The organism is Arenibacter palladensis (genome assembly GCF_900129275.1).
Taxonomy (GTDB): Bacteria; Bacteroidota; Bacteroidia; order Flavobacteriales; family Flavobacteriaceae; genus Arenibacter; species Arenibacter palladensis.
This window is the reverse complement of record NZ_FQUX01000001.1, coordinates 1-57,671: the sequence shown is the minus strand read 5'-3', so window position 1 is coordinate 57,671 and position 57,671 is coordinate 1. Positions and strand designations below refer to the sequence as shown.

Genomic DNA, 57,671 nt, shown 5'->3' with positions numbered 1-57,671 from the left:
TTTCACCTTTAAGTAATCTTAATTTTTAAAGCACCGATATATAAATATCGGCGCTTTAATATATAAACCACAATTAATAATGGCCTATTGGTAACCTGGGTTTTGCTCAATTCCAGTTCTATTAATTTCATCCCTAGGGATGGGCAATAAATAGTAATAATCACCTGGCCACGGCTCCCTTTGTTCAACAATAGGGCCATATTCAAAGCTAAGTTTTCCTCCGTCCGACCAGTCTTTAGTAACCGATTTTAAACCATTAACTGGATTGATATCAATGTTTCCGGGACCTGCTTTCCATCGCAATAAATCCCAGAATCTATGGTCTTCCAAAGCAAGCTCAACAGCTCTTTCATTTCTATAAACCTTTATCAATTCTGCTCCAGTTGCAGTAATTGGAGGCATGTTGACCGATGGTCTTGACCTTACCATATTAATATAAGTTCTGGCCTCGTCTTCATTGCCCAAGGCTATTTGTATTTCTGCATAATTAAGATACATTTCGGCTAACCTTATAAACGTGCTAACATTATTGTATTCATATTGAGTGTCAGCTCTAGGACCATTAAAATCCAACAATTTATTAAAAATATAACCTGTTTGAACATTCCAATGAAATGGTGTACGTCCTTCTACCCAATATGATCTTGAGTCGCGACCAAAGTCATATAGTACCTGGCCATTTATGGGGTCGACCTCAGTAGGGTTCTCATTTGGAATGTTGGGATTTGCATCTTCCCAATACTCATAGGTCCTTTGGGTACTTCTACCACCATCTACTAGGTTTACCGGAGCATCAGGATATAGGATGTTAAAATAAAACCTTGGGTCCCTGTTTACAAACGGATTCTGGGGATCATGACCGGAAGCCGGGTTTAAAGTAAAGTTTTCATCCAAATAAGGATATTCTCCATTCGTCATTTGGTGCATATTAACAAAGCGTTGTGTAGGAACTTGTTTTTGTTGGGCATCAAAACCGGCTGGCCAAAAATCGTAATTATAGCCCCAAGCAATACCGAAGGCAACAGATTCAGTTCCATTTTGTATGGTATACTCGCGCCCAAAAATCACTTCATCCGTCTTTATAGGTTTTCTTTGAATTGCTTCATGGTCGGGATGCAAACTATAGCCCAAAGCGAAAACTGCTTCATGAGCTGCTTCCGCTGCCTGCCACTTTGATATGTCGTTGGAGGGATTGTTCAAAGGGCTGGCCATATACATTAATAATCTTGCTTTTAAAGCCAAGGCAGCACCTTGGCTAGCCCTTCCGGTTTGCATATCTTCTCCTGCCAAAAGTTGGGCACTTCTGTCCAATTCGTCCAATACAAATTGCGCAACTTCAGCATACGTGGCTCTTGTAACAGGGGTAGACTCAGATTCCTCCAAAGCCACTGATGTGGTCAACAAAGGTACGCCACCAAAGTGACGTAATAGTTCAAAATATATATACGCCCTTTGAAACGCAGACTCTCCTGTTAAAACTCTTAACCTGTCCTCGTTCAACTCTGTACTACCTTCTGTGTTTTCAAAGAATACATTTATTCTTCTTATATATTCATAAGAGTTTTTCCATAAATGCGAATTGCCATTGTTATCTATGACCCTGGTCAAGTTCTCGACCACATCGGGAGTAAGATTGCCTTCCCTATAAGATACAGCTGAAGAACTGTATTGTATGGTCTGATCTTGAAAGGTAGCAATATCTGTTAGGCCTTCGTAGCCTCCGGCGTCCGGGTTAAAGTGTTGGCGAATACCTCTGTAATTGCCATTAACATAATTTGTCAGAAACACTTCGTCTGTAAAAACAGCGGTTTCACTGATACGGTCCAATGGCGTTAATTCAAGTATATCATCATTACAAGAATTTAGACCAATCGTTACACTTGATAAAAGTGTTAGAGCTAAAAATGTCCTCGTACTTTTAATTAAATTTTTCATATCTCGTTTTTAAAAACCTACATTTAGTCCTAAATTGATGGTACTCAACTGCGGAAAATTAAAATTGTTCGTAAACTCTGGGTCGCCGCGTTCATATTCGCCTAGTGCATCAAAAATTGTCAAAATATTTGTTGCGCTAACATAAAGTCTGAAACTTTCTAAACTCTTTAGTTTCTCCAAAGTTTTATCGGGAAGACTATAGCCAATTGACATCTGCTTTAACCTTAAAAAGTCGGCATTACGATACCAAAAATCACTACTGACTCCACCATCTAATCCGGTTCTTCTTATTCTTGGGAATTCGGCATCAGTATTGCTCAAGCTGTACGTTCTATCAACAAAATAGGCTAAATTATTACCGCCTCCGGAAGCATTAAATTCATTGTTTACGGTCTTTTTTACCCTACCTTGACCTTGAAGCAACATACTCATATCAAAGTTTTTATAATTCGCCACTAAGTTGAGTCCGTACTGTAATTCTGGAAAAGCTTTGGCGTCATATCTATACCTGTCGTCTCCATTTATGGTGCCATCTCCATTTAAATCGGCAAAAATTAGGTTTCCTAAACCTGCACCTGGATAATTTATATTGTTGTCCAGATCCTCTTGACTTCTATAAATTCCAATGTATTTATAGACTAATTGGGAGTTCAGTGGCTTACCTTCAAGTTTTTGGAATTCCGAACCCTCGGCAGGGGGCACCTCGTCAAAAAATTCTATCCTGTTTCTGGCATAGGTTAAATTACCAGTGATGCCAAAGTTAAAACCATTTCTATTATCGTAGTTATAGGTCACTTGGGCATCTACACCCTCATTGAAAAATTCACCAATGTTCTCGCTGGGGGGTAAAATACCGAACACATTTGGAATTGAGGAGTTTCTAGCCGCCAAAATATCTGTTGTATTTTGTTTAAAATAATCAAAGGCAAATCCCAATTTTCCATCAAATAAAGAGCCTTCTAGACCAATATCAATGCTTTCAGTCTTTTCCCAAGTAATATTGGCATTTGGTGAAACACCCGGAACCAAGGTCTGTACATCTTCACCGCCAATAACATATCCTCCTGAATTTCCGGAGAGTCCCGATGGAAAACTAAAGGCCTGTAAATATTGAAATGGACTTACCCTGTCATTACCTAATATACCCCAAGAGGCCCTTAGTTTTAAATCACTAAACACCTCAGGGGTAAAGGATTCTTCAGAAAGACGCCATCCTGCAGATGCTCCAGGGAAAAATCCAAATCTATTTCCTTTTGGAAAGATACTTGAGCCGTCATATCTAAAGTTGAACTGAAAGAGATATTTGGAAAAGGCGGAATAGGATAACCTCCCAAAATAATTTTGCCTAGAGGTCTCGGAGGCAGATCCGTCGGTTTTCCAGTTGTCTTGGTTGAGACTACCAGCAAATAATTCGTCAATTGCTGCAGATTCAAAGTTAAGTCTACCGGCCTGGAAGAAGTTACCTGCACCCTCATTTTGTTCGTACGCTACGAAAGCTTTTAGATCATGATCTTTACCAAATCTTTTTTCATATTCCAATCTAAAGTTTACTGTAGTCTGGTTGGATTGTCTAAAGGTTTGAGTAAGACCAGGGGGCTCAATGGTTCTTGAATTTCTTTGGACTGGTTCCCCGTTTTGATCCAGTTCATACCAGTTCCAAGTAAAATTGAACTCTTTTTCCACCCAATACGCATGATCATATGAAACAAATCCTTTAAATGAAATTCCGTCTGTCAACCAGGGCATTTTTAAGTCCCAATTAAGGTTTGCATTAAATACGTCATTGTTAAACTTACCATATCCTGGACTAGTAACCCTAGCGGCTGGATTGAATTCTGAATAACCTGATGCTGGAAAATTGGAATCCCCATTAATGAAAGCTGGTAGCAAAGGGCTGGTAACGGCAAGTTGATTTCCTACACCTCCGGTGTCCCCTTGAGGTCTTTGGGTATATTTTCGCCTTCCGCTAACGTCAAATTGTACCTTGAAATTATCAGTAACATCAATATCCAAGTTAGTTCTTAGGTTGTATTGGCGCAATTGCGTTTTGTCATCATTAACAGCCAACGCTCCTTGTCTAGCATGTCCAAAAGAAGTAAAATACCTAACTCTTTCCGATCCACCACTAACATTGAGCGAATGTCTGCTCTGTGAAAGAGATCTTCCTCCTATTATATCATCCCACCAGTCCGTTGACTCTCTGGTTCCGTTTTGGAAGTTATCAATCAATTCTTGGGGAAACCCAAGTGGTCTACCGTCCAACTCATCAGCAGTATTGTTGATCCTCATAAATTGAAGGGCATTGGCCACACCAAGCTTGCCTATTGGCCTAGAAAAACCTTGGTCAGTAGTATATTGGAACTTTGCCTTTCCTGTTTTACCCCGTTTTGTGGTCACTAAAATAACACCACCCGCGGCTTGGGCACCGTAAATTGCCGCGGAGGCGTCTTTTAAAACCGATATACTTTCAATATCTCCGCCATCTATTCGGTTTAGTCCATCGGGATCTCTATTGGCAACTCCGTCTATAACAATTAATACCGGAACGTTCCCGTTAAAAGTACTAGAACCGCGCACTCTTAATTGCGAATCGTCAAAGCCTGGTGCAGAACCACCCTGTACAACAAAAAGTCCAGGGACTTGGCCTTGAAGGGCATTGGATGTGGAAATAGCAGGAGTCTGCTTCAAAACAGGACCTGCCAACTGGGAAACTGCATTGGTAACTTCAGCTCTAGTTTGAGTACCGTAACCAATAACCACCACTTCATCTAAAGAGGCGGCATCTTCTTGAAGTACTATATTGATTTTTGTAGAACTGCCCACAACAACTTCCTTGCTTACAAACCCGATATAGGAAATGGCCAGAGTTGCGTTTCGAGACACATTAATAGTGAAATTCCCGTCAAAATCGGTTTGTGTACCATTTGTAGTACCTTTTTCCACCACCGAGGCACCTGGTAAACCAATACCATTTTCGTCAACCACTGTACCTGTAATCGTAGATTGTGGTAAGCTTGTGGAAATTGCATTTGAAATTTTTATCACGTCAAGGTCATTTCCAATCGTGTTTGATAGTAATGGGTCATTCGCATGAAGTGCCGAACTTAGAAACAGTAACAGTACACAAGCGTAAAACGGACAATTAGCAGCCCGCCATCTTTGCGGCAATAATTTACATTTCATAATTTTTAGTTTGATTAGTCATCTTTTTCAATAGTTTAGTTGTGTTATTTCCATGTAGTGAACCTATCAAGTCAGCTAGGTTTTAAATAGTTTTAGGTTTTCATAATTTTTGATTTTAGTTAATATTGATTACTTATGAATATATAACCTATTGAACTCTATAGTGTAAAATTTGCTTTAAACATAAGGAAGAATAGGAGTGGTTATATTTTTCAATTGTTATAAATCTATTGTTGTAAAAATGAAATCGAAAAATTGTTCTTATCATTTAGGTTGTAATGTTTATTTATAAAGATTATATAGAATCTGTACTAGTTGTTTTATTTGGAAAAGAAATATCATCCGCTTCTTTTTAAGCTGGTCATTACAAATTTATATTATCTGTAACCATGAATATTATGTGTTATTTTCCACAATTGAATGAATATTAACAAAAACAAGTAGGTCATTTTATGATATTGATTGGTTATCGGTTAATTTATTATTAAATTTGTTTTTTTTCTAAACTAAAGGAGCGCCAATAGGGTGAATTTATTTTTGCATTTTCCTAAATATTATTTGTGCCGACTAACAAATCTTTTTTTCAACTTCGCCTATAATTATAGATTTTATCCGTCAAAGTAGCTCACGTACCTTCCAAAATTGATTTATCCATTTTATTCGGAATAAGTAGGTGTACATTCTTATATTGTTAATGCATTTCTGATGTGGAAGCAAGTAATGAGTTTTGGTATCAAAGTGCTTTAAAATGTATAATGTTTGCTATGGTCATTCATGTCAAAGATAAAAGCATTAAATCCATAAAAAAAAGGTATAGTCATGGTAGCTAGAGTGCTAACAAGGCATTTTTAATATTTTAATTTATGTTTCATATAATTGGATTTTAAGGTTGATGTGTTTGAGGTTTATTTGTTAAGTTTTATTGATTAATACTACAATGTGACTTTTGATTGTAGTAAAGTGTGTCCATTCGATTACGTTAAAGAGTGTTATTTAGTCTATACCATACTATAGGTGTTACATTTTTTTTTGAAACCATTTTCATAGGTAATATGTAACCATGTAATTATAATGTGCATATGTATATACATAATCAAATATAATAAAAAAAATATGATGTTTGTCGTGTTTTTAAAATATTATTAACATGAAATATTTTGATTTATCAATAGTTAATATTTTTGGTGATTATTTTGGTAATTCCGTTGTTCCCCAATTTTTATTAGGATTAGGCCCTAACCACAATTCTAATATCCCACCATTAATAAAATCCTTATGACTAAACCAAAACTCATCATGCAATTTGCCATTCAATGCCGCCTTTTGTATATACATGTTATTTTCTGAGTTATTGTAAGCCTTGACAATAAATTCATTGCCATTGTAATATTTCCGATCCAGTTTAATAATTACTTCATCAAAAACAGGGCTCGTGATGTCGTACACAGGATCTATGGCAGCCGTACCCTTTAAACTGAAAATCCCCATAGACATCAAGGCACTTACCCCTCCCATTTGACCTTGATCTTCATCGTGACCACCATAACCCTTGTCGGGAGTTATCGCTCCATAAGCATTTTCATTTACCTTACGTACCCAATATTGGCTTAGCCAAGGCTTGCTTGTATAATTAAAAACATGAGCATTGGAGCAGCCAGGTTGATTGGCATAGCTCACGTATCCATTACCATAGGCAAAGACAAAGTCTGTTGGCTCCGCTTGTTCAAAAGCAAAATTTAGCTTTTCACACAACTTGTCATTACCCCCCATTAAAGCCGATAATCCTTGGATGTCGTGTGAAACTGACCACGTAGCCTGCCAGGCGTTTGCCTCGACCCACCCTTTACCGCTAAGCGGATCGCCGTGGGACCATTTCCCGTTTTCTTTTTTAGGAAAAACAAGGCCTTGCTCCGGGTTATATAAACTTCTCCACCCTTTGGATCGTTGCAAAAAATAAAGAGCATCATTTTTCTTCCCCAACCCATGTGCCATTTGCGACAATGACCAATCTTGAAATGCCGCTTCCAGTGTCCTACCCGCATTTCCTGCGAAATATCCTTTCTCAATATAATGTTCGTCAGCTTCCAACATTCCGCCTGGCATATGGTTTCTTTTCATCACAGAATAGGCATGTTCATGATTTACTTTAGTCAATATCCCCTTGGTATAGGCCGAAACTATTAATGGAGTTGCCGGACAACCCGTCATAATATAGGAGTATCCACCGACATTGGGCCCTCTTGGTAAAAGTCCGCCATTGTCAGCATATTGTACCAACGAGGCCGAAAAGTCATCCAAAACTCCAGGCCATGCCAGCCCCCAAAGAATATTCAAGTTCCATTGGGTCAGCCAAAAAGCATCCGAATTGTACATATGGAATTTAGCCTCTCCGTTAGCCTTTTTAGGTAAGGTTCTAACCTTTAATTTGGCATTGAGAGTATGGGACCCTTTTCTTTCACCTTCAGTATAATCAGGATAATCACCGCTAAAATCATCTATTTTATGACGCCCTAGTAACGTGTGCCATAAATCGGTATAAAATTTAATCTTTTGAGCCTCAGTGCCTCCTCTAACCTCAATTTTCCCCAACCAATCGTTCCATTCATCTTTTGCATCTTTTCGTACTTGGTCAAAATTCCAATGGTTACATTCCTCTGTTAAATTATTCTTGGCATTGGCAATACTGGTGTAGGAAATAGACATTTTCATTTGTAGTTCGCTACCTTCCTTTACATTATAAATAGCACTTACGCCAGAAGTAGGTGCATCATAATAGGACCACCCTTCCAGTCTTCTCGGAGTCTTTTCCGAGCTTCCCTTTAGGTATGTTATATCTTCGTAATTATCTTGGTCTACCCAACCGTTTAGTTTTTCAAACGGCTTATCAAATTGAATTACAAAAAACAAGGTTACGTTATCCGGACCTCCCCATAACCTACCCATCGTATTAACTGAGCCATGAATTTCATTATCTCCTATTTTAGTCACTTGGGCATCGGTCATAGTGCTAGTTCCAATGTACCCCCCAAGATTCATTAAGACCTTTGATATAGCATCTTTCGTATATTTAAATCGATAAAAACTGACACGATCCGTAGTGGTCTGCTCTACCCAAATGCCATATTTTTCAAGGAACACCTTTTGATATCCAGGTTGTACAACTTCATCTTCATGTGAAAAATTCGATTTCCACCTCTGTTCTCCCAATGAAGGATTGACCTGACCTGTTGTAGGCATAAGGTCCAAACCAGAAAGCATCCAACCATGTACTTGGGGGAATCCTAAAATTTCAGTGCTATTGTAGTTATAGCCCCCGCCCATTTGGTTTTTATTGCGAGTCATCGGGGCGGCACTTATCATACCAAAAGGACGGCTTCCTGTGACAAAATAAAAATACCTTCCCCTCGTAGTCTCTATATAAGGATCTACCCAAGACACATAATCGTCGTAATCCGTTGGTGCAGGAAATACTTCTATTTCTGATAAGCCTAGATGGTCACCATCCCCATCTGTAACCATAAACTTTACCCATTCTACTTTTTTTTCTGGAAAAAACACCGTTTTAGGACTACCATCATTAGGTATAGCGGTAACACTTATTTCTGTACCATCACTAAAATACAAGGTTCCTCCCGCCGTATGTGCCTGCAATGTAGCCCTATCGAACAAAACAATCTTATTTATGGTTTGTGTCCTGTCCCAATCCAGTTGCATCCATGGATAGTTAACTCCTCCCCAAAAATTCATCTTACTGTCAGAAGCCCACTCACCAATATTTGTATAGCGTGCCATGCCATCAATGACATGGGCAATATCGAAATCGGAATTGAGGCTTGCACTTGCCTTGACTGTAGCTGTGCCTGCAATATTTTCCGGACCCGCTTGGGCTTTGGTCATTATAATCCCAAATAGCAAGGTGATTATCACAGTTTTTTGTTGAAATAGAAAAGACATAATATTAATTTTATATGATTGATTAATTCAAGCCTAGTTTGGCGATTATTTATCCTAAGTTGTTTTGCGCTTTTGTTTTACTTTCAAAGGTCCGTTACCTATTTGTCCTTCCAACTTTTTTCAATTTCCTCCAATGTCCTTCCTTTTGTTTCCGGAACCCTTTTGTAGACGAAAATCAATAGAAAAACGGCATTGGCCATAAAGGTCCAAAAGGTATATGCCCCACCCAGATTTTCGAGCATTATCGGCGTGAACTGAGTAATGGCCACAACACCGAGCCAAAGTGTCATCGTCGCGAAGGACATTGCCAATCCCCTTATTTTCGTAGGGAATATTTCTGACATAATCACCCATGGTATCGGCCCCAGTGAGGAAGCAAAACTTGCAATAAAACCCAAAATGAATATTAGCGTCCACAGACTGGAACTGTGGCCAAAATAGAACACCAGTCCCGTTCCCAAAAGGCATATGATCATGCCCGATAGCCCCAATAGCAATAAGGTCCTTCTTCCCATTCTGTCGATAAAATATATAGCCACAAAGGTGAAAATGGTATTAACAAAACCAATAATTACTGTTTGTTGTAGTGCAGAATCAGTACCGAATCCAATGTCCCTAAATATTTCAGGCGCATAATATATTATGGCATTTATGCCCGTAATCTGTGAGAACAAAGCTAAGACCAAACCTATTATCAATGCCCTTCTGAATTTTGTAGCGAACAACTCTTTCAGCGTTCCCTTTTCGGCCCTGATCGTTTCTTTGATTTCGTTTAAAATTTGTCTCCCTTCTTCTTTCCCATTTACTTTTTCTAGAATAGTGGCCGCTTCATCTTCTTTACCATTTAGTGTAAGCCAGCGCGGGCTCTCAGGCACTAAAAATAGTAATATAAAGAAAAGAAGGGCGGGTATAATCTCCGAACCTAGCATATACCGCCATCCCATTTCAATATTCCAGGCTTCGGTTCCCACATTGGCTATCTTGAGATTAACGAAATAGACAAAATTGATTCCCAGTACAATAGCCAATTGGTACAATGAGACTAGCATTCCCCTCAGCTTCGCTGGTGCAATCTCGGAAATATACAAGGGTGAGAGCATAGAGGCTGCCCCAACGCCTAATCCCCCTATGAACCTAGCCGTAACAAATTGCGTTAGATTATTGGGGAGAGCGGACCCTATAGCTGAGAGCGAAAAAAGTATGGCGGTTGCCAGTAATACCTTTTTTCTTCCCAATTTGTCACTGGCATACCCGGCGAACATAGCACCAAACAAACAACCCCAAATGGCACTGGATGCCGCCCACCCAGTCATTGCAGACGATAATTCAAACTTGGATTGCAAGAACCCTATTGCGCCAGCAATAACAGCGGTATCATAACCGAATAAAAGCCCTCCCAAGGCCGCAACCGTGGTCACCAAATAGACATATTTCATATTTGCCTTCATGGTACTTTCTTCTTTCGAACTCATATTTTCAATTTTATTAATAATGTTATACCAATATCCCAATTTTTCACCTCGAATTGGAAATCTTCAGAATTTTGGCCAATTCATTCTAAACTAATTGCAGAGGGCCGAACAAAAGTATTTCAACCTCTAATTAATGGTATAAGAAAGAACATCTCCAAGATAGTGTCAACTACAACTTTCTTTTGTCAATTTGGAATATACTCACCCAGGTTTACTTATTGAATAAGTTTTTATTGGGAACATTTTTCATTTCCAATATCAATTCTCCTCCCTTAATTATTTCCTTTTGTGGAATTTTCCATGAATCCCATTTCTTCCCGTTTAGTTTGGCAGAGTTAATATATTTATTATCTCTAGATGCATTTTTGGCTTTGATAACAAAAGTGTTTCCGCCATAATATGTATCACTTAAGTGAATGGTAATCTTTTCAAATCTTGGACTACCTAATTCGTACTGTGGATAGGCCGCCGCGCCCCCGTCCATCTGAAATAACCCTAGTGTACTCATTACGTACCAAGCACTCATTTGGCCCTGATCCTCATCTCCTGGGTAGGCGTCCCTTGGGCCAATTCCGTAATATTTTTCCTGTATTTCCCTGGCCCACTTTTGCGTCAACCACGGAACGCCCGCATAATTAAAGAGGTAACAAGATTGCATATTTGGTTGATTACCATGATTGATGGGATATTTTGAAAAATTATCTCCCAAGGCATTAAAATTCACTTTTTGGGATTGGTGCATTGCACTGTCCAACCGGGCTACAAAACGTTTCTTGCCAATAGCGTCAACCAAGCCGGTCAAATTGTGAGGAACGAACCAACTAAATTGCCATGCATTACCTTCAACAAAACCTGGAGTATGATAGGGATCAAATGGTTCATGCCATGTTCCGTCAGCGTTTTTTGGCCGCATAAAGCCAGTTTTGGAATCGAAAATATTTCGCCAGTTTCCTGAACGTTTCATAAATAATTCATAATCCTTGTCCTTTTTAAGTTTTTTAGCAGCTTGTGCCAAACACCAATCATCAAAGGCATATTCAAGGGTATTGGAGACATAGCTTTGATATAACTTTGTATTTAAGGGCACATAACCATATTTTATGTAGGGTTCAAGGCTTTCATTTCCTACCCTACCCCCACCAGGGTAGGTATTAAGAGGCAACGTAGTTTGCACATGGCGCATAGCTACATAGGCCTTTTCAAAATCAAAATCCCGGATTCCGCTATTCCATGCGCCTACTATCCACGGAATACCATGCTCTGCGACCATAACGCTGGAATATTCCCCGGCAAAAATGCCTTTGGACAGCCAACCTCCTTTATCGTAGAAGGCAAGCAGACTTTTGACCTGCATCGAAGAAAACTCCGGGGCAATGAGCTGGTTCAACTGCTGCACGTTCCAAAATGTATTCCAAAATTCCCCGGAACATAATCTTTGATCCGGATCATCAAAGACTTGAACCTCTTCATTCATATCTATCCATTGTCCGTTAATATCCCCCCATGCCATTCTACCAGACAATGCTCTATAAAAGTTGGTGTAGAATTTCACCTTTTGTAGATAATCATCGGTTTCTATTTCTATCCTACCCAGATATTGGTCCCAAATATCCTTTTGATTCTCAACTACCTTTTCAAAATTCCAACCAAATGGTTCACTGATTTCCTTTTCTAAATTCAACCAAGCATTTTCAGTACTTACCAAAGAAATTGAACTTCTAACCAAAATTGTATCGTTAGCAGTTGTTTTAAAATTGATAAATGCACCAACACTGCCCGAGCCTTTAATCTTCTTGGTATTATTCTGAACTGATTCATAAGTTAAACCATGGTTCATTTCTTCCAATGCCTTAGACTTATCCGTCCATCCACCCATACTTTCAAATGGCTTGTTGAATTCCAACGCGAAGTACAATTTATAATCTTGGGTCATCACATAACCGGTTTTATCACAAATATGATGCACAAAACCTTCTATTCTCCTGTCATCAATCCAAGTTATTTCAGTCTCCAAATTTTGATAACCATATTCCGCATCTGGGTATGCATCCAATAAAACCCGGGACACGTCTGACATAGGGAATACATATCTTTGAAAAGCAGCCCGGGTAGTAGCGGTAAGATCTACATGTACTCCATAATCTGTTAAGTCTACACTATACTGCCCTATCTTGGCTTTCTCTGTCGTCTTGTCAATTCGTGATCTATATCCTAAATCTGGACTGTACTCAGGGCCAGGCTTAGTTTGCCAAGCACCAACAGTCGGCAACATTAAAAAGCCCGCCATAGTCCATTCCTGAGTGTGGTTGAAACCTGTTATGCTTTCTATTTGGTATTCATAACCAGCCTTCCATACCGTTCCTTGATTATTTGGACCAAGTTGAACCATTGGCATGGGATTACGTGGACCTGGTGTTATCATCCAACGAGATCCGCTAGTGCCCATAAACTGATCAACATATTGGGAAAGCACAATTGGGTCCTTAGGTGCCCTTTCCAAATGTTCCTTAAATTTTATATCTCCGTCAATATATATTTTAACTTCAGATATTGTTTTTGAGGACACTGCAGGGATGTTGAATTCGAGGACGCTATGACCAACCTCGATATTTTTTACTATCTCTTGGTCATCAACCAAGACCTTGATCTCCGAATTGTTTTCTTGTTGCAGTATATCCACCAAAAGTGGTTGAAAATTTTTATTCCCTTCCCTCATTTCAAAATTGGCAAATGCAACCGACTTCAAAACCGTGTTGCCAATTTTACTCATTACCAGTTCATCAGGGCCAACCAACTTGACCTCATCAAACACGCACCATCCGCCCGTCATATTTTGAAAAATAATCTCGTTCACCCCCTTTTTTAGGTTCTTGGATGGAAAAACAAATGTTATGTTTTGGATATTGGGATCTAACTTTTCAGGGAGTTCTCCGGATTTACCGGGACGAAGTTGTTGCTCATAAACCTTACCATTAATATAAACCCTAAATAAAGGGGCATTTTTAGCACTAACCTCTAAGAAATTAACAATAAGTTCACTGGTACCCTTATCAGTAGTTTTTTCCAGCTCAAAAAAGATAGGCAATTGATGAAGTGCCCGACCTGCCCAATAACCATAACCCGCTAAGCCTTCCTTAGGTCCAGGTAGAACATAAGGCCAATCTTGCCCGGGATTTGATTTGCCAATAACATAATACCTATTGGCACCGCCGAAACCTTCCGAGGCAAACTCCTTATACCTATTGGGAGCCAAAGCAAATTCCGTATAAGAGTCATCTGCCTGCCCTATGCCCCAAATCACTTTTTGTGAAATTTCCTGCGCATTGACGCTTGAACATATAATTAGCATTAAACAAATGTCAACCATAAAATATCTGCAAAGTATTTTCATTATCGTATTATATCACCTTCCTAATAAATAGTGTTTCGAACCTGTTCCCAGAAATAGGAATCGAACAGCTTGGCACTCCCTATAATGGCCGCTTCTTCCAAAACATCGGATATCTCAAAATCTACATGTAATCCAGCATCTTCAATCTTATTTTTCAAAGCTGGGAGAAAAAGTTTACTAGCCTTAGAAACATTACCTCCTAAAATAATAAGGTCTGGTTGGTACTTTATTAGAAAGGGCAACATAAATTCTGCCATGTTAGTACCGAACTCAACAAAAACCATTTTCGAACTATCATTGTTTGCATCTGCTATTTCCTTTACACCACTAGTTTTCTTACCTGTAATCTCCTTATATCTTTTAACACACCAGCGCGTTGAAAAATAATCATCGCCCAAGCCTCCCTTGTAAGGTTTATCCCAGATAAATCCCCCTTTTGGAACATTATCCGCTGTAACTTGTGGTACACCATCTTGTAAAAATGCCGAACCAAATCCTGTGCCCAATGTAATGGCGACTACCTTACTATAGTTTTTGGCTTTGCCCATTGAGGCAACGCCTACCCCAAAGGCTGTAGCGTCGTTCAAGAATCTAAAATCTACTTTGTCCGAATTAAGGTATTTGGATAGTTCCTCTGAAATGGAAAGCCCGTATAAACTTTCAAATTTTTGGTTGTTTCCTATAAACATACCCACCCCTTTTTTATAATTGAAAGGACCGGGCATGGCAAAACCAATTCTGGTTTGGTCGGGGTTAGCTGTATGCTTGGTGGTTTGGTTAATGACATTGCTCCATGCCTTAAAAATGGATTCCTGCGATGCCTTATTGTCTACTTTATTGGTAAAAATACTACCAGGTATGATTTTTTGTTCGTCCAAGTCTACGGCAGCACTGGTAATATGGCTGCCGCCTACATCCACACCTATGGCTATTTGATATTTCATATTATATTATTTTGGAACACTTCATTAGATTGGCAATCATAGTTTCATTAAATTTTTGTTGGGGATGTTGGACATATAGAAATTAAGTGTATCCCCTTGGACCAAATCTTTATATGGAATACTTAGCCTATAATATGGGGTGCCATTCCTTTTAATTTTTTCAACATAAAAATTGGATAATCCGTTATTGATGGTTTGAATTATTAAAGGTTTTTGACTTTGGTTATTTACCTTTATTTCGACCTTGTCAAAAATTGGACTTCCAAATTGAAAAGTAGGTGTTTGCCCTGTAAGTCCTTTTACGTCGAATATTCCTAGCGAGGACATTACATACCACCCCCCCAATTGTCCTTGGTCTTCATCCTGCCCGTATCCATAGCCATGAATTTCTTCAGTTCCATAAAACTTGTTTCCAATTAACCGAGTCCATTTTTGGGTTAGCCATGGCTTTTCTGAAAAATTGAATAACCAAGACATGTGTAAACTTGGTTGATTTCCGTGATTATATAAGGTTTCAATCCCAGCAAAGGCATCAATCCCTACACCACCAAATTCGGTCTTTTCAGAAACAGCAAAAATCGAGTCCAACCTTGTATTAAATTTATCCTTCCCTATCACCTTAATTAAATCCTTTGGATTATGCGGGACGTAGTAGGTATATTGCCATGCATTACCTTCCTGAAAACCTCTCCAGGGAGCCAAAGGATTAAAGTCCTTTAAAAATTTTCCATCTTTGAGCCTAGGTCTAAAAAAACCGGTACTTTCCTCGTAAAATCCCCTCCAATTGTTAGACAACTTCATTAATAGTTTATAATCTTCCAATTTGCCCAATTTATAGGCCATTTGTGCAACGGCATAGCTACTATAGGCATATTCCAAGGAATGTGAAACAGAAAAAGGCGAACCTTCTGGGCTGTCCCTCCAATTGGATTCTTCTACAGGGATATAGGACACGTACCCATTTTCAACAAACCCCTTCAAATCTATTTTGCCTGCCCCTTCTTTTCGATCAATATATCCAATTTCGTTTTTAAGAGCAGCCTCATAAGCCAAGATCAAATTATCTTTAAGTACCCCTGTTTGAAAGCCCGAAGCTATCATCAGTCCAACGAAATTTGTTCCTACTCCAGAGACATAACGTCCGTTAGCGGTCCCATCAGCCAACCAATTGGAATTCTTATAAACCACAAGTTGAGATTGAAGAAAATCATTGTAATATGTTGGCCACACCAAAGCCCATAATTGATTTAAATTCCAAAATGTGCCCCATACTGAATCCGTGTTATAAACTTGAAACTTTGGTTTTCCGTCAGGATTTAGCGGAACCTGGCCAACAGACCCATCGTTTTGGGGAAACTGTCCGTTGACATCACTGGAAAGCCCTCTTCCAAGTAGAGCGTGAAATAAGCTCGTATAAAATTTGGTTTTATTCGAGATGGACGAATCTGTAACCTTAATTTTTTGAAATTCATTTTCCCATGCCACTCTTGCATTTTCCACAACTTCATCGAACCTCAAATTTTTGACTTCACTCCTGAAATTTAATTTGGCGTTTTCCAAAGAAGTATATGAAAATCCAGATTTTACAACAATTTTTTCTTGGTCCTCGGTCTGAAATTTAAAATACATTCCCGCACCTACGCCACTTATTTTATCCTCATTTTCCCTTGTTTTTTCTCCTTGAAAAACACCATGAATTGATGGTTTTTTATTGATCTCAGAATAGAAATACAATTTTATGTCTCCTTCAGGTTGATACTTTTTTACATATTCTGGATAGGTTACCACATACCCTTGTACACTGCCATTGTTATTGTAGGTAACTTGAGCATCTTTGACTTTGCCACTCTCTCCCAATTGGTTCCCAATATCGAAAATTAGGTAAGAGCTATCAGACTTGGGAAAGGTATACCTTTGCCAACCTGTTCTTTCAGTGGCGGTCAGTTCCACAGTTATATTGTAATCCTTGAGCAAGACTTTATAGTACCCAGGTTCTGCAACTTCGTCGGCCTTGCTAAATCTAGACCTGTATCCTTCATCAGGACGTTCTAAAGTGCCGGGGACCGTTTTGAGGTTACCGGTTATGCCGGTAAATAGAAATCCACCAATTTGAAATTCATGCAAACTGGCAAAACCTTCAATACTGCTATGCCGTGAATCGTACCCTACGGCCTCCCACCCACTTTTATTCCCGTAAGAACCATTTGTTGAAGGCGCCAATTTCGCCATCCCAAAAGGTAACGCTGCCGGGGTATAAAAAAACCATCTACTATGGGCTGTACCTATATTAGGATCAACATATTTTGAGTAGTTTTCTATTGAATCGTCATTGATTTGACGATATTCTTTGGTCCCACATGAAAGATATATTGTAAATATCAACGGGAATACTAATCGTAAATAAGTATAATTCATAAGAATGTAAAAATGTTTAAACATATAGTGAAACTAAAAAGATTCCAGACTATGTATAGAGCCTTAATTAAATATCTCTTTTTATATCAATATCATAGGAAAAATAATCGGTATGATAATAAACAATGTTGTATTCCACTGGCCTATCTCCAATATCCAAAACCAATCTTTCCCGTTTTAGAATTGCTATATCTTTACCAACCTCCAACATTTCAACAATTTTATTATCTGCTTTTATTGCCCTAAGCTTTTCTTTGGAGGTTGAAACTATTGTATCATGCTCCTTGGCCAAAAGTTCGTACAATGGGGTCACAAAGTTCTCATCACCTGTAATTCCAACTCTTGGGTGAAAATAAGACACGGAATATAAATATTTAGCTTTTTTGGAACCCCGTATTTTTTCTAGTTTCCATATTTTTTTTGTTTTCGCTACTCCCAAGGCTTCATATACTTCATCTTCTGCCATTACCAGTCCAATTTTCACTAAATAGTTGACTACTTCGATGCCCTGATTTCTCATTTCCTTGGTGAAGCTGATCCAATTGTCCAATCTGGTCGAGATCTTTTTTGTCACTACCTTTGTGCCCACTCCCTTTTTGCGTTCTATCAGGCCTTCGTGAACCAATTTGTTTATGGCTTGGCGGATTGTATTTCTGGAAACCCCCAATTTTTTGGACAAAGTCACCTCCTTTGGTAAAAACTTTTCCCCTATTTTATATTCTTTCATAGCAATAAGCCCTCTGAGATACTCCTCTATCTGGGCATGAAGTGGCACAGCGCTATTTTGATCCAATTTAAAATCCATATGTATCTCAGTTTTCTTTTAGGCTAATTAATTCCCTAATATATAATATTTTAAACCAAAGATAATTATAAACCCCGTGTTACTTCTGCTTTTCTGCCCATTCTTCCAATAACTCAATTGACTTGTACAATACCCCTGCAGACCCTCGAAATGTTCCTGAACCCTCGGGTTTATTATCTACGGTATACCACTCATAAAACCCATTGTTCTTTATCACCCTGTCGGTCATGGGCAAAAGTTGGTCATAGGCCTCTTTTACAAATCCGAGCTTTACCAACTGCTGTATCATACGTGCCCCAAACCAGGTCCAGTCACCTCCGTTTTGATAACCGTATGGATACATGCCTTTGTTTTCAAAGGCCCACTTCGGATAAGGAGGATATAAGGTAAGGCCTATAGAACCTGCACCGGAGGCTTCAACGTTGGCGATCATTTTATTTAGTGACGTTTTGACTTGCTTATTGTTCAATAGACCAGCTTCGATGGCAATTGCGGTTCCTCCGTGGTAATATATTTTATTTTCATCAAAATCGTCTGGGTAGGGGGAACCATCGAGATAAATATGGGGAATAAATTTTTGATTTTTCTCGTCCCATAAGAAATTCATGCTATTCCTAGCCAAATCGTTCCGTATCTGTGTCCACTTTTTTTTTGTTTTGGGGATGAGTTCCATCATGCATGTTGTCCAAAGCAACCAACATCATGGCATTATCGTAGATATCTATACAAAATTTGGTTTCTTCAGTAATATAAACTCCCCAGGGATGTGCGTGTTGAACATCGCCCCAATCCGCCGTAGTAGCACCATAGATCAACCCGTATTTATCTGCCCAGCGCTTGTTCATTAGAAATTGCATGGACAATTCTATACGGTCGGCCACTGTCTTATCTCCAATTTTTTTGTTTAGAAAATCTTTGTTTCCTGTTTTTTTTACATATTTGTAAACGGCCTGTACCAAAGAGCTTTCATGATCCGTTTCTACGGTGTTTTTATGCCCGGTATAATTAGGTTCTAGGTCAGTATATATGTAGTCATAGCCCCCTTCTACCTCAACGGCTTTCTCTTTAGGGATAAAGCCATCGATAATGCTTCCGTCTTGCCCTTGTAATTTAAAAAAGACCAATAGGTTTTCTTCTAATTCGTTTGAATCAAAAACTTCTGCCGAAAGTTCAATGAATGTATTGTAGTCACGTATCCACACCTCTCCATATCCATCACCTGCATTAAAGCCGGTTTTTACAACCGATAAAGCTCTTTTTTTTACTTCAGCGAATTGTGCATTGGAAAGTATTTTTTGGCCTAGCTCTTTATTGTCGTTTTGGATCTTACATCCTAATAAGATTAGGCTCAAAGCAAATGCAATTGTTCTTTTCATCTTCGGTTTATTTTGAATTGGACGTTGAAGGGGGTAATGCCTTTACTCCCCAACTTTTGTTAGGTTCCGGTCCCATTTCTAATTCTAGCTTACCTCCTTTTAATAATTCGCTGGCAGGAAACCAGAAATTCGATAATTTTTTCCCATTCAAAGTTGCATTCTGTACATATTTATTTTGGAAGGAGGTGTTTTTTGCCTCTATGACAAAGGTTTTTCCCCTATTGTATTGATTTCCCAAGTCGATCTCAATTTTCTCGTATAGTGGGCTTCCAATTTCATATATTGGTTGGGTCCTTGTACCGCCATCTGTTTGGAATAGACCTATTGCCGACATGAGAAACCAAGCGCTCATTTGTCCTTGGTCCTCATCACCCAAATAGGCATTTGATATACCATGGCCATAGTATCTATCCATTATATCCCTGCTCCATTTTTGGGTTAGCCAAGGCTTTTTCACCCAATTGAACAAAAATGAAAAATGCATTGATTGTTGGTTTCCTTGGGTAACCGGAAAATCCCAATACATCTCATTAGGTGCATTATATCTCCAAGGACTACTTACTTTGAAACCACCATCCAAGCGTTCCGCGAATTCTTCTTCCCCAATTATGGATGCCAATGCGGGAACATCTTGTGGGACAAAAAAAGTTAACTGCCAGGCATTACCTTCAACAAATTGGAAGTTACCGGCAGTTTTGATAGGGTCAAAATCGGGATACCAGGAACCATTGGAATGCCGTAAATGGGCAAAACCATTTTCCGGATTGATGGCATTTTTCCACCAATACCCTCTTTTTATAAATTCGCTATATTCTTTATCCTTACCCAAAGCCTTGGCCAACTGTGAAACGGCAAAGTCATCAAAGGAGTATTCAAGCGTATTTGAAAAACGCCCTTTGTTATAGGGGACGTATTTATATTTCAAGTAAGGTACCAAATCCCTATTTCCGGCATAACCATTGCCTACCTTTTGACCTGTAGTAGTTTGCATTTTATAAACGGCCTCAAAAGCTTTTTCGGCATCGATATTACCAACCCCCATTTGGTATGCCCCTACAATAAGGGGAATTTCATGTTCGGCCACCATTACAGGAATATATTCCATACCCGCTGGTCCTTTGGCCAACCAGCCATTGGCATCATACATTGCCAATTGAGAATTTACCCATTTTGAGGACCAATCCGGGGTTGCCAAATTCCAAAATTGATTGAGGTTCCAAAACGTATTCCAAAAGGCGTCACATCCTAGGGCTACGCCATTTGGATCGGTTATTTTTTGAATGTGCTCCTCTGCATCTACCCAGCTTCCATCAACATCACTAAAGATATTTCTGCTAACCAAGGCACGATACATATTGGAATAGAACTTTGTCTTTGCCAATCTGTCATTAGAGGTGATTACGACCCTTGCAAATAATTCGTTCCAAGCTTTTTCTTGATTTTCGCGAACCTTATTAAAACTCCATCCAAATGGTTGTGCGATTTCTTCCTCCAAATTGAGTATGGCGTTGTCCATACTTACATAAGAAATGGCCGTTCTTGTCTGTACAACTTGATTGTCTTTGGTGTCAAATTCAACAAATCCAACCACATCATCCGGGTTCGTAAGGATTAGTTGGTCAACATTATCTAAGGTAGTAGTATCTTGGTTTCCTTTTGCCTGTCCGTCTGTCCAAACACCAAATTTTTTGATAGGTTGGTCAAATTCCATAACAAAATGAACGGTGTATTCTTGTGCGATATCATCCCATTCTTTAGGCTTATCTCCATCTTCAACAAATTGTTTTCTATAATATCCTTCACCCCATACCGAAGGAGATACCTGTTTGCTATACCCTACTATTTTATGGTCGTTTATCTTTTTAAAATAAACTTCCTCTAATTGGTAGGAGTATTCGGAAGGTATTTGTAAATCTACCAGTATACGTGAATTGGGTTCGTTTTTCGGATAAGTATAACGTTGAAAACTAGCACGGGTGGTGGCCGTTAGTTCTGCTTTAATATTGTAGTCACTTAATAAAACTGAATAGTACCCCAATGGAGCCTGTTCTGAACTTTTGTCAATACGTGAGCGATAACCGGAATCCGGATCTTCAGGATTTCCTATTTCGGTAATTAAGGGGCCATTAGTGGGCATGGTCCCCAATCCCGCCATAGTCCATTCGTGAATATGGCTGAACGTTCCTACACTTTCGAAGGAAGGTTGGTATCCTGCTTGCCATCCTCCATTTTGGTTATCGGGACTTATTTTTACCATCCCAAAGGGCATCCATGGGCCGGGTGCGATCATCCATCTTGAATGCCCTGTTCCTATCTTGGTGTCAACATAGTCTGAGAGCTGATTAAGTTCTTGTGGCGCTCTTGGAATGGTTCCCCTAACTACTTCTTCTCCGTTTATATAAATTGTATAACTGCTCTTTTTTATCTTGCTCACAGCGGGCATCGGTACTTCGTATATATTTCTACCATGCTCTACCATCTCCTCGAAGATCGGCTGTCCGTCCAACATTACCTCTATTTTGGGGTTGGCTTTAAGGTGTTCTACATCCAATAATAAGGGTTGGTATCGTTTTCCTTTTATATCCAATTCATAATTGGCAGGAGCAATGTTTCTAACAAATGCATTTTTTGATTCCAATAGGCTGGCCTTCGCTGATCCTTCAAGACGAACTTGGTCAAAAACTAACCAACTTCCTTCCAAAATGGTCAATTGAACATGGTTTCCCCCTTTATTAATTAGATCAGATGGAATCGGAATGCTTATTTTTTGTTCTTTGGTATTGGAAATGGCACCTTTAAGGGCTTCCGGATTGAGACCATTTTCCAATTTAAACTTCCAAGATTTTCCATTGAATGTTACTTTTAAATACGGAGGATTCTCTGGATTACAATCCAAGATGTCCACAATTAATTGCCAATCATCTGTTTTGGGTTTGGTAGCAATACCAAATAATATATTGATTTCATGTGGTCGTATCCCTGCCAGACCGGATGTGCCACCCCAGTAGTCAATTGCACCTGGCAAAACAAAGGGAAAATCCTTTTGCTCTACTGAATTGCCTATTAGGAAATATTTATCTTCCCAGCCAAAGTCGTGTTCTAGGAACTTTTGGTATTCTCCTTGGGACAATGCAAATTCTGCACTATTATTATCGGACTCCCCAATTTTCCATATAATTGCTTTTTGGGCGTGGCATGAAATAATGGTGGTTACCATTGCAATAGTCGTAAGTATGGTATTTTTTTTCATAGTCTTATTTAACAGCTTCATCTTTAACAAAGGAAACGATCACTTTGGCCGTACCTTCCATTTTGTTTTTTAAACGATATTGGTTGGCGGCTGCCGGTACTGCAAAAGTTTCTGCATATTGAAAAGTTTGGGCAGGATAATCATTGGGAATTAGTTCAATTGACTTGCCTTCAACCAACATTAATATGTGACAGTGGTCGTTAGTGTTTATAGTTATTTCACTATCAAATTCATAACGGTAGATATCATAGAAATGGTCAGGGTGCGTGGGAAGGTGTATTTTTCTCCATCCCGGGCCACTGCTTTCCACATAAGGTTTAGAAACTAATGTTTCTTGGACATTGCTCCCCTTTCTGTCAAAGTTTAGGTTTTTGAAGGCATGGTCAATGTTCATTGGGCGGGGTTCGCCATCCAAATCCATGCGTTGCCAGTCATACATCTTAAAAGTAAAAATATAGGGGGTAGCACTTATTTCAAGTACCATGTTGTTTATTCCGGAACAATGTACGGTGCCATGGGGAATTAGAAAAAGGTCGTGTTTTTTGGCCGGAAGCTTTTGGATATATTTTTCTACATCCAACACTTCTTTAGTTTTAAAACTATGTTCCAGAGCTTGTTTAAATTCCTGTGAATTAATGTTGTCCTGAAAACCGAGATAAACATCGGCATCTTCAGTTGCGTCCATAATATAATAAGTCTCATCCTGGGTGAAGTTTTCACCGAATTCCTTTTTTATATAATCTGGTTTGGGATGACATTGAACCGATAGGTTTCCACCATCAAATGTGTCCAGAAAATCAAAACGTATCGGGAATTCATCCTGAAAACGTTGTGCCGCCTTTCCTAAGACATTGTCACGCTCCTGGAACATGAGCATATCAAAAGAAACTTCCAAAAGTTTGTTACTATTTTCCAGAAGAAGTCCGTTTTCAGGTACTATCATTTCAAAAGACCAAGCGTAATTGGGGACATCGGGATTAAGTCCTTTGAATCGTTCTTTCATCCATTGACCGCCCCAAACTCCGGGCTCAAACCATGGTCGTACCCTAAAATAATGGGTAGCCATTTCGGATAGGCTTCCCCGAACTGCAGAGCCGGTAGTCCACGTCGGATTACCTGGTCTTTGTTGATCTACGATAATATCCATTTTAGGCAGTAATCTTTTCTTTTCACTATTGAGAATAATCCAATCCACAAAATAAAACTGTTTGTACATGTGTTTTGGAGTATTCCAAATTGTAATGCCTAAATTGCTAATAGAACTTGAACGCATTCTATACTGAAGTTCATTTTTAGGCAGATCAAAATATACCAAGTGGCCCTTTATCTTGGTTTGGCTCGCTCCCGTGCCATAGATAATGGTCATATCGTAATCTTGTGAGATTTTAATACCGTCAATTTTTGCCTGGTCAAAATAGTCGCAAAGGGTAAGGGTGGTTCTGTAGCCAAATATGGAATCGGAATCCCTTAAGAAAGGAAGTACCATTTTTTGAATTTCGCTTTCATCTTTCAAGAAATTATTGACATTAACCATTTTAATTTTAAACCCCATACTCTCAATAAGATTTTTCAAGGTGGAGCTGACCTCATCCCAATCTACGCCTATGTATCCATCAAGAATAACTACTTTTTCCTTTGAGATGACTTTGGCAAGGCTCTCATAGCCAGCCTCAATTATTCCATCTTTTAAGGGAAAAGCTGGATAAATATCATAAGATTCTATACTTTGGGTCTCTTTCTCTATAGGGATTAATAACTGACTGGTATTTCTTTTCATTTTATGGTATTTGGACAATGTGATTTTTTGCTAATATAACAAATATTATGTATATATGTATGGACATATGATTGTTTTGTCTTAAAAGTATGTTTTTTACAAGAAGTTTTTAACTGATCCCCACCTAAGGGGAGTTGTTAACTTATAGGCATCTTCCACGCTATTTGTTTTTCAGAATAAACTCATACCATATATCTTAAACCTACAATGGTTTTGTCGGCATCCCATAAGGAAAGTCATTCGTTCTGGTATTTTAACAGTATTTGAATATGCAACAATGATTTAGGTAAGTATTGCCTTTTAATAGATATATTAATTTTTTGAACTGCTCACGGTATAATGAGCTGCTAACCATTTACTTTTCGATATATATTATTTGGAAATTATGTTTTTCTGAGCTTAAAGGGTTTGACTTATCACGATTATCGTTCTCAGATCCTTATAAATAATATAATATGTGGCATTTAAAATCTTTCCCTTTGACCTGTAATATAGATAATATTATAGGGCATTCATTAATAATTTTGTAGTTTGAAGCACTAATAATGATTATATCACAAAATAATTAGCTGTAAAATTTTATTTTGTAAAAATAAATATGTAATATTGAAATTCCTAAACCGCTTTAGTTAATTAGTAACGATTAGTATTTAGTTGCTGGTATTAATTAAAACCATTGCAAGAATGGCTTGTAACGGTTAAATAGAGGTGGTTAAATAATATGGTTTAGCGGCAGTGACTAAACCGATTTAATTGTTGTTCGATATGAAGAAGGTTTTCTTAAAGGATATTGCAAAAAAACTGAATGTTTCCAAAACGGCAGTATCGTTGGTATTGAATAACAAAGGGGATGAAAACAAAATCAGTCAGGAAACTCAGAAAAAAATTATCGATTATGCCAAGAAGCACAATTATGTTCCAAACCAACTCGCACGTGGTTTAAGTAGAGGGAAAAGTGAAACCATAGGGTTGATTATTCCTAATATTTCGGATTCCTTTTATTCTAAAATAGCCGGTTATGTTGAGTTGAAAGCAAAAAGTCTTGGGTATACTGTTCTTTTTAGTAGCTCAAGTGAGGATCCAAAGAAAGAGTCAGAATTGATTCGGTCAATGCTCAACCGGCAGGTTGAAGGATTAATTATAGCCTCAACGCAACGGAATCTGAAAGAAATTGAGTCATTGAAGGAAGATAAATTTCCTTTCGTATTGATTGATAGGCATTATCCTGAAAGTGAGACCAATTATGTAATTGTAGATAATTATAACGGATCAAAAACTGTCACAGAACATTTATTGAAATTGGGGAGGCAAAAAATTGGGTTTATTACCCTGAAGCCAGGTTTGGAGGCAATAAGGCAAAGGATGCTGGGGTATGAAAATGCGTTGAAAGATTTTGATATAGAATTTAAGAAGGAACTTATAAAGGAGTTAAGCCCTGTAAATTATGAGGATGAAATAAAATTGGCAGTAAGTGAGCTAATAAAGTTTCCCAATTCAGTAGATTCAATTGTGTTTTCAACACACTATCTAACATCTGTTGGTTTGCGAGAGCTTAAAAGGTTCAATGTAAAAGTACCTCAGGAAGTAGCCATTGTTAGTTTTGACGAATTAAGCGCCTTTGATTTAGTCGATCCACCTATTACTTCGGTTATTCAACCAGTAAAGGATATTAGTAACATTGCAGTGGAAATATTAATAAATGAAATTGAGGGAATGAAAGAGAGTATAGACAATACTAGAATACTAGATTCCAAATTGGAAATAAGAAAATCGTGTGGGACATTTTAATACTAGAAATTAACTAATCATTTTTTAAAGCCACATAACTAAACCGATTTAGTTATGATGGACTGTAGTAGTTAAAACCTGAATATCAATATCCTGCAAACTAGGTAGGAATTAAGAGTAACATTTTTAATATCGTAAAGCAAAATAATGAAACGTCAAATTGTACTTGTAACAAAAGTTGTTTTAAGTAGTTGTTTATTCCTTATGTTGGCTTCTGTGCATGCATATACCTCCGCAGGAAAGAACACCCCTGGTAATTTGGAAAGTATGCCTTTCCACAAGGGTAATGGTAATGGCCATATTCAAGAACTAAATACAAATCACAATTTATATAGTATTGCCAAAAATGATATTGAAGGTTATAGTAAAATGCTTTCTGGTTCGGAATTCTTTTTGTACCCCTCAATTCGAGAAGATGTAAATGTTTCCATGATTGCTAGGGCAACTACAGGACAAATGGGCTTTGAGTTTCTTACCGGACAAGTCCCTTTAGATTATAAGGACGATATGGTTACTTTTTTTATGCTGAGCGATATAGACCTTAATTTACATGAGTCATTTGACGTTAATGTAAATGATAAACATTTATTGACCTTTAAGACCAATGAGGATGGCAGCTTGTCCGTAACGGAAAACCCTGGAAAGGGTAAAGCCCAATTCATTTTGGTGAGTAGGGATGCCAATGGTGATGGTATTGGAGCATTTCGTTTAACCGTCCCCACTTCTTGGCTAAAAAAAGGTGAAAGTGCCAAAATTAAATTTAACGGTCATAAAAAGAATTCCAACTGTTGGGTCATGATTTTTAAGGCAGCCGATGCGGTCAATAGAATTAAGGAATCTATTAAGAGCGAAGCGGCCTTTAACATTAAGGAACAAAATGGGGTATTGTATGTAGATGCACCACGTTTTTTTGAGGGTAAAAAGGTATATGCCATAAGTGACGGTAAGAAAAGTAAAGTTAAAACTTTTAAAGTACAGGGGGAACTCTCCAAAGTGTCTTTTAATATTCCAGCTCCCAGAAAGGATTTTTCAATAGTTTATGATGACGCTGAATTGAATATTCTATTTGAAAATGGGGATGGAAAAATTTCAACAACCGATATTGTAGGTAATTATCTGCTTCATCATCAAACGAATTTTAGTGGAGATAGCTGGTATGCCTCATTTACCAAATTGTATAAGCCTGAATTTAATGAGACTTTTGATGATTTTTTTGAAAAAAAATATGAAGATGGTTTGGTTTCTATAATGAATTCGAGCCATCAGGATATTGCCTGGGTAGATCGTCCAGAAGTGTGTATTATTTTAAGGGATACCTTGTTACTGACTCCCGTATTAAAAGATGCATTTATTAGGGATGATTACGGATTTGACATTGAAGACGGGCTCATGCTTCGCGAATACATAGAGCGACATCCGGAATCAAAAGAACAATTAACCACCTTATTGAAAAGAAATTTAATCTCGGTAGGAGCTACCTATAATTGTCCTTATGAAGATATGTACGATGCCGAAGACCAGGTCCGCCAATTGTACTTGGGCAAAAAGTGGGTCAAAAAGAATTTTGGAGGCTATGATTCCAAGGTATACTGGAATGTAGATGTGCCCGGTAAATCGTTACAAACCCCTCAAATCCTTAAAAAAGCAGGGGTAGATTATATGGTTATAAGTCGTCATGCCAAAGGTATGTTTCACTGGGCCAGTCCGGATGGAAGCTCTGTGTTTACCTATTCTCCCGGACATTACGGGAATGATTTATTATATCTCTCAAGGGATATGAACAATAAATTAAAATACGCCGCTGATCAAACCTTGTACTGGGAAGATACTTTTAAGGGTGGGGAAATTCAGACGCCTTTATTGTCCAGTCAAGATATGTTACCGGCAATTGATTATTCTGATTTTATTGAAAAGTGGAACAATTTTGATTCAATTGTTGATGAAGATGGTTCTAACAAAGAGCTGTTTTTGCCTAAAATGGAATTGAAGACTGTAGATGAGTTTATGCCTTTAGCAGAAAAAAAAGCCATTAATATTGATACTATAATGGGCGAACGCCCCAATGTTTGGGTTTATATCCATGGCCCTGGTCATCATGATGCCCTAACGGCAAGTAGGGAGGCATCAAAATTACTTCCCGCAGCGGAGAAGTTTCTTTCAATTGCCAATATTTTGGAACCTCAAAAGATGCAATATCCTTTTGCTGAACTTGATGAGGCATGGCAAGCCAAGATTTATCCTGATCATGGCTGGGGAGGTCATGATGGTGATATTACCGATAATTTGTTTAAAGAAAATTTGGTAAAATCGAGAACCATGGGTCAAGACCTGCTAAACAAAGGAACCAATTTTATTTCACGTCGTATTAAGAAAGATGAAAAACTGGGAATACCCATAGTACTTTTCAACAGCCTCTCCTGGAAGAGAACAGATCCTGTTACCACTAAGGTAGACTTTGTAAAGGGTCAGTTTCAGAATGTAGGGGTAATGACCGCCGGCAAGAAAAAGGTGGATGTGCAGATGAGCAGCCCCACTTATTACAATGATGGTAGCTTAAAAAGTGCCAATATTACCTTTGTTGCGGAAGATATACCTTCTATTGGTTATGCAACATATTATGTTTTTGATGATATAATGGGTAAAACTAGTAATGACTCCGTTAATGGGAATCTTAGCACATATGAAAATGTATTTTATAGGCTTAGCTTCGAGAATGGAGGGATAGCCCAGGTATATGATAAGGAGTTTCAAAGAGAACTGTTCTTAAATGATAATTTTAAGGTGGGCGATGTTTTTACCATGGAATCTGTTGGAAATGGTGCTGGGGAATTTGGAGATGTGCAACAACCCAGTATGGTAGATTTTGACAAGGTTAGTCTACATAAACCTGAGTGGAAAATTTTGGAAAACGGCCCGGTGTACACAAAATACAGATTGGAACAGCAGATTTTGCACGCTATTGTTAGGCAAGATGTAACGCTTTACCACAATTTAAAACGGGTTTATTTTGATACCAGTTTACGCAACTGGTCCGGGGAATTGTACAGGGAATTTAGAACTGCATTTGCTGTAAATATGGAGAACCCCGAAATTGCACATGAAGTTCCCTTTGGTAGTGTACGCGTGGGTAAGGACGAAATTAAAACAGCAGGGGAACGTTATACCCCGCTTTGCAAAGATGTGCATCCGAGATCAATTATCGATTGGATCTCGGCTACGGATGATGATCTTGCCATTACCCTAAGTTCATCGGTAGCAGCTGCAGATTGGATAGACCCTACTGACCACAATTCCGATCAATCTGTTTTGCAACATTTATTGTTGGCAAGCAGAACGTCCTGCCATTGGGAAGGGAACGAGTATTCCCAAGCTGGTAATCACGATTTTACCAATGTACTTACATCCAATAAAGCAGGAAGTATAATGGGGCAAAAAATTGCAAAACAGAAAAATGAACCCTTACATGTTGTGGTCTACCCAGATACTGCGAGAGACGCATTCTTACCGGAAACAAATAGTTTTTATGAAATTGATTCGGACAACGTTTTAATAACCACTATAAAGAAGGCTGAGGATAACGATAATGTAATTGCCCGAATGTACAATGTAAAAGATACAGAAGAGAAGGTCAACATGTCATCCTATTTTGATATTAAAACCTATAATAAGACCAATATTATAGAAGAGTATCCGGAAGAGGTTTTACCTCAATTAAAAGTGGGCAAGTACGCTATTGAGACATTCAGTTTAGAATTGAAGTAGAGTGAGTGATCAATTTTTAATATATAATTAAATAACTAAACCGATTTAGTTTAACTAAAATGTGATTAATATGAAAGCTGAAATAGCAAAGAAAGGTGCACCACCCTGACAAAAGTGAATCACCATATTAATATCTGAGACGCAACAGTTATTAAAGAATTGAAAAACAGTAACTAAAACCAAAATGTGAATTATGAAAAAAATGTTTAAAGCCCTAAAAAAGGGAATTTGTCCGCTCTTTGCCTTGGCATTTGTATGTGTCGCCCCTAAGGTAAAAGCTGAAGAATCTACTATGTTGTTGAATTATGGACATGCAGATTTAGAATTAAAGAATGACGCATTATTTAATGAAAAGGAGATTGTTCAGGGATTTAGTGTTACCGGAACAATAAAGGATACAAATGGCACTCCATTGGCTGGTGCCAGTATTATTGAAAAAGGTACGGTTAACGGAACCCAGGCCGATTTTGATGGTAATTTTGCTATAACGTTATCCTCAGAAAGCGCCATATTGGTTGTCTCCTATCTTGGGTATGCCGGGCAGGAGATTAATGTAAGTGGAAAAACAAGTATTGCCGTAGTATTGGAGGAAAGCTCTTCAAACTTGGATGAGGTTGTTGTAATTGGTTATGGTTCATCTAAAAAGTCTGACCTTACTGGGGCGGTTGCCACCATAGGCGCTGAAAAGATCCAAGAAAGGATTTCTATTAATCCCTTGGATAACCTACAAGGTCAAGTGGCAGGGTTGGATATCTATAATAGTTCAGGTAGACCAGGCGGAGAGATGAGAGTTACCATCCGTGGTAAAGGATCATTAAACGCTACCAATGAACCATTGTATGTTATTGATGGTATAATAGGTGTGGACATAGCATTGGTCAACACTAATGATATTGAAAATATAACTGTACTCAAAGATGCCTCGGCCACAGCTATTTACGGATCCCGAGGAGCAAATGGTGTTATTATCGTTACTACAAAGAAAGGTAAATCGGGCAGGATGACAGTAGATATCACCTCCAACCTTCAAGTATCAAGAATTACCAATAAGCCCGAAGTACTTAACAGTACCGATTATTGGAAAGACTTAAAAGTAAGACTTGATGAAGATCAGCGAGCATTGGGTGCCGGTGATGGGTCATTTGTAGCTGATTACCCTGGTACATACCCGAGATTGTTTACTGATGATGGAACTCGTTTAGGAGCGCCTAGATATGACACCAATTGGCTGGATGAATCAACCAGAACCGGTTTTTCCAAGCAGTATTTTGCGAACGTTAGGGGAGGGGGAGAAAATTATAACGTTTCCCTTTCGGCAGGTACTCAGGATGATGAAGGTGTCTTGTTAAACACTTATTTCAAGAAAAACACCATGCGGTTTAACGGCGACTTTCAAATTAATGACTGGTTGAAAATTGGAGGAGCATTGGCATACAGCGATACGAAAACCAATATTGTTGACAACTGGAGAATCGGTGCCGATAATATTACTATGGCTACCTTATTTTACTTACCTATCTACCCAACAAGATATGAAGATGGAACCTTGGTAAATGCCGATGATTTAAAAAATGATTCTGGCGGTTGGGATATATGGTATGGGGCCACCCCAAAAGATAGATTGAGTTCCTTGGACCAGATATCTTTTAGAAGGCAAGTTACACGCAATATTTTTACCGAAATCGATTTCACGGATAATCTTAAATTAAGAACTTCCTATTCTTTACAAGATTATAATTTGGAAGGTAGAAGGTCTGTAGCCAGTCGCTTGGATACCTTTGTAAATAGAACTTCGGCTGCCTTGTCCAATGAAAATTCCAGTCAATCACTTTTGGAAAACACCTTGACATTTAACCCCGAATTAGATGGCAACAATGTTTTAGGTGTAGTTTTGGGTACAGCTAGACAGGAAAATGAGCAATTTGGATCAAGTTTACTTGCTCAGGATTTTGATGAATTTTTTGGTTTTTATAATGTAGCCCAAGGAACTGCCGAACCTGTTGTAAACAGTTTTTTCAATAGGTATACTACAGATTCCTATTTTGGAAGATTAAACTACAGTTTTAAAGATAGATATCTTCTTACGGCTACCGGGCGCTATGATGGTTCTTCCCGATTTGGGGAAAATAATAAGTATTCCTTTTTTCCTTCAGCCGCTTTAGCTTGGAAAATTTCCAATGAAGCTTTTCTCGAGGATTCAGAAGCGATTAGTGACCTTAAGCTTAGAACAACCTATGGGTTTACGGGTAATGATGGTATAGGTAATTATGCACGGATTGCCAGCCCTGGAGTTCAGAACGTTGTGTTTAACAATGAAAGGGTAATTGGAACTTCTCAAGGGTCTATTGGAAATGAAAATCTTAAATGGGAAAAAACGGAAGAAGTAAACGTTGGATTGGATTTTGGACTTTTCAATAGAATCAATCTTACTGCCGATTATTATTCTAGAACAACCAAGGACCTGCTGTTCAACGTTCCTATTGCGCGGTTTACGGGGTACTCCTCAATACTTTCAAACGCGGGATCTATAAAGAATAGCGGTATCGAATTGCTTTTAAGCAGCACCAACATTAGAACTGATAATTTTTCATGGAGCAGTTCCATCAATTTTACCAAAAACGTAAATGAAATACTTTCTCTTGGAACAGAGGATAATGATATTTTTACTGCGCCTATCTGGTGGAATCAGCAAGTTTTTCGTGTAGGAGAAGCTGCAGGGTCATTCTGGGGATATAATCGTCTAGGTACTTGGGGTACCAATGAAGCTGCAGAAGCGGCAGAATACGGTAGAATACCGGGCGATATAAAGTTAGAGGACAAGAATAATGATGGTTTATTAAATTTTGAAGATCAACAGATTATTGGCAGTGGCCTTCCGGATTACACAATGAACATTGGAAATACCTTTTCTTATAAGAATTGGGATTTGAGTGTGGATATTCGTATTAGTCAGGGCAATGATATATTGGATCACTCTATAATTCTTTTTGTAGACCGCATGGGCTATGGTAACACCTATAAAAAGTTTTTTGATCAAGCCTGGACTCCAGATAATCAAAACACCATGTATCCAAGGGTCAGGAAAAACATTACCAAATTTGATGGAGCGGACTCAGGCCAAGTTTTTGATGGTAGTTTTATTAGAGGACAAAATTTAAGTCTTTCCTATAATTTTGATTCTTCTGTACTGGATGTCCTCAATTTAAAGGGCGCTAGAATCTATTTTAACCTGCAAAACTTTTTCATAATCACGGATTATCATGGTTATGATCCCGAAGTAAGTTCCTTTGGAGGTCAGTTTACCGAGGGTATTGAGTTAAATGGTTACCCGAAAGCCTTAACCATGAATATGGGAATTAACATAACCTTATAAATAATTTAAAAGTCATGATAAAATATAAGATATTAATAATTGTTTGTTGCATATTTTTCTCTTGCGAAGATTTCTTGGACGAGGTTCCAAGATCTCAAAAAACAACTGTAGGAACATCACTAGTGGACGCTGAACAGTCCGTAAATGGAATATATGCCTTTTTGAGGGCACCCTATAATAAATCGGGTTATGCAAAGATGGTTTTCTCCATTTTAGAAGTTAGTACGGGGGCAATGAAGCCTGCCATTGGGACTCAAGATACAGATATGGAGGATGCTTATAAATTAATATATAGTTCAAGCAACTCCAGCGCATCATCATTCTGGAGTACATACTATTCTGGAATAGAGGCTGCAAATATTGCTATTGCTTCCATTCCGGCAATCACAGATACTGAATTGACGCCAACAATTTCCAAGGCTTTATTGGGAGAAGCCCATTTTTTGAGAGCGTATTACTATTTTGAACTGGTTCAATTATTCGGAGATATCCCGTTAAATATTGTCCCTTCAACCTCATTGGAAGATGGAACCTTGCCAAAATCTAGCGTACAGGAAGTTTACGAAACCGTAATTCTTCCGGACTTACTATTTGCTGAAAGCGCTGGTTTGCCCAACACGTCTACTAGTGGGAGAGTTACCAATGGTGCAGTGAAATCCTTGCTAGCAAAGGTATATTTAACCATGGCCGGAAACCCTCTAAATCAAACAGACAAATATGCACTTGCACGGGACAAGGCCTCTGAAGTAATTACCGCGGATTGGTATAATTTGTTCGAATCCGATGGTTCATTGACCTGGTTTGATAAATTAAACAATCCGGCTTTTGATAATACCGGTGAAAATATATTCATGGTGCAATATGAAGGAGGATCTATTGCATCTTCCATTTCCACCTATTTCACACCCTTAGGAGGAGAAGAGATTACCAATCAAAGCTTACATTTTGGAGGTATGGAGCCAGAGGTTGATTTTATCGATACTTATGACGCAGCGGATTTAAGAGGACAAAACCAAGGATTCTTTTTCAATGAGTTTGATGGTGTTACTTTTAATAATTCGGTATACAAATATTTTTATCAAGAATTTAGAAATTCAAACGGATTGTCCAGTAAAAATGTTCCATTGATAAGATATGCAGACATATTGCTGATTTATGCCGAGGCCCAAAATGAGGCATCTTCGGCTGATGTATTGGCTTATGATGCAGTAAATTCAATCCGTCGCAGAGCAGGATTGGCAGAAGTTTCTGGTCTAAGCAAAGAAGAGTTTAGGGAAGAAGTATGGAAACAACGTTTTTGGGAATTCCCTGCAGAAGCTGGGTTAATATGGTTTGATCAAAGAAGAACAGGAAAGGTTTTTAATGGAGGCGGTTTTACGGACTTAGTTGGTAGTACCCTGCCTAATGGAAGTACATTCACTGTTGACAACCTGTATTTCCCCATACCTCAGAACGAAGTAGTGCTTAACCCAAATTTGGGCGATTAGATAGGAGTAAGGGTTAATGGTTTTATTGTGAGTTAGTTGAGTTAGTTTTATAGAACAAGGGTGGTTATTACAACGGCCATCCTTGTTTACTCATAATACATGATGGGATCGAAGTAATTGCCTTGTTATTAAAGATGTATTAAAAACAAATAAATAGAAATTAAAGTTTAATATATTAAGAAGAAAGTCGAAAATTATATAGGTGGTGAACGAATGATATTGGTACGCTGCTAGTTTATTTAATTTAATCAATTATTGAGAATGAAGAAGTATTTGCAATTATTTGTTTTTTGTTTGTTCACAGGATCTTCCTTTGTACTTACGGCCCAAGGACAGCGAACCTTGGCAATCCAATATGTAAAGCCATATGAGTATGTGGACTCGGATAATAATCTGATGGCCAAAGCATATCTTACCGGTGAGAACTCCAATTCCTATAAGACTATAGTTTTTGAAAGCGGAAGGACTCTGAAAGTTGAACAGAAAGATGGAAAGGCATGGGTTTGGCTACCTGTAATTGGAGAGCCGGAAATGATAGAAATCACGGCCAGAAATAGGAAATTAAACCAGGAACAACTCTTTACCCCTTTAGTTACCTCGGACTGGGGTTATTTCAAGGAAGGTACTTTCCATATAATTTCTTCCTCCCATCAGGATATAGCCTGGATGGATACCCCGGAATATTGTATGCATGAAAGGGTTAACGAGATAATTGCCCCTGCGTTGGACATAATGAAATCTGACAAGGATTACTATTTTGGAATGGAACAAGCCTTGAATTTAAAGGAGTTCGTTGAAGCACATCCAGAAAGAAAAAATGAGGTAATAGAACGTTACAAGGAAGGCAGGTTTACCTGGGGAGCAACATACAACCAGCCTTATGAAGGTATGCAGATGGGCGAACAGCTCATTAGGGAAATGTATTTCGGTAAGCTCTGGATCAAAGAAAATTTTGATGGGGTCGAGGAAGAAACCGCCTTTAATACAGACGTACCAGGAAGGACCCTTCAGTTTCCCCAAATTTTGGCGAAATCTGGTGTAGATAACCTTTTCGTGTCCAGAATGAGGGAAGGTTTTTATGATTGGTATTCACCGGACGGTTCTTCAGTACTTACATATACTCCAGGAAATTATGGTTGGGCCGCCATGTTTTATAAGCTATTTGAGGAAGATGCTATCGAGGCCCTGCACAAAATCCAAAATAGGGTTAAAATGTGGAGCAATTATTATAAAAAACACAATTTGCCCCCGCATTTTGCAATAGTACTGAGCAACGACGCTTCGGGTCCTGTAGATTATGGCCATGTAGTGAAGGAATGGAATGAAATTGTAGCCAAGACAGGGGCCAATATACCTACTTTAAGACATTCTACGGTAACCAGCTTCCTTTCAGAAATTAAACAACCGGGAGCCAAGTTTGAGAACCTGGAGGGAGATCGCCCCAATATTTGGGCCTATATACACGGCCCAGGGCATCACAAGGCTATAACAGCTTCGAGAAAGGCGGGTAGGATTCTACCTTCAGCGGAAATTTTTGGCACTGTGGATGCATTGCTAAACAAAAGTTTTGATCAATATCCAACACAACGATTATCAAAGGCGTTTGAAGAATCTATTTATCCAGATCACGGATGGGGAGGAAAAAACGGTCACATTACCGATAGTATTTTTAAGGCTAAATTGGAGTTTGCCGCCGATGAGGCCGATGAACTATTACAGGCATCGCTAAATTCCATTGCTGAAAAAATAAAAACAAATAAATCTAATGGGATTGTAGTGTATAACGATCTTTCTTGGAAGCGAAGTGGATTGGCTACTGCTAAAATAAACAACGCAACTTTATATTATGTTGTAGATGATAAGGGGAATGTGGTTCCTTCCCAGACAAGTACCGGGAATAAGGACGAAATACAATTCTATGCAGCTGAGATTCCTTCCTTGGGATATAAAACCTTTTATTTAAGGAAAGGAAAAAAGAATCCTAAGGTCAACAAGTCGGTAGCACCAAATTCCTTGACAAATGACTATTATACCATGCACCTCGGAAAAGGAGGAATTAGTTATTTATTTGATCATAAACTGGGATCGGAAATACTGAATACTACGCGTTTTTCGGGCGGTGATATTTTAGCAATGGGGTATAATGGCAACGGTGCCGGGGAATTTACCCAAATGACCGAACCCAATATGGAGGATTATGACAAGATGAGCAACCATAATGGTAATTGGGAAATAGTGGCCGATGGCGCAGTGTATACTGAATACGAAAATAAGGCAAAGTTTAAGCACGTATCTACGGTAGCCCAGAGAATTCGGGTATTCCATCAGGAGAAAAAAATAGATTTCTTTATAGATTTCTTGAATTGGGATGGTACACACAATAGGGAGTTTAGGTTTGCAGTGCCACTGAACATGGAGGATTCCAAGATTAAATATGAGGTGCCTTTAGCAATAGCTGAAGTAGGAAAAACCGAAATGAAGAATGCCCCGGGGGGTTGGGCATGGGGCGGAACCTACGATCAAAAGCCCGTAACAATACACCCACGTGAAGTGATGAACTTTATCGCGGCCGAGAATGAAGATTTTGCCGTAACCATGGCTACCGATGTAGCTTTGGCCGATTGGATAGACCCTACAAGAGAAGCAGTGGATTATACCGTTCTGCAAGGGATTTTGATGGCTTCACATAAAAGTTGTCACGGAGAAGGAAACTGGTATCATCAGACTGGTGACCATCATTTTAAGTTTTCTATAGCATCTCACAAGAAAGATGAAAGTACCTCTTTCCAGTTTGGAACAGCTTCTAACCATCCCTTAAGAACGGTATTGAAGCCTAATTCCAACACCAACGGAGACCTGGCTCAAGAAATGAGTTTTTTCAATGTTTCGGATCGAATGGTACGCATCAGTACTATTAAAAAGAGTGAGAAAAACAATGATGTAATCTTACGGCTGGTAGAAATGGAAGGGAAAGATAAAGAGCCTACTATAGAATTGGCAGTGCCTTTTCAGCAGTTGATCAAAACGAATTTAATAGAGGAGGAAGAAAGTAAATTGCCTTCATCGGGGAAAGAATTTAAGTTGAATATAGGCCATAATGCCATTGACACATATAAACTAATCTTCTCCGAATAACTATCATTATGGGACTTATTGAAAAAATTTCAAATATAAAAGCGGGATTCCATCCTGTCTTAATAAAGGATAGTTGGCAGGTGTTTAAGGTGAATTATTCCCAATATAATGAGGTGGATAAAATAGATTCCCTAATCATCAATGACAACAATGGTCTGGTTCTCTCCTTATTGTCAGGCCGTGCAGTGCTGATTAGTCAGAAGTTGGATGAAAACGAGTCGTCCCTAGAAGCCATAAATATGGCCAGGGGAACATCGTATGTCATCCCTGAAAATGTAGGGTATAATCTTATAATGGAAAAGGGGTGCCAACTTATTGGTGTTGAAAGGCCCAATACCCACTTTGAAGGAGGTAGGACAAAACCTTTGACCAATAGGGAAATTGAGACTTTAAAAAAAATGTAATCAAAGAATTTAAAAATTAAGAATGGAAACAATTGCACCCTTGTGGAAAAATGATGAAGAGCTATTTAAAATAGCCAAAGAAGAACTATTTGTTGCCCTGGTAGGAGATATTTTGGATACCTTAGGATACCAGCATCAATTTTTACCGCCTAATATTAAACCTCTAAATCCCAGTTTTGTATTAATTGGGAGAGCAATGCCGGTTTTAGAAGCTGATGTATTTGAGGAAAGAGTAGAAAATACTAATAATCCCTTGATGAAAAAGCCCTTCGGAATCATGTTCGAAGCCTTGGACGACCTTAAAAAAAATGAGGTGTATATCTGTACGGGCTCTTCACCAAGGTATGCCCTTTGGGGAGGTTTAATGAGTACTAGGGCCATGAAGCTTCAGGCTGCCGGAGCGGTAATGGACGGCTACTCCAGAGATACCAACGAGGTACTTAATTTAAATTTTCCAACATTTTCATTTGGTGGTTATGCTCAAGATCAGGGACCACGAGGTAAGGTGATCGATTACCGTGTGCCTATTGAAATTAAAGGAACAAGAATTAATCCTGGCGATATTATTTATGGTGATAGAGATGGGGTGTTGATTGTTCCCAAGGAGGTAGAAATCAAAGCATTCATGGGCGCTATTGAAAAGGCTAGAGGTGAGCAATTGGTTAAAAAGGCCTTGGAAAATGGAATGAGCACGGTTGAAGCGTTTAACAAGTTTGGAATTATGTAACCTTGTCCTCAAAGGAAGGGTTGGTTTATTAGAATAATAATTTATGAAAACTAAAAAATCCAATTATTTGTTGGGAATAAGCTTTGTTTCAACCATTGGAGGTTTTCTTTTTGGTTACGATACGGCAATTATCTCGGGATGCAATACTTTTTTGGAACAACATTTTAATTTATCTGCTGTAGAGCTAGGTTGGTTGGTGTCGTCGGCATTGTTGGGAACCATTTTAGGTTGTGTAGTGGCAGGATCTATAACGGACAGATTCGGAAGAAAAAAAGCTTTGATCATAGCTGCAATTTGCTTGACTTTTTCCGCATTTGGTTCTATGTTACCCCCGCAGTTTTTGGGTGATTTGGATCAGGCCTATTGGCTCACTGCTGATGAAGATTTAGCATTTACATTTTTAATTTTGGTGCGTATTGTTGGTGGGATCGGTGTAGGTGTAACCTCTGTAGTTGCTCCCATTTATATATCAGAACTTTCCTTGCCCCAAAATAGGGGTAGAATGGTGTCCTTATATCAGTTATCCATAACCTTGGGTATACTTTTGGCATTTTTAGTGGATTGGTTGGTATTGACCAATGCCGGAAATGCAGCTGGAGTAATTTCCAACGCACCTACTGGATTTTGGGAATGGTTGTTTGTAGAAGAGCTATGGCGAGGTATGTTCGGAACGGAAATACCTATTGCTCTGCTATTCTTGATTTTACTATTTATAGTGCCGGAAACACCAAGATGGCTTATTTCAAAAGGGCGATATGATGAAGCGGAAAAAATTATGGAAAAAATCAATGGAAGAGAGTATGCACAAATTCAAATTGCAGAAATAAAAGAGGTGGTAAATGAGGAAAGTGCGGGAATCAAGGAATTATTAAAACCTTATTTAAGAGTTCCGCTTTTGATAGGAGTATTGTTGCCAATGTTTTCCCATTTAAGTGGAATAGCGGCAATCATGTATTTTGCTCCGAATATTATAAATGAATCCATACAGAGCGTGGAAAGCTCCTTTTTAGGTGCTGTATTGGTAGGCGTAGTCAATAGTGCGTTTACTTTCGTGGCAATTATGAACATTGAAAAATTTGGGCGTAGAAAGCTTTTGCTTGTTGGAGTTGTTGGTGCGTTTATTTCCCTAACCGGTGTAGCCGTTTTGTTCGCAATTGGATCCCAATATGTAATTATTCCTTTGTTGATGTACGTGGCTAGTTTTGCGTTTTCGTTCGGACCCATCGTTTGGGTGATTATTAGTGAAATTTTCCCTACGCGCATACGTGGGTTCGCAGTTTCCCTTGGTAGCTTCGCTTTAATGGTTACAGGTTTTTTTATCACCTTGACCAATCCTATTTTAATAGAAAAAATTATGCCTTCAGGCACCTTTTTTGTTTATGCGGCTTTAACCCTGCCGGCAATTTGGTTTATTTGGAAATATGTACCCGAAACAAAAGGAAAGACTTTGGAGGAAATTGAAATGTATTGGCGAGAAGACAAGAACAATAATAGAAAAATAAATTAAAGACCTGCGATTTTCTAGAAGAGGTCGCTTTAGGTTATAGTTTTTAATACGCATGATTAAAGAATTTAAGACAAAGGAAAAAGGATACCATCCTTTTATTATAGAGGATGGATGGCAATTGGCAAAATTGAATTATACGGAAGAGCAGCATATAAATAATATCTCCCACTTGGATGTCCACTTGGAAACCGACGAAGTTTTTGTTGCCATTGCTGGGAAGGCAGTACTTATAGCAGCTGAAATTGTCAATAACGAACCGCAGTTTGAATTGGAACCTATGAGGATTAACCAAATCTATAATATTCCGAAAGGAGTTTGGCACAACATAGCAATGGAAGAAGGAAGTGAAGTCTTGATTGCCGAAAAATCGAATACCCATATTGCGGATTTTGAACATTTAGCTCTCAGCGATTCAAAAAGAAAGGAACTGGAAATTTTGGTCAAGGGTAAATTGGAATTGCTAATAATCTAATTATTTAGACAAGTATTAAAAATGAAAGAAATAAATCTGAAAGGGAAAAAGGTATTGGTGACCGGTGGAAGTATGGGTATAGGAGCTGAAATCTGTAAGCAATTGGCTAGCAGCGGCGCGGATGTTTTTATCAATTATTATAAGAATAAGGAAAAGGCCGAGATTCTGGCTAATGAAATAAGGGAAACCTACGGCGTGAATGTAAGTTGTGGAGGAGCGGATGTATCCAATGGGGTCGAGGTAAAAAAATTATTCCAAAAAATGGACATGGCCATGGGGTCTATTGATGTTTTGGTAAATAATGCTGGTTGTGAGACCGTAGAACATGTCTTAGATATGGAAGAAAGCGAATGGGACAGGGTCCTTAGTGTTAATTTGAAAGGTCCTTTTCTTTGTTCACAACAAGCTGCCCGGAGAATGGAAAACAACGGCGGTGGAGTAATTATCAATATATCTTCCATACATGATACCGTACCCAGAAAAGGGTTAATACACTATTGTTCGGCCAAAGCAGGACTTAAAATGTTTTCTAAATGTTTGTCTTTGGAACTAGCTGATAAAGGTATTAGGGTAGTCTCCGTTGCACCAGGGGCCATTGAAACAAATATGAACAGGGAGGAGATCAAGAAGTTTGGCAAGGACAAGTTTGAACAGTGGATTCCGCAGGGCCGTTTGGGTGAGGTATCGGACGTGGCCAATACAGTGGTTTTTATGGCCAGCGATTTGGCCAATTATATCAATGGAGCGGATATTTATATTGACGGAGCATATATGAACCATACAATACAATACGATCCCAGACCTAAAAAAGAAAACAAGTAACCCAACAATAATATGTTGAAAACAATAACATTAAAAGGCATCGCTTGGGACCATCCCAGAGGTTATGAACCTCTTAAGGCAACCTCGGCGGCATTTGCAAAAATACACCCAGAGGTGAATATAGAATGGGATATCCGTTCCCTAAAAGAGTTTGGGGACATGCCTATTGAGAATCTGATTGAAGTTTATGATCTAATAACTATTGATCACCCTTATATGGGCCAGGCCAATGCTAACAACCTGCTGTTGCCTTTAGACAAATTGATTCCGAGGCATAGCTTGGAAAAATTGAAGGCGGAGTCCGTAGGTCCCAGTTACCAAAGCTATTATTATAATGGCAATCTTTATGCTTTAGCTGTAGATGCTGCGGCCTTGATTGCGGCCTATAGGGAAGATCTAATTTTAAAATTAGGTTTAAATATTCCAAAAACTAGGGCGGAACTATTGGATTTCTATAAAATAATACCGAGCTCCTACATGGTAGCCTGGCCCTTATGTGCCACCGATCTTTGGTGCACTTTCCTAACCTTATGCGCGCAGGATGGTGGTAGGGATTTTATAAAGGATAAAATTATTGAAAATCGTTTAGGCATACAAGTTCTGGATGAACTAAAAATACATTTGGAATACCTTCATCACGATTCCATTAATTGGAATCCTATCCAGATCTTAAGCCGTATGGCGGAGGATAATGAGATAATCTATTCGCCATTTTTATTCGGCTATACCAATTATTCCAGATCGGGATATGCTAAAAACCTGGTGAAGTTTGGGAATAGCCCAACAAATCCTAACATAGAAGTTTCTACTATATTGGGCGGGGTAGGCCTTGCTATATCTGCTCATTGTGAGCATCGGGATCTGGCAGCAGCCTATGTAAATTATGTGGCAAAGGCGGAAACCCAAGAGGGGATTTATACCAAAAATGGAGGTCAACCTGGAAATCTTGAAGCATGGCAGAGTGATGCGAACAATAGGCTGTGCAACAACTTTTTTGCCAATACCATGGACACCATGAATAAAGCGTATGTGCGCCCACAACACATGGGATGGAACAAATTCCAGGAACAGGGTGCAGAACTATTGCATAACGGGCTTGTCAAAGACATTCCTTCGGACACCATTATGAAAAAATTAAATCAGTTATACCAATCTATTTGAAATGGATAGTAAGTACAAAAATATAAACCTAAGTATAGAAAACAAGGTTGCGATACTAAAGTTTAATAGACCAGAGCAGCTAAATGCCATGAACAGGCAAATGATGGATGAAATTATTGATGGTATTGTAACTATCAATAATAACGAGTATGTTAAAGTAGCTGTAATCACTGGGTCAGGACGTGCTTTCATGGCCGGTGCGGACATTAAGGAGTATGGAAGTCAAACTGAAGAGCAGTTTAGATCGTTTCAAGAAAGGGGCATAGCTTTGTATGAGGCCATTGAAAATGCTCCCAAGCCCTGGATAGCGGCAGTGAACGGATTTGCATTGGGGGGCGGTTTTGAAATTGCACTCTCCTGTGATTTGATTTTAGCAAGTGACAGTGCCAAGATGGGACTGCCAGAAGTATTTTTAAGTTTGATTCCCGGGGGAGGTGGTACCCAGCGCCTTATTCAAAAGATAGGTGTAAACCGGGTTAGGGAAATGTTGTATTTGGGAGCGCAATATTCATCCGAACAGCTCCACACATGGGGAATCGTAAACCAGATTGTTGCTGAAGGGGAATTTGATGTAGCGGTAATGCAATATGCGGAAAAACTTAGCCGTAGATCACCTAGTGCCATCAAACAATTGAAAAGGTTGGTTCAATTAAGTCTAACATCCTTGTCTTTTGATCAGAAAATAGAGGAGGAAGCAAAGGCTGTAACCGAACTTTTTTACGGACTTGAGGCAAAAAAGGCCATACAAGACTTTATTCAAAAAAATATGAAAGCTGCACTTTTAATTTTATTTATAGGAAGTTATACGGAATATCCGATACCTGGTTTTGGAGGTATAGGCCATGGAGTATATACAGTTCAATTGAATACCGAAACCGGTGAGTTGAGAACTTTACATACCATGATGGCACGTAACCCCAGTTATTTGGTGGTTAGTGATGACCATCAGTTTTTGTACTGCGTTAACGAATTAGACGAAAGCGAAACCCCTAAAGTAGGGGCTTATAAAATCAATGCTGATTATTCGTTGCAATTTTTGAACGAACAACCCATAGCCGGGGGGTATCCATGCCATATCAAAACCTTTGGCAATAATGTATTGGTGGCCTGCTATGCTACAGGGAATATTCATCAGTTTCCAGTTGACGCCTCAGGGAAATTAGGCCCCGCGGTACAACAATATAGCCATGTCGGAAGTAGCATTAATAGTGAGCGTCAAGAAGCGCCTCATGCACACCAGATTGCCGTACATCCCAATGGCAGGGATGTTTATGTATGTGACCTAGGAATAGATATAATTAAAGCCTACCATTTTAAAGGAAAGAATTTGGTGCCTAATGATATTAAGGATTGTAAAATTTCAAAAGGAAGTGGCCCACGTCATATGGTTTTTGATGCCGCCGGAAATTTGGGATATGTAAACAATGAGTTGACAGGTACCGTTTCCGTTTTGAAACGTAAAGAAGGTTCTTTTGATGAAGAGGAAATCTATTCGGCCTTGCCCAATGATTATATTGACCTGCCAAGTGGATCGGCCATACGTATTCACCCTAATGGTCAATTCCTATACGTTGCCAATAGAAAATTGGAGGCAATAAGCATTTTCAGAATAGTTAAGGACAAACTTGAGCCAATTGAATGTCAGTATACCAAGGGTGAGGAATTACGGGAATTTAACATTACCCCGGATGGCAATTGGTTAATTGCTTGCCATCAGAACTCCCATGACACAGTGGTGTACCAAATAAAAGAGGACGGAAGATTACAGGAACGTTATCGCACTAAGGAAATATTGTCCCCGAGCTGCGTTGTTTTTAATAATTAAGATAAACTAAACCGATTTAGCAAAACATAAATAAAAAAGTTATAAAATATTTATATCCTAATATATACACATAATGAGCAATAACAGTAATGAAAATGTAGGTCCTTTGAAAGGATTGGTCGTGGCCGATTTTACACAATTGGCCCAAGGACCTTGGGCAACGCAGATGTTGGGAGATATGGGGGCGGATATCATTAAGATAGAACCGGAAAAAGGAGATTGGATGCGACATTATGCATATGGGAACCTTTACCCCAACGGTGAAAGCATTTCATTTGTTAGTTTCAATAGAAATAAACGCAGTATAGCATTAAACTTAAAAGACCCAGAAGGAGTAAAAATTGCCAAGTCAATTATAGCTAAGGCTGATATTCTTGTTGAGAATTTTCGTCCCGGAGTTATGGACAGGTTGGGTCTTGGGTATGAGGAAATAAAAAAATCAAACCCCAAATTGGTGTATTGTTCAAGTTCTGGCTATGGATCTTCGGGGCCATATTTACATAGGGCAGGCCAAGATTTGTTGGCACAATCCATAGGTGGCGGTTCGGCTCTAAATGGGAAAAAGGGAGATATGCCAGTGGTTACAGCCGTTGGACAGGCCGATTTATTGACCAGTTTATTTATAAATCAGGCAATAATGGCTGCCCTTTACTCCAGGTCAAAAACGGGAAAAGGCCAAAAAATCGAGGCGAACTTGCTGAACTCTGTGGTAGGCTTCCATATACAGGAAATTACGGCATACCTGCACAAAGGAGCAAACCCGGAACGCAGTGAAAGTGGTATCCCCAATCCCTGGTTGGGAGCACCATATGGGCTCTACAATACCAGTGATGGATATATCGCCATCGGTATGAACTCCGTACAAAAATTGGCTCAGGTCATTGGCTTAAAAAAATATGATTCAGAAGCGTATGCTTCCAATAATATAATAGAAAGTAGGGATGAAATTCGATTTGACTTCGATGCTGTATTTCAATCTAAAGCGACTGAGGAATGGTTGGCCCTACTATTAGAACATGATATTTGGTGCTCCCAAGTCAATAGCTTTGATGAAATGGTCAATGACCCTCAGATAAAGCACAATGAGATGATTATAGAAATAGAGCATCCCACTATTGGCAAGGTTAAGACTACCGGTTTTCCTGTATGGTTCAGTGATACACCCCAAAAGATATATAAGTCGGCACCCTTGCTTAATGAGCATGCGGAGGAAATACTCAGGGAATTCTGCGATTTTAATGAATAAGGAATAAATACAAAAACAACTAAAGACATTTAGCTATGAAATTAGGATTTGGACTTTACAGACATATGCTCAATACCGAGCACTATAATTTTGCAAAACAATGTGGCGCAACTCATTTGGTTATTCATTTGGTAGACTACTTTGGCCATAACAAGGATAATGCGGACCAGCCCATTGGAGGAAAAGAGGGCTGGGGCAAGGCTGGTAATCCCAATGAAATATGGTCATTGGAGGAATTGTTGGCCATAAGAAAGGAGATAAATGATCATGGATTAGAATTAGAAGCTATTGAAAATTTCGACCCGGCCCATTGGCATGACATATTATTGGATGGCCCCAAAAAGGAACAGCAAATGGCTAATTTGAAACAACTAATTCGCAATGTAGGCAAAGCAGGTATTCCCGTATTCGGGTATAATTTTTCACTCGCCGGTGTTGCAGCAAGAACCCAGGCACCTTATGCGCGGGGCAAAGCTATTTCGGTGGGTATGGACGGTGGGGATGATACGCCGATACCCAATGGAATGGTCTGGAATATGGTCTATGATGAAAATGCCCCTGAAGGCACTTTGCCAAAAATAGACCACGTAGAACTTTGGAGCCGTTTACAATATTTTCTCAATGAAATTCTTCCTGTGGCAGAGGAAGCCGGTGTAAAAATGGCGGCCCACCCGGATGACCCTCCAATGCCTTATATTAGAGATACTCCAAGATTGGTGTATCAGCCTCATATGTATCAAAAATTGATAGATACGAGGCATAGCCCTTCAAACAATTTGGAATTTTGTTTGGGGTCTATAGCCGAGATGACCGAGGGAGATGTATATGAGGCCACCGATACCTACAGTAAGCAAGGAAAAATCAGCTATATCCATTTTAGGAATATAGTAGGGAAAGTGCCCAATTACAAAGAGGTATTTGTAGATGAAGGGGATATAGACATGTTCAAAATCCTTAGAATTCTTAAGAAGAACAATTTTAAAGGGGTGTTGATCCCCGACCATACTCCACAAATGACCTGCGATGCACCATGGTATGCGGGCATGGCTTATGCAATGGGGTATATGAAAGCAGGATTAAAAGCAATAAATGAATAAATAAACCATTGCCAATATGGGTCATGGATAAAGATAGTTAGTTCAATTAGATTTTTTTTAGTTGAAGGGTGCACCATGAAATACGGGTGCACTCTTTTTTGAAAATCAATAGGCTATAGGTAAAAGCGTTAAAAATAAAATGAAAAATTATACTCATTCATACAGGTGTCTCCTCTGCCTTATGTTCATTATATTATTGGTATAGTTATGAGATCTTAGGGATCATGACTAATTCCTAGTTAACTCAATTCAGTGGTTTTAGAATTCCTTCCTAATTATTCCGTATAATTTCTCGAGAATTTTTTACCGTATTTTGAAGGGGTCTCCCCATATTTTTTCTGGAAACATTTGCTGAAGTATTTGGGATCCCTAAAACCAACTTTATAGCTCACCTCAGAAATGTTCATTTCGTATTTTTCCAAATAAAGGGCCGCTCTTTTTAATCGAATTTCATTGATGAACTCATTGGGAGTGAAGTTCGTCCACGCCTTGATTTTGGAAAATAAAATTGTTCGACTTACTCCCAATTCCCTACAAAATGAGGGAATGTCAAACTCTATGTTTGCAATATTTTCCTCTACGATATCCATTGCTTTTTTGAGCAAATTTTCGTCCAATGTAGAAACCGTTAATTCATTGGGTAACAATCCAGTTTCACTAGAAAACTTATCCTTGAGCCTTTGGGTAGACTCCAATAGGTTTTTAACCCTAAGCTTAAATTCCGCAATATTAAATGGCTTGCTTATGTAATCGTCAGCTCCACTCTCCAAACCTTCGAACTTATATATTAAGGAAGTCCTGGCAGTGAGGAGGATGACAGGAATATGACTTGTGCTTATGTTTTGTTTTATTTGGGCACAAAGCTCGGTACCAACCATTTCAGGCATTATAACATCGCTAATTATTAAATCAGGGATATGTTTTTGGGCTTTAATTAAACCCTCCTTGCCATTTTCGGCCTCCAGTACTTTATAGTCTTTTATTAAAAGGTTTTTGAAGAAAGATCTAAGTTGTTCATTGTCTTCAACCACCAGTATGACCGGCAAGTCTTTGTCTACTATTATATTATCCAAAGAATCTTGTAAAACCAATTCTTTAGGGGATAACTGTGAGGTGTATTGGACAATATCGTCACTAAATTTAAAATCGGATATAATTTCGTCCTCCAAAAGATGTTCCCTTCCCACGGGTAGTGTAAGCTCGAATATAGAGCCATGAGGTTCATTGCTTTTTACAACTATTGAACCCTTATGTAGTTCAATGATATTCTTAACTATAGAAAGCCCAATGCCTGTGCCTTTGTTATAATCATTTTTAATATTGTCATCTGAAGGGATTTCAAAGAAACGGTCAAAAACCTTATTTCTATATTCCTCTTTAATTCCAATTCCGGTATCCTTAATTGTAATGTAAATATTATTTGTGTCTTTTTTTACCTCTATTGCTATTTTTGCACCTGGGGGGGAGAATTTAAATGCATTGGAAATCAAATTATAAAATACCTGTTCCAACTTAGGTCGGTCATAATATACCAATATCTGTTCATGTGAACAATCCAGGGTATATGTATAGCCTTGGTCTTGAGCAAATTCGCTAAAAGACAAATATATTTCTTGTAAAAATTTCACAATATTACCTTCTGCTGCCCGTAATTTGGATTGGTGATCTTCCAATTTTCTGAAATCCATCAGTCTATTTATGAGTTGTAGCAAATGATTGGCACTGCTTTCTATCACCAACAATTTTTTATACATAATGCTGCTTCCTTTGTAATCCGCCAGAATTTGTTGCAAGGGGCCTGAAATCAAGGTTAGGGGAGTTCTAAAATCATGGGAGATATTGGTGAAAAATTGCAATTTTGCCTTATTGGTTTCTTCTTTACGCTCGTTTTCCAATTGTTCCCATCGTAGATCCTGTTTCAATTTTGCTTTGGACTTCATTATAGTGTATAGGCCGTATAATGCCGATACAAGCAGGAGACCATATATGGTATAAGCCCAATTGCTTTTCCAAGGGGCTGGTTTTACCGTTATATTCAATGTTGTTGGAGCTTCGTTCCATACCCCATCATTATTGGCGCCTTTTACTTCAAACATATAATCACCAGGTTTTTGAAGGGTAAAAAATGCTTCTGTTTTATTGGTATAGATCCAAGAATCATCGAGTCCTATAAGGCGGTAGGCATACTGGTTATTGTTAGGGTTAATGAAATTTGGTATGGCATAATTAATGGAAAAGTTGGCATTGTCATAACTCAAGGTTATTTCTTCGGAATAAGTAATTGATTTGGCTAGAATCTCTTCGTTACCTTGAATTGGTACGGATTGATTCCTTATTTGTAAATCGGATAGGATGACCTTAGGGGAATACGTGTTCCTTACCAATTTCCCAGGGTCAAAAGAAGTAACACCTTCAGCTCCCCCAAAATACATACGGGAACCCGCCGATCGTAAACCTGAGTTTGGACTAAAGTCGTTGGTGCTCAATATATCCCTTTGATCATAGATTACAGCAGTTTTATTCTTGGTATCGTACTTTACTATTCCTCTATCACAACTTAACCATAAATAGCCTTGAACATCTTCTATAATAGTATAAATGGTAGAAATTGGGTTTTGTTGGTCCAGGGTAACCCTTTCAAAAGTGGAGCCATTAAATTTTTGAAGGCCTATAGTCTTAGTACCTACCCAAATTTGATGATTACTATCCTCGAATATGGTCTTTATATCATCTCCTGAAAACTCATCAACAAAATAATAGGATACGTCGTAGGAACCTTCATCGTTAAAACGAATAAAATTGAGTCCGCCAAGTCCACCTGCCCAAATACTGCCAGACTTATCAATTAGTATGGTCTTAATAATATTGGTGGATAGTTTTGGCTCTTCCCCCAACGTTTTGCCGAACACACGGAACGACCTATTTTTTAGGTCATATCTTACCAGACCCTTGCCAAAAGTACCTAGCCAATATATGCCATCATTGCCTTCCTTAATTGCATACACCCCAGTGTTTTGTACATACTCTAATAGTTCATCTGTTATTATGTTGTTCTGTATTTTCTTTGTGCGAATATCATACACATAAACCCCATAATTCAGCACTCCCACCCACAGCATGGATTTATCGGAAAGTAACATTGTCTGTATGTTATTAGGTCTAAATTCATTGGTATTGGTAACGTTTAGAATGTCAATGGTATTTTTTTTAGGATTTAGAATGGTAACGTCGCCTCCTTCAGTTCCAAAATATAGGTTTGAATTTTCATCCGATACTATAGCAGTTACCACATTGTTATTAATCTCACTATTGGTAAAGTTGACAAAGTTTTCGTTGGATTTGTCCCAAATATTGACACCACCACTGTAGGTACCTGCCCATATGGAACCATTCTTATCCTTAAAAATGGATTTGATGAAATTTTGGCTCAAACCTGCCGTTTGATTGCGATTGTTTTTAACGTCCCAAACCTTTCCTTCGGGACCAATGATTTTTATGCCATTGGTTGTGCCCAACCAAATGGAACCATCATTGGAACGTTGTAGTACCCTGACATCAGTAGAATTGGGTATTCCAGAGTACTTTGGTATTTTGAATTTTTTTTGGTCCGTATCAAATAGTATATATCCATTGTATTTGGTGGCTAATCCCAAGGTGTTTGGCATAGTTTCAATAATATCTTGGATAAATAAATCTTGAGAGTCATTTTCCCATTTAAATTGTTCAAACTCAAACCGATCTCCATTTCTGCCAATTAATTTGGCCAATCCCCCAGAGGTGCCAATCCAAACATCCTTATTACTATCCACAAAAATACGTTGAACATTCTTGTAAGGAAGACTCGATATTTTACCTTCCACATAGGGAATGTTCCTAAAAGCTTCCTTTGCCTTATCGTATACAGAAATTCCATTGGCAGTTCCTAACCAAACTTCGCCATTATCCATTTCTTTAATACAGATGACTACGTTGTTGCAAAGGGAATTGGGAGATTTAGTTTGATAGTAGCGCTTAAATTTATTTTTTACCGGATCATATCTATTGAGTCCGTTATATGTGCCCACCCAAATATATCCATCACTATCTTCCTTGATAGACAATATATCGCTATTGCTTAAAGTGGTAGAGTCGCTAGGTTCATTTTTGAAAACATCAAATCGAGTGCCATTATATTTGTTCAGGCCATTTCGGGTGCCTATCCACATTTGTCCCAACTTGTCTTGTTCCATAGCTATTACGGAACTATTGGAGAGTCCGTCTACAGCCGATAAATGTTTAAAATGGAAATTGACGGTCTGGGCCCATGAGCAAGTGGACATTATCACAAAAATTAAGATCAATCGATGTAGATTGTTATAAAACATCCTCAAAATTTAGGTCCAAACGAAAAAAAAATATTCTACATGCAGCTTCTTGTTACGAATCATCAACTGATGCTTTTGCAATAGTAAAATATGATTTTTCACTATGGTTTGCAATAATTTGGGCCTTAATATGGAACCGTTATTAATCTACTGATACACAATAAACCCAATTGTATTAAAATTAATGAATTTTTGGCAGCAGTATAAAGGTATTACGTGGTAAAGGCCATATTGTAAATAAATAGCTTAAGCAAGGACATTGCACTAATTCAAAATGTTTTAATCCTGACTAGAGTTTATCGATTCTTTTCAGCCTTGAGCCTAGTTTAAAGCCTTGTAATCAATATTGGGCCCAACCAACATTATAAAGTTAAAAGGAAACAATATCCTTGGATGGTTGCCATTGCCCGTCTCCATTTCTAAACGAGGATTGGATTGTAGTTTTTTTATTGTTGCTACAAATCCCATTCTTCGTGCTTATAGCTATACCCCCAGGGAAGCTCCTAAAGCAAAATTGCTAACTGTAGCCCTATAATTTGAACAGGTGATTGTGGGATTAAAAAAAAATGGGGCAAAATAACTTTTTGCCCCACCTCACCAACTAATTCAAACTAACCAAAAATTTATATTTCCAAACAGAATAATACTTGGGAAACATTATTGTTTGTACCTCCTAACGATATCCATTGTTCGTTGGGTCAGCATCCAATAAAGCCGGATTTAATTCCAGTTCTTGCAAGGGAATGGGCAATAATACATGATACGGTTTAATGTTTTCATTTGGTTTCCAGAATCGGTATTCTAGATTTTGTACAACATCCAAGAGAATCCCCCATCTAATTAAATCATATCTTCTAAAGCATTCTCCAGCCAGTTCCCATTTACGTTCGTCATAAATGGCTTCCCTGAACTCTTGCTGACTAAGACCAACCAGTTCCCACTCTGCTTGGGTATTATATGCACGTTGTCTAATGGGGTGAATATACTGATATGCGTTAGCCGGACCATTAATTTCGTTTTCACATTCTGCAGCCATTAAATAAACATCGGCCAAACGAAAAACAAGTCTGTTGTCCGAATGGTTGAATCGCGGGGAGTTATTCACATCCAAATTCCAAAATTTGGGCATATAAGGAAAATTCAATTCAAAGCCTAAATAGGTGTCCGCAATATTCAAAGGCCTCCTTAAGTCGTTCAAGGGAAACTTTTCAGCAAAATCCTTAGAAGCTACTTGGAGACCGGTTCCATTAAATGCTTCACCTCGTTCATTTAGTGCCGCCGCCAAGGCACTTCGTTCACTTGAGTTCTTGGGCTCATCCCTTAAACGGGGGCTAAACATACTAGGTCTCCAGTTACCATTACCAAATGCGGCCGGCAGTGTGCCGTCTTCACGAACCGTACCTTCTTCAAACTGACTTCTGATATCTTTTGCAAAATCCAAGGACCAAATAATCTCGGAATTATATTCATTGGAAGGATCAAATACTTCCGCATAGGTTGGTAAAAGTGAATGTGGGGATTGATTTATAATTTGTAAGCATTTGTCCAATCCAGGCTGCCACTTTTTTTGCTGCATATAAATTTTAGCTTCTATTATTGCCGCTGCCCATTTGGAAGCCCTACCACTTTGATCCCCATTATAAGAATCCTGCAAATTGGCTTGGGCAAATTGTAGGTCTGCCAAAACACCATTTACTATAGTTTCCTTATCGGTTCTTCCCAGTACCCTAACTTCATCAATTGTTAGTGGTTCTGTATAATAGGGAGCTGCACCCCAAAGGTTGGTGATATGCCAATAACACAAAGCACGTATAAATGTAGTTTCGGCAATAATATCTATTTGTGCATCCTGACTTATAGCGGTATTGCCAGTAACCCTATCTATTATAATATTTGCACTGAAAATGATTCTATAAAGATCCTTCCAAGTATCTGAAACACTCATTTTTTGAACGGATACATCTGCCAAAGCCTCGTTCATTGAATAATTTCCTATGGGTTCTACGAAATTTGCAGAACGGTTAGGTTCAATAATGTCAGCTCCATTGTCATAAAAGTGGTCAAGTCCTACCTGTCCATAAATAGAATTATTCTTTAAAATACCATATATACCATTTACCGCTTGTCTTGCGTCATTTTCTGAAGCAAAAAAGGTTTCTGGGGCAATAAGGGCTCTAGGTTCTTCTTCCAAAAACTTCTCACAACCAAGGAAGGAGAAAATCATCAAAATGTATAAAAATATGTTTCTTGTTTTCATCTGTGTTTTTATTAAAAGGTTACGTTTAGACCAACTGTCAACACTCGTGGATTAGGATATTCCCCATCAGAATAACCTTGAGCTATATTACCTAAGCCATTTCTTCCGAAATTACTTGTTTCTGGATCTATCAATCTAAAATTGGAGAATAGCAGTAAATTACTTCCGGAAATATATAGACTCATGTTTTTTACACTGTCTCCCCAACCCATTTTTTCTACAGGAAAATTATAGGCTATTCTTGCCGTTTTAAGGCGTAAATGCGATCCGTCCTCTACATATTCCGAGTTACTAGGAGTGTTTGTTACGGAATCTGCCCCTGCCCTGGGAATGTCAGAAGTAGGGTTGTCAAGAGTCCAGCGATTTCGTATATCTCCAAATTTTGTAGTTTCCCCTCTATTAAAATAATGGTTCCGAGTTCTTAAATTGAACACTTCATTTCCCGTAGTACCTTGAAAGTAAAATGAAAAGTCCAAATTCTTATAGGAAAAGGAATTTTCGAAGCCATAGATCAGATCTGGTGTGGGATCTCCTAGAACAACATTATCTTCTGTAGATATTATCCCATCTCCGTTTAAATCCTCAAACCTGGATCCACCTACTACTTGGGGATCCGTTAAACCTGAAGCGTCGATCTCTTCTTGACTCTTCCACGTTCCCAAATACCTAACTCCTGTAAAGACAGGTACAGGTTCACCTACAATTAAGCGCGTGTTCCCCGAACCCAATATTGCATCTACAGTAACATCAATAAAGTCTACCCCGCCAAGATCTAATATTTTGTTCTTGTTGGACGACAATGTTAAAGTGGTTTTCCAGTTAAAGTTGGCATTGGATATATTGGTTGAGTTTACTAAAAGCTCCCATCCTTTATTTTCTAAGGATCCAACGTTTTGCAATTGGCTGGTAAACCCTGTTTGCCTAGGGATGGTAACATCCAATAATAGGTCATTGGTCTCTTTTTGGTAATAGTTGAATTCCGTAAAAAGCTTACCGCCAAACATGGATGCTTCCAATGCTATATCCAGAGAAGTAGTTGTTTCCCATTTTAATTTAGGATTTGAAGGTCTTCCCAATGTTAAACCTGGTACTTCAGCACCATTGAGAGAAGTGTTGGCCTCTGTGAGTAAACCTAGCGTCCTGTAAGGCCCAATGGCTTGATTACCGGATTTACCGTAGCTGGCACGAAGTTTTAAATCGTGAAAAAAGCTCTGGTCCTGCATAAAGGCCTCTTCGCTTATTTTCCATGCTCCTGCTATGGATGGGTAGAATTCATATTTGTTGCCTTCTGCAAATACCGAACTACCATCTGTTCTACCTACCAAGGTAAGTAGGTATTTGTCCTTATAACTATAATTTAGCCTTCCAAAAAACGATGCCACTTGAAAGCCGTCATAGTCACTACTTACTACGGATCTGGTAGGGTCAGAAAAACCCAGGTTGTTAAAACCTGTAGCATCACTGGTAATACCAAAAGCTTCTGCTTCTGCAACTTCTGTATATACTTTTTGAAATGAAGCACCAGCAAGTGCCGTCACGTTATGATTTTCACCCAAATCCGATTGATATTGTACAGTATTTTCATTGTTCCAGCCAGTGCTGGCAACGGTGCGTACACTAGCCCTACCAAGGTCGCCTACTTCCAGTAGATCCGGACTTTGGCTAGAGATAAATCTGTTTTGTTTGATGTTGTTAAATTCCGGACTAAATGTTGATCGTATCATCCACTTCTTCCATGGGCTATACTCTAAATAAACCGTTGCCAATAAATTATTGGTGAATGTCTCATTCGTATTCAACTGTGCATTTGCTATTGGATTGGACCATGGTGCACCAATAACTTCATCAAACCCATTAAATGTGCCATCTTCATTATAAATTGGTTGTGTTGGAAGGTTGGCGAAAACATTTCCAAAACCAACAACACCGTTATCTTGATTGATTCTGGAATAGTTGATACGGAAACCTGTTTTCAATTTATCACTTAACCTCAGATCCAAGTTTGATCTGAAAATATATTTTTCAATACCAGAACTTATGATTAGTCCATCTTGGTTGAAATAGTTTAATGAATTGTAATAATTGACATTGCCGTTTTCTGAAGTACCGGCTATAGAAACATCTGCATTATAAATGGGTGATGGACCCATTAACAACTCATACCAATCGTTGTTGGGATAGGTAGATGGATCATTGGGAAATGGTAATGCCGCAGATCTAAACTGTGCACTTTCGTTTGTGAAAGCTATTTGTTCTGCTTGAGAGAGCATATTTGGTTGCTCTGGTACCATTTGCATACTGGTGTACAGGTTTACACTTACCTGAGGTTTTCCCACCCCGGCACCGGCACCATTTTTGGTGGTTACCAGAACTACACCATTCGCACCTCTGGAACCGTAAATGGCAATAGAAGAGGCATCTTTTAATATTTCTATGGATTTAATGTCGTTGGCGTTAATGTTGTTCAAGTTGAAATTGGTTCCAACAACAATACCATCAATGACCCAGAGTGGTTCGTTACTTCCTGTAATGGAATTACCACCCCTTACCCTAATAACTGTACCTGCGCCTGGCGCACCACTAGTTTGTGTTACTTGAACACCGGCAGCCCTACCCTGTAAAACCTGATCCACCCTAGAAGATGGAACTTGGGTAATATCTTCAGAGCTTACGGAGGCTACAGAACCTGTTAGGTCGGATTTCCGCTGGGTACCATAACCAATAACCACCACTTCGTCCAAGGCTTGAGTGTCTTCAAGTAGGGTAACGTTTACTGTGGCCCTATTACCAACGGTCTCTTCTAGGGTCTGATATCCTAGGTAAGAGAATACGAGAATTCTGGCGCCATCAGTAAGGTTTATAGAATAATTGCCATCAAAATCGGTGACAACCCCATTTGTGGTCCCCTTCTGAACGATATTCACCCCAGGTATCGGCATGCCGTCCGATGCCTTTACCGTACCCGAAACACCGGGGTCTTGGGCTATTGCAGAATAGCTGTAAAGGCTTAACGCAAATAGTGCGAAAAGCAACTTCGATTGTTTTAAAATCTTTTTTTTCATGTTTTATGAGTTTAGTTTAGTAATTATTGATCTAGATAAATTTGGTGGATTTGTCAGTAAGAACTATTGTAGTCCAAACGCCTTTGTCTAGAATCGTCAACGGATTTTAACCTTTGATTTACAACAAGATTAAAGTCTAAAATTTGGAGGCCTATCCTGTACTGTGCTGTTAATTTCCGGTTTTGTACGATTTTACTCTTTTAATGAATTTTTGTCCACTTAAGTTTTAATGCCATGTTTATATTCGGTTATTTCGTGAGGATAGAAAAGGATAGAATTTTCGAGATTTAAACTTGTTGAGAGCTATATATTAATAGGTCTTGTCCATGATAGATCATGGTTTTTGAGTCGTCCTAAAATAGGTTGACGGTTTTTAAAGAATATATATTAGACCTGTGAATTTAACTTCACAGGTTTTTTGTTATGTATAAAATTAGGTGTTTTATAATTAAGGCTCAAATGTGGTCTTCTGTTGTTGTATGTATTGATGGAATCTACAATGAGTTGCTTTAAATCTTTACCGTTGTTACATTTATATATTAAGAATTCCCCTTTCAATATCCCATTGATCCGCTCGGCCAGTGCATTCTGGTAGCAGTCATATCCATCGGTCATCGATGGGGTGATATGGCTGCGCCGGAGCTCCTCTTGATATACGGAAGAACAATACTGTAGCCCCC

General features: G+C 38.6%; 30 protein-coding genes. 14 read left to right on the top strand and 16 right to left on the bottom strand.

Features of this window, described 5'->3' with window-relative positions; translation table 11 throughout:
• Positions 1–84 precede the first annotated feature (84 nt).
• From BUA60_RS00145 to BUA60_RS00095, 12 genes are all read right to left on the bottom strand, one after another.
• The gene (locus tag BUA60_RS00145; protein WP_072859748.1) at positions 85–1,935 is read right to left on the bottom strand and encodes a RagB/SusD family nutrient uptake outer membrane protein; all 1,851 of its coding nucleotides are present in this window, start codon (positions 1,933–1,935) and stop codon (positions 85–87) included.
• Positions 1,936–1,944: 9 nt separating this feature from the next.
• Complete coding sequence (locus BUA60_RS00140; protein ID WP_084532435.1) at positions 1,945–5,118, bottom strand: SusC/RagA family TonB-linked outer membrane protein; 3,174 nt, start codon at positions 5,116–5,118, stop codon at positions 1,945–1,947.
• Between the two features lie 1,188 nt (positions 5,119–6,306).
• A complete protein-coding gene (locus BUA60_RS00135) occupies positions 6,307–9,072 on the bottom strand; it encodes a GH92 family glycosyl hydrolase (protein ID WP_084532434.1) in 2,766 nt (921 codons plus the stop codon).
• Positions 9,073–9,170: 98 nt separating this feature from the next.
• On the bottom strand, positions 9,171–10,544 hold the full coding sequence (locus BUA60_RS00130) for a sugar porter family MFS transporter (RefSeq protein WP_072859746.1): 1,374 nt from the start codon (positions 10,542–10,544) through the stop codon (positions 9,171–9,173).
• A 211-nt stretch (positions 10,545–10,755) separates the two neighbouring features.
• Entirely contained in the window at positions 10,756–13,893 is a 3,138-nt protein-coding gene (locus BUA60_RS00125; RefSeq protein WP_178346945.1) for a GH92 family glycosyl hydrolase, read from the bottom strand.
• Between the two features lie 62 nt (positions 13,894–13,955).
• Positions 13,956–14,879 (bottom strand): ROK family protein, encoded by a 924-nt coding sequence (locus tag BUA60_RS00120; RefSeq protein WP_072859744.1) that lies wholly within the window; start codon positions 14,877–14,879, stop codon positions 13,956–13,958.
• Between the two features lie 36 nt (positions 14,880–14,915).
• Positions 14,916–17,294 carry a GH92 family glycosyl hydrolase gene (locus BUA60_RS00115; RefSeq protein WP_072860774.1) on the bottom strand — a complete coding sequence of 793 codons (2,379 nt, stop codon included), beginning with the start codon at positions 17,292–17,294 and terminating at the stop codon, positions 14,916–14,918.
• Positions 17,295–17,361: 67 nt separating this feature from the next.
• Positions 17,362–18,099 carry a GntR family transcriptional regulator gene (locus BUA60_RS00110; RefSeq protein ID WP_072859743.1) on the bottom strand — a complete coding sequence of 246 codons (738 nt, stop codon included), beginning with the start codon at positions 18,097–18,099 and terminating at the stop codon, positions 17,362–17,364.
• A gap of 79 nt (positions 18,100–18,178) precedes the next feature.
• Positions 18,179–18,706 (bottom strand): glucosidase family protein, encoded by a 528-nt coding sequence (locus BUA60_RS23170; protein WP_218587874.1) that lies wholly within the window; start codon positions 18,704–18,706, stop codon positions 18,179–18,181.
• Between the two features lie 7 nt (positions 18,707–18,713).
• Complete coding sequence (locus tag BUA60_RS23165) at positions 18,714–19,475, bottom strand: glucosidase family protein (protein WP_218587873.1); 762 nt, start codon at positions 19,473–19,475, stop codon at positions 18,714–18,716.
• Between the two features lie 7 nt (positions 19,476–19,482).
• On the bottom strand, positions 19,483–22,725 hold the full coding sequence (locus tag BUA60_RS00100) for a GH92 family glycosyl hydrolase (RefSeq protein ID WP_072860773.1): 3,243 nt from the start codon (positions 22,723–22,725) through the stop codon (positions 19,483–19,485).
• Between the two features lie 4 nt (positions 22,726–22,729).
• A complete protein-coding gene (locus tag BUA60_RS00095) occupies positions 22,730–24,502 on the bottom strand; it encodes a class I mannose-6-phosphate isomerase (protein WP_072859742.1) in 1,773 nt (590 codons plus the stop codon).
• A 765-nt stretch (positions 24,503–25,267) separates the two neighbouring features.
• Here BUA60_RS00095 and BUA60_RS00090 point away from each other — a divergent pair.
• The 14 genes from BUA60_RS00090 (at position 25,268) to BUA60_RS00025 (ending at position 47,308) form a co-directional block, all read left to right on the top strand.
• Complete coding sequence (locus tag BUA60_RS00090; RefSeq protein WP_072859741.1) at positions 25,268–26,290, top strand: LacI family DNA-binding transcriptional regulator; 1,023 nt, start codon at positions 25,268–25,270, stop codon at positions 26,288–26,290.
• 147 nt (positions 26,291–26,437) lie between these two features.
• Positions 26,438–30,052, top strand: coding sequence for a glycoside hydrolase family 38 N-terminal domain-containing protein (locus tag BUA60_RS00085; protein ID WP_084532432.1), 3,615 nt, complete (start codon positions 26,438–26,440; stop codon positions 30,050–30,052).
• A gap of 193 nt (positions 30,053–30,245) precedes the next feature.
• Positions 30,246–33,425, top strand: a complete 3,180-nt coding sequence (locus tag BUA60_RS00080) for a SusC/RagA family TonB-linked outer membrane protein (protein WP_084532431.1) — start codon at positions 30,246–30,248, stop codon at positions 33,423–33,425.
• A gap of 14 nt (positions 33,426–33,439) precedes the next feature.
• Positions 33,440–34,912, top strand: coding sequence for a RagB/SusD family nutrient uptake outer membrane protein (locus tag BUA60_RS00075; RefSeq protein WP_084532430.1), 1,473 nt, complete (start codon positions 33,440–33,442; stop codon positions 34,910–34,912).
• A gap of 261 nt (positions 34,913–35,173) precedes the next feature.
• Positions 35,174–38,047, top strand: coding sequence for a glycoside hydrolase family 38 N-terminal domain-containing protein (locus BUA60_RS00070; protein ID WP_084532429.1), 2,874 nt, complete (start codon positions 35,174–35,176; stop codon positions 38,045–38,047).
• 8 nt (positions 38,048–38,055) lie between these two features.
• Positions 38,056–38,451 carry a hypothetical protein gene (locus tag BUA60_RS00065; protein ID WP_072859737.1) on the top strand — a complete coding sequence of 132 codons (396 nt, stop codon included), beginning with the start codon at positions 38,056–38,058 and terminating at the stop codon, positions 38,449–38,451.
• 22 nt (positions 38,452–38,473) lie between these two features.
• Positions 38,474–39,178 carry an RraA family protein gene (locus BUA60_RS00060; RefSeq protein ID WP_072859736.1) on the top strand — a complete coding sequence of 235 codons (705 nt, stop codon included), beginning with the start codon at positions 38,474–38,476 and terminating at the stop codon, positions 39,176–39,178.
• A gap of 43 nt (positions 39,179–39,221) precedes the next feature.
• Positions 39,222–40,685: a sugar porter family MFS transporter gene (locus BUA60_RS00055; RefSeq protein ID WP_072859735.1), complete on the top strand. Its 1,464-nt coding sequence runs from the start codon at positions 39,222–39,224 to the stop codon at positions 40,683–40,685.
• Between the two features lie 52 nt (positions 40,686–40,737).
• Complete coding sequence (locus BUA60_RS00050) at positions 40,738–41,157, top strand: hypothetical protein (RefSeq protein ID WP_245802480.1); 420 nt, start codon at positions 40,738–40,740, stop codon at positions 41,155–41,157.
• A gap of 21 nt (positions 41,158–41,178) precedes the next feature.
• A complete protein-coding gene (locus BUA60_RS00045) occupies positions 41,179–41,979 on the top strand; it encodes an SDR family NAD(P)-dependent oxidoreductase (protein ID WP_072859733.1) in 801 nt (266 codons plus the stop codon).
• A gap of 12 nt (positions 41,980–41,991) precedes the next feature.
• Positions 41,992–43,140 carry an ABC transporter substrate-binding protein gene (locus BUA60_RS00040; RefSeq protein ID WP_072859732.1) on the top strand — a complete coding sequence of 383 codons (1,149 nt, stop codon included), beginning with the start codon at positions 41,992–41,994 and terminating at the stop codon, positions 43,138–43,140.
• Between the two features lies 1 nt (position 43,141).
• On the top strand, positions 43,142–44,965 hold the full coding sequence (locus BUA60_RS00035; RefSeq protein WP_072859731.1) for a beta-propeller fold lactonase family protein: 1,824 nt from the start codon (positions 43,142–43,144) through the stop codon (positions 44,963–44,965).
• 73 nt (positions 44,966–45,038) lie between these two features.
• Positions 45,039–46,211, top strand: coding sequence for a CaiB/BaiF CoA transferase family protein (locus tag BUA60_RS00030; RefSeq protein ID WP_072859730.1), 1,173 nt, complete (start codon positions 45,039–45,041; stop codon positions 46,209–46,211).
• A gap of 35 nt (positions 46,212–46,246) precedes the next feature.
• A complete protein-coding gene (locus BUA60_RS00025) occupies positions 46,247–47,308 on the top strand; it encodes a mannonate dehydratase (RefSeq protein ID WP_072859729.1) in 1,062 nt (353 codons plus the stop codon).
• Between the two features lie 275 nt (positions 47,309–47,583).
• Here the strand turns inward: BUA60_RS00025 and BUA60_RS00020 are convergent, their stop codons facing one another.
• The 4 genes from BUA60_RS00020 to BUA60_RS00005 form a co-directional block, all read right to left on the bottom strand.
• Positions 47,584–51,627, bottom strand: coding sequence for a hybrid sensor histidine kinase/response regulator (locus BUA60_RS00020; protein ID WP_245802479.1), 4,044 nt, complete (start codon positions 51,625–51,627; stop codon positions 47,584–47,586).
• Between the two features lie 718 nt (positions 51,628–52,345).
• Positions 52,346–53,929 (bottom strand): RagB/SusD family nutrient uptake outer membrane protein, encoded by a 1,584-nt coding sequence (locus BUA60_RS00015; RefSeq protein WP_072859727.1) that lies wholly within the window; start codon positions 53,927–53,929, stop codon positions 52,346–52,348.
• A gap of 11 nt (positions 53,930–53,940) precedes the next feature.
• The gene (locus BUA60_RS00010; RefSeq protein ID WP_072859726.1) at positions 53,941–56,991 is read right to left on the bottom strand and encodes a SusC/RagA family TonB-linked outer membrane protein; all 3,051 of its coding nucleotides are present in this window, start codon (positions 56,989–56,991) and stop codon (positions 53,941–53,943) included.
• A gap of 387 nt (positions 56,992–57,378) precedes the next feature.
• Positions 57,379–57,671: integrase core domain-containing protein (locus BUA60_RS00005; protein WP_143153096.1), on the bottom strand; the 293-nt coding region annotated here is incomplete at its 5' end.

Excerpts from the sequence above, each read along its gene's own strand:
- BUA60_RS00145 (WP_072859748.1), bottom strand. The coding sequence starts at position 1,935 with ATGAAAAATTTAATTAAAAGTACGAGGACATTTTTAGCTCTAACACTT.
- BUA60_RS00140 (WP_084532435.1), bottom strand. The coding sequence starts at position 5,118 with ATGAAATGTAAATTATTGCCGCAAAGATGGCGGGCTGCTAATTGTCCG.
- BUA60_RS00135 (WP_084532434.1), bottom strand. The coding sequence starts at position 9,072 with ATGTCTTTTCTATTTCAACAAAAAACTGTGATAATCACCTTGCTATTT.
- BUA60_RS00130 (WP_072859746.1), bottom strand. The coding sequence starts at position 10,544 with ATGAGTTCGAAAGAAGAAAGTACCATGAAGGCAAATATGAAATATGTC.
- BUA60_RS00125 (WP_178346945.1), bottom strand. The coding sequence starts at position 13,893 with ATGCTAATTATATGTTCAAGCGTCAATGCGCAGGAAATTTCACAAAAA.
- BUA60_RS00120 (WP_072859744.1), bottom strand. The coding sequence starts at position 14,879 with ATGAAATATCAAATAGCCATAGGTGTGGATGTAGGCGGCAGCCATATT.
- BUA60_RS00115 (WP_072860774.1), bottom strand. The coding sequence starts at position 17,294 with ATGAATTATACTTATTTACGATTAGTATTCCCGTTGATATTTACAATA.
- BUA60_RS00110 (WP_072859743.1), bottom strand. The coding sequence starts at position 18,099 with ATGGATTTTAAATTGGATCAAAATAGCGCTGTGCCACTTCATGCCCAG.
- BUA60_RS23170 (WP_218587874.1), bottom strand. The coding sequence starts at position 18,706 with ATGAATTTCTTATGGGACGAGAAAAATCAAAAATTTATTCCCCATATT.
- BUA60_RS23165 (WP_218587873.1), bottom strand. The coding sequence starts at position 19,475 with ATGAAAAGAACAATTGCATTTGCTTTGAGCCTAATCTTATTAGGATGT.
- BUA60_RS00100 (WP_072860773.1), bottom strand. The coding sequence starts at position 22,725 with ATGAAAAAAAATACCATACTTACGACTATTGCAATGGTAACCACCATT.
- BUA60_RS00095 (WP_072859742.1), bottom strand. The coding sequence starts at position 24,502 with ATGAAAAGAAATACCAGTCAGTTATTAATCCCTATAGAGAAAGAGACC.
- BUA60_RS00090 (WP_072859741.1), top strand. The coding sequence starts at position 25,268 with ATGAAGAAGGTTTTCTTAAAGGATATTGCAAAAAAACTGAATGTTTCC.
- BUA60_RS00085 (WP_084532432.1), top strand. The coding sequence starts at position 26,438 with ATGAAACGTCAAATTGTACTTGTAACAAAAGTTGTTTTAAGTAGTTGT.
- BUA60_RS00080 (WP_084532431.1), top strand. The coding sequence starts at position 30,246 with ATGAAAAAAATGTTTAAAGCCCTAAAAAAGGGAATTTGTCCGCTCTTT.
- BUA60_RS00075 (WP_084532430.1), top strand. The coding sequence starts at position 33,440 with ATGATAAAATATAAGATATTAATAATTGTTTGTTGCATATTTTTCTCT.
- BUA60_RS00070 (WP_084532429.1), top strand. The coding sequence starts at position 35,174 with ATGAAGAAGTATTTGCAATTATTTGTTTTTTGTTTGTTCACAGGATCT.
- BUA60_RS00065 (WP_072859737.1), top strand. The coding sequence starts at position 38,056 with ATGGGACTTATTGAAAAAATTTCAAATATAAAAGCGGGATTCCATCCT.
- BUA60_RS00060 (WP_072859736.1), top strand. The coding sequence starts at position 38,474 with ATGGAAACAATTGCACCCTTGTGGAAAAATGATGAAGAGCTATTTAAA.
- BUA60_RS00055 (WP_072859735.1), top strand. The coding sequence starts at position 39,222 with ATGAAAACTAAAAAATCCAATTATTTGTTGGGAATAAGCTTTGTTTCA.
- BUA60_RS00050 (WP_245802480.1), top strand. The coding sequence starts at position 40,738 with ATGATTAAAGAATTTAAGACAAAGGAAAAAGGATACCATCCTTTTATT.
- BUA60_RS00045 (WP_072859733.1), top strand. The coding sequence starts at position 41,179 with ATGAAAGAAATAAATCTGAAAGGGAAAAAGGTATTGGTGACCGGTGGA.
- BUA60_RS00040 (WP_072859732.1), top strand. The coding sequence starts at position 41,992 with ATGTTGAAAACAATAACATTAAAAGGCATCGCTTGGGACCATCCCAGA.
- BUA60_RS00035 (WP_072859731.1), top strand. The coding sequence starts at position 43,142 with ATGGATAGTAAGTACAAAAATATAAACCTAAGTATAGAAAACAAGGTT.
- BUA60_RS00030 (WP_072859730.1), top strand. The coding sequence starts at position 45,039 with ATGAGCAATAACAGTAATGAAAATGTAGGTCCTTTGAAAGGATTGGTC.
- BUA60_RS00025 (WP_072859729.1), top strand. The coding sequence starts at position 46,247 with ATGAAATTAGGATTTGGACTTTACAGACATATGCTCAATACCGAGCAC.
- BUA60_RS00020 (WP_245802479.1), bottom strand. The coding sequence starts at position 51,627 with ATGTCCACTTGCTCATGGGCCCAGACCGTCAATTTCCATTTTAAACAT.
- BUA60_RS00015 (WP_072859727.1), bottom strand. The coding sequence starts at position 53,929 with ATGAAAACAAGAAACATATTTTTATACATTTTGATGATTTTCTCCTTC.
- BUA60_RS00010 (WP_072859726.1), bottom strand. The coding sequence starts at position 56,991 with ATGAAAAAAAAGATTTTAAAACAATCGAAGTTGCTTTTCGCACTATTT.